53 protein-coding genes and 1 tRNA gene (2 of these 54 cut by a window edge) are annotated in these 57671 nt (G+C 52.1%); 15 read left to right on the top strand and 39 right to left on the bottom strand.

All coding sequences use genetic code 11. From position 1 onward, the window contains the following. The 5 genes from KO497_RS17535 to ccrA form a co-directional block, all read right to left on the bottom strand. Positions 1-173: the beginning of an ATP-dependent DNA helicase gene (locus KO497_RS17535; protein WP_215945252.1), read on the bottom strand. 1369 nt of this gene lie to the left of the window's left edge; 173 of the gene's 1542 nt are visible here — the first part of the coding sequence; it begins with the start codon at positions 171-173; the stop codon falls past the left edge of the window. Positions 174-232: 59 nt separating this feature from the next. Next, positions 233-871, bottom strand: a complete 639-nt coding sequence (locus KO497_RS17530) for an acyl-homoserine-lactone synthase (protein ID WP_215945251.1) — start codon at positions 869-871, stop codon at positions 233-235. A 164-nt stretch (positions 872-1035) separates the two neighbouring features. Beyond that, positions 1036-1749, bottom strand: a complete 714-nt coding sequence (locus tag KO497_RS17525) for a helix-turn-helix transcriptional regulator (RefSeq protein WP_215945250.1) — start codon at positions 1747-1749, stop codon at positions 1036-1038. After that, the gene (locus KO497_RS17520) at positions 1703-1912 is read right to left on the bottom strand and encodes a hypothetical protein (RefSeq protein ID WP_215945249.1); all 210 of its coding nucleotides are present in this window, start codon (positions 1910-1912) and stop codon (positions 1703-1705) included. The genes KO497_RS17525 and KO497_RS17520 overlap by 47 nt, the downstream gene beginning before the upstream one ends. 303 nt (positions 1913-2215) lie before the next feature. Further along, entirely contained in the window at positions 2216-3508 is a 1293-nt protein-coding gene (ccrA, locus tag KO497_RS17515) for a crotonyl-CoA carboxylase/reductase (protein ID WP_215945248.1), read from the bottom strand. A gap of 365 nt (positions 3509-3873) precedes the next feature. Here ccrA and KO497_RS17510 point away from each other — a divergent pair, with 365 nt between their 5' ends. The 3 genes from KO497_RS17510 (at position 3874) to KO497_RS17500 (ending at position 7704) form a co-directional block, all read left to right on the top strand. Then, positions 3874-5853, top strand: coding sequence for a protein meaA (locus KO497_RS17510; protein ID WP_215945247.1), 1980 nt, complete (start codon positions 3874-3876; stop codon positions 5851-5853). Positions 5854-5914: 61 nt separating this feature from the next. After that, the gene (gene deoD, locus KO497_RS17505; RefSeq protein WP_215945246.1) at positions 5915-6622 is read left to right on the top strand and encodes a purine-nucleoside phosphorylase; all 708 of its coding nucleotides are present in this window, start codon (positions 5915-5917) and stop codon (positions 6620-6622) included. A gap of 86 nt (positions 6623-6708) precedes the next feature. Continuing rightward, positions 6709-7704 carry an aldo/keto reductase gene (locus tag KO497_RS17500; RefSeq protein WP_354668132.1) on the top strand — a complete coding sequence of 332 codons (996 nt, stop codon included), beginning with the start codon at positions 6709-6711 and terminating at the stop codon, positions 7702-7704. A 69-nt stretch (positions 7705-7773) separates the two neighbouring features. Here the strand turns inward: KO497_RS17500 and creD are convergent, their stop codons facing one another. The 11 genes from creD to KO497_RS17445 form a co-directional block, all read right to left on the bottom strand. Beyond that, entirely contained in the window at positions 7774-9228 is a 1455-nt protein-coding gene (creD, locus tag KO497_RS17495; protein WP_215945245.1) for a cell envelope integrity protein CreD, read from the bottom strand. Positions 9229-9376: 148 nt separating this feature from the next. Then, positions 9377-10156, bottom strand: a complete 780-nt coding sequence (locus KO497_RS17490) for a succinate dehydrogenase iron-sulfur subunit (RefSeq protein WP_215945244.1) — start codon at positions 10154-10156, stop codon at positions 9377-9379. A gap of 9 nt (positions 10157-10165) precedes the next feature. Then, a complete protein-coding gene (locus tag KO497_RS17485; RefSeq protein WP_215945243.1) occupies positions 10166-10489 on the bottom strand; it encodes a hypothetical protein in 324 nt (107 codons plus the stop codon). After that, positions 10489-12297, bottom strand: coding sequence for a succinate dehydrogenase flavoprotein subunit (gene sdhA, locus KO497_RS17480; protein WP_215945242.1), 1809 nt, complete (start codon positions 12295-12297; stop codon positions 10489-10491). Before sdhA ends, KO497_RS17485 begins: the two co-directional genes overlap by 1 nt. Before the next feature lie 12 nt (positions 12298-12309). Then, on the bottom strand, positions 12310-12681 hold the full coding sequence (locus KO497_RS17475) for a succinate dehydrogenase, hydrophobic membrane anchor protein (RefSeq protein ID WP_215945241.1): 372 nt from the start codon (positions 12679-12681) through the stop codon (positions 12310-12312). A gap of 12 nt (positions 12682-12693) precedes the next feature. Further along, entirely contained in the window at positions 12694-13083 is a 390-nt protein-coding gene (sdhC, locus tag KO497_RS17470) for a succinate dehydrogenase, cytochrome b556 subunit (protein WP_215945240.1), read from the bottom strand. 280 nt (positions 13084-13363) lie between these two features. After that, entirely contained in the window at positions 13364-14395 is a 1032-nt protein-coding gene (locus KO497_RS17465; protein WP_215945239.1) for a MaoC family dehydratase, read from the bottom strand. Between the two features lie 31 nt (positions 14396-14426). Further along, entirely contained in the window at positions 14427-14630 is a 204-nt protein-coding gene (locus tag KO497_RS17460) for a DUF1737 domain-containing protein (protein WP_215945238.1), read from the bottom strand. Between the two features lie 10 nt (positions 14631-14640). Continuing rightward, positions 14641-15186 carry an NnrU family protein gene (locus KO497_RS17455; protein WP_215945237.1) on the bottom strand — a complete coding sequence of 182 codons (546 nt, stop codon included), beginning with the start codon at positions 15184-15186 and terminating at the stop codon, positions 14641-14643. Between the two features lie 3 nt (positions 15187-15189). After that, positions 15190-16053: an HpcH/HpaI aldolase/citrate lyase family protein gene (locus tag KO497_RS17450; protein WP_215945236.1), complete on the bottom strand. Its 864-nt coding sequence runs from the start codon at positions 16051-16053 to the stop codon at positions 15190-15192. A gap of 338 nt (positions 16054-16391) precedes the next feature. Then, positions 16392-17144, bottom strand: coding sequence for a sulfite exporter TauE/SafE family protein (locus KO497_RS17445; protein WP_215945235.1), 753 nt, complete (start codon positions 17142-17144; stop codon positions 16392-16394). 163 nt (positions 17145-17307) lie between these two features. On the opposite strand from KO497_RS17445, the gene mdh reads away from it, so the two are divergent. The 7 genes from mdh (at position 17308) to lpdA (ending at position 27728) form a co-directional block, all read left to right on the top strand. After that, entirely contained in the window at positions 17308-18270 is a 963-nt protein-coding gene (gene mdh, locus KO497_RS17440) for a malate dehydrogenase (protein WP_215945234.1), read from the top strand. Between the two features lie 194 nt (positions 18271-18464). Then, positions 18465-19394, top strand: coding sequence for a hypothetical protein (locus KO497_RS17435; protein WP_215945233.1), 930 nt, complete (start codon positions 18465-18467; stop codon positions 19392-19394). A 160-nt stretch (positions 19395-19554) separates the two neighbouring features. After that, complete coding sequence (gene sucC / locus KO497_RS17430; protein ID WP_215945232.1) at positions 19555-20751, top strand: ADP-forming succinate--CoA ligase subunit beta; 1197 nt, start codon at positions 19555-19557, stop codon at positions 20749-20751. Between the two features lie 4 nt (positions 20752-20755). Continuing rightward, the gene (gene sucD / locus KO497_RS17425; RefSeq protein ID WP_215945231.1) at positions 20756-21640 is read left to right on the top strand and encodes a succinate--CoA ligase subunit alpha; all 885 of its coding nucleotides are present in this window, start codon (positions 20756-20758) and stop codon (positions 21638-21640) included. A 143-nt stretch (positions 21641-21783) separates the two neighbouring features. Beyond that, complete coding sequence (locus tag KO497_RS17420; RefSeq protein ID WP_215945230.1) at positions 21784-24747, top strand: 2-oxoglutarate dehydrogenase E1 component; 2964 nt, start codon at positions 21784-21786, stop codon at positions 24745-24747. Between the two features lie 4 nt (positions 24748-24751). Continuing rightward, positions 24752-26233 (top strand): 2-oxoglutarate dehydrogenase complex dihydrolipoyllysine-residue succinyltransferase, encoded by a 1482-nt coding sequence (odhB, locus tag KO497_RS17415; RefSeq protein WP_215945229.1) that lies wholly within the window; start codon positions 24752-24754, stop codon positions 26231-26233. Positions 26234-26333: 100 nt separating this feature from the next. After that, positions 26334-27728 carry a dihydrolipoyl dehydrogenase gene (gene lpdA, locus KO497_RS17410; protein ID WP_215945228.1) on the top strand — a complete coding sequence of 465 codons (1395 nt, stop codon included), beginning with the start codon at positions 26334-26336 and terminating at the stop codon, positions 27726-27728. Between the two features lie 64 nt (positions 27729-27792). Here lpdA and KO497_RS17405 read toward each other — a convergent pair whose 3' ends face one another. The 3 genes from KO497_RS17405 to KO497_RS17395 all read right to left on the bottom strand — a co-directional run bounded on the left by KO497_RS17405 (position 27793) and on the right by KO497_RS17395 (position 29773). After that, positions 27793-28275 carry an acyl-CoA thioesterase gene (locus KO497_RS17405; RefSeq protein WP_252729771.1) on the bottom strand — a complete coding sequence of 161 codons (483 nt, stop codon included), beginning with the start codon at positions 28273-28275 and terminating at the stop codon, positions 27793-27795. 50 nt (positions 28276-28325) lie between these two features. Next, complete coding sequence (locus KO497_RS17400) at positions 28326-28979, bottom strand: GntR family transcriptional regulator (RefSeq protein ID WP_436799300.1); 654 nt, start codon at positions 28977-28979, stop codon at positions 28326-28328. A gap of 80 nt (positions 28980-29059) precedes the next feature. Further along, positions 29060-29773 (bottom strand): M48 family metallopeptidase, encoded by a 714-nt coding sequence (locus tag KO497_RS17395; RefSeq protein WP_215945295.1) that lies wholly within the window; start codon positions 29771-29773, stop codon positions 29060-29062. Positions 29774-29965: 192 nt separating this feature from the next. On the opposite strand from KO497_RS17395, the gene KO497_RS17390 reads away from it, so the two are divergent. Both KO497_RS17390 and KO497_RS17385 read left to right on the top strand, forming a co-directional pair. Further along, on the top strand, positions 29966-30277 hold the full coding sequence (locus KO497_RS17390; RefSeq protein ID WP_215945227.1) for a TIGR02300 family protein: 312 nt from the start codon (positions 29966-29968) through the stop codon (positions 30275-30277). 117 nt (positions 30278-30394) lie between these two features. Next, positions 30395-30470 (top strand) — tRNA-Ala (locus tag KO497_RS17385). A 160-nt stretch (positions 30471-30630) separates the two neighbouring features. Here the strand turns inward: KO497_RS17385 and KO497_RS17380 are convergent. The 8 genes from KO497_RS17380 to KO497_RS17345 all read right to left on the bottom strand — a co-directional run bounded on the left by KO497_RS17380 (position 30631) and on the right by KO497_RS17345 (position 38864). After that, positions 30631-31287, bottom strand: a complete 657-nt coding sequence (locus KO497_RS17380) for a nucleoside triphosphate hydrolase (protein ID WP_252729770.1) — start codon at positions 31285-31287, stop codon at positions 30631-30633. Continuing rightward, positions 31284-32783 (bottom strand): mannitol dehydrogenase family protein, encoded by a 1500-nt coding sequence (locus tag KO497_RS17375; protein ID WP_215945226.1) that lies wholly within the window; start codon positions 32781-32783, stop codon positions 31284-31286. Before KO497_RS17375 ends, KO497_RS17380 begins: the two co-directional genes overlap by 4 nt. Before the next feature lies 1 nt (position 32784). Beyond that, entirely contained in the window at positions 32785-33789 is a 1005-nt protein-coding gene (locus tag KO497_RS17370; protein WP_215945225.1) for an ABC transporter ATP-binding protein, read from the bottom strand. Positions 33790-33801: 12 nt separating this feature from the next. Beyond that, entirely contained in the window at positions 33802-34632 is an 831-nt protein-coding gene (locus tag KO497_RS17365; protein WP_215945224.1) for a carbohydrate ABC transporter permease, read from the bottom strand. Positions 34633-34645: 13 nt separating this feature from the next. Beyond that, on the bottom strand, positions 34646-35521 hold the full coding sequence (locus tag KO497_RS17360; protein ID WP_215945223.1) for a carbohydrate ABC transporter permease: 876 nt from the start codon (positions 35519-35521) through the stop codon (positions 34646-34648). Positions 35522-35654: 133 nt separating this feature from the next. Then, the gene (locus tag KO497_RS17355; protein ID WP_215945222.1) at positions 35655-36971 is read right to left on the bottom strand and encodes an ABC transporter substrate-binding protein; all 1317 of its coding nucleotides are present in this window, start codon (positions 36969-36971) and stop codon (positions 35655-35657) included. Positions 36972-37066: 95 nt separating this feature from the next. Continuing rightward, a complete protein-coding gene (locus KO497_RS17350; RefSeq protein ID WP_215945221.1) occupies positions 37067-38092 on the bottom strand; it encodes a LacI family DNA-binding transcriptional regulator in 1026 nt (341 codons plus the stop codon). Positions 38093-38291: 199 nt separating this feature from the next. Further along, positions 38292-38864 carry a TetR/AcrR family transcriptional regulator gene (locus KO497_RS17345; protein WP_215945220.1) on the bottom strand — a complete coding sequence of 191 codons (573 nt, stop codon included), beginning with the start codon at positions 38862-38864 and terminating at the stop codon, positions 38292-38294. Between the two features lie 99 nt (positions 38865-38963). Here KO497_RS17345 and KO497_RS17340 point away from each other — a divergent pair, with 99 nt between their 5' ends. Further along, on the top strand, positions 38964-39533 hold the full coding sequence (locus tag KO497_RS17340) for a carboxymuconolactone decarboxylase family protein (protein WP_215945293.1): 570 nt from the start codon (positions 38964-38966) through the stop codon (positions 39531-39533). An 89-nt stretch (positions 39534-39622) separates the two neighbouring features. Here KO497_RS17340 and KO497_RS17335 read toward each other — a convergent pair whose 3' ends face one another. The 10 genes from KO497_RS17335 to ltnD all read right to left on the bottom strand — a co-directional run bounded on the left by KO497_RS17335 (position 39623) and on the right by ltnD (position 53880). Continuing rightward, the gene (locus KO497_RS17335) at positions 39623-41248 is read right to left on the bottom strand and encodes an alpha-D-glucose phosphate-specific phosphoglucomutase (protein ID WP_215945219.1); all 1626 of its coding nucleotides are present in this window, start codon (positions 41246-41248) and stop codon (positions 39623-39625) included. Positions 41249-41269: 21 nt separating this feature from the next. Then, entirely contained in the window at positions 41270-43348 is a 2079-nt protein-coding gene (glgX, locus tag KO497_RS17330; RefSeq protein WP_215945292.1) for a glycogen debranching protein GlgX, read from the bottom strand. 47 nt (positions 43349-43395) lie between these two features. After that, entirely contained in the window at positions 43396-44826 is a 1431-nt protein-coding gene (gene glgA / locus KO497_RS17325) for a glycogen synthase GlgA (RefSeq protein ID WP_215945218.1), read from the bottom strand. Between the two features lie 5 nt (positions 44827-44831). Then, positions 44832-46103 carry a glucose-1-phosphate adenylyltransferase gene (gene glgC, locus KO497_RS17320; protein WP_215945217.1) on the bottom strand — a complete coding sequence of 424 codons (1272 nt, stop codon included), beginning with the start codon at positions 46101-46103 and terminating at the stop codon, positions 44832-44834. After that, entirely contained in the window at positions 46103-48319 is a 2217-nt protein-coding gene (gene glgB / locus KO497_RS17315) for a 1,4-alpha-glucan branching protein GlgB (protein WP_215945216.1), read from the bottom strand. Before glgB ends, glgC begins: the two co-directional genes overlap by 1 nt. A 128-nt stretch (positions 48320-48447) precedes the next feature. Further along, complete coding sequence (locus tag KO497_RS17310; RefSeq protein WP_215945215.1) at positions 48448-50061, bottom strand: alpha-amylase family glycosyl hydrolase; 1614 nt, start codon at positions 50059-50061, stop codon at positions 48448-48450. A 237-nt stretch (positions 50062-50298) separates the two neighbouring features. Continuing rightward, positions 50299-51063, bottom strand: a complete 765-nt coding sequence (locus KO497_RS17305) for a hydroxypyruvate isomerase family protein (RefSeq protein ID WP_215945214.1) — start codon at positions 51061-51063, stop codon at positions 50299-50301. Further along, the gene (gene otnC, locus KO497_RS17300; protein WP_215945213.1) at positions 51060-51710 is read right to left on the bottom strand and encodes a 3-oxo-tetronate 4-phosphate decarboxylase; all 651 of its coding nucleotides are present in this window, start codon (positions 51708-51710) and stop codon (positions 51060-51062) included. Before otnC ends, KO497_RS17305 begins: the two co-directional genes overlap by 4 nt. Then, a complete protein-coding gene (gene otnK, locus KO497_RS17295) occupies positions 51707-52975 on the bottom strand; it encodes a 3-oxo-tetronate kinase (protein ID WP_215945212.1) in 1269 nt (422 codons plus the stop codon). Before otnK ends, otnC begins: the two co-directional genes overlap by 4 nt. After that, positions 52972-53880 (bottom strand): L-threonate dehydrogenase, encoded by a 909-nt coding sequence (ltnD, locus tag KO497_RS17290; RefSeq protein ID WP_215945211.1) that lies wholly within the window; start codon positions 53878-53880, stop codon positions 52972-52974. The genes otnK and ltnD overlap by 4 nt, the downstream gene beginning before the upstream one ends. A gap of 155 nt (positions 53881-54035) precedes the next feature. On the opposite strand from ltnD, the gene KO497_RS17285 reads away from it, so the two are divergent. Beyond that, a complete protein-coding gene (locus KO497_RS17285) occupies positions 54036-55208 on the top strand; it encodes a pyridoxal phosphate-dependent aminotransferase (protein ID WP_215945210.1) in 1173 nt (390 codons plus the stop codon). A gap of 21 nt (positions 55209-55229) precedes the next feature. Continuing rightward, positions 55230-56177: a 2-hydroxyacid dehydrogenase gene (locus KO497_RS17280; RefSeq protein ID WP_215945209.1), complete on the top strand. Its 948-nt coding sequence runs from the start codon at positions 55230-55232 to the stop codon at positions 56175-56177. A gap of 74 nt (positions 56178-56251) precedes the next feature. Here KO497_RS17280 and denD read toward each other — a convergent pair whose 3' ends face one another. Both denD and KO497_RS17270 read right to left on the bottom strand, forming a co-directional pair. Beyond that, positions 56252-57217: a D-erythronate dehydrogenase gene (denD, locus tag KO497_RS17275; protein WP_215945208.1), complete on the bottom strand. Its 966-nt coding sequence runs from the start codon at positions 57215-57217 to the stop codon at positions 56252-56254. Positions 57218-57236: 19 nt separating this feature from the next. Beyond that, a protein-coding gene (locus tag KO497_RS17270; protein WP_215945207.1) for a fumarylacetoacetate hydrolase family protein crosses the window boundary here: on the bottom strand, positions 57237-57671 show its final stretch. 717 nt of this gene lie beyond the right edge of the window; only the last 435 of its 1152 coding nucleotides appear in the window; the start codon falls outside the window, past its right edge; the stop codon is at positions 57237-57239.

Below are 57671 nucleotides of genomic sequence, written 5' to 3'. Positions count from 1 at the left end.
AGCGTTTTACCAGATCCAGCCTTGCCAATGATGGCTCGAACGTTGGATTGCCCCTCAACCATTGGTGTGATCAAGCCATCATCCAAATCGACACCAACGCGCTTTAAAACTGCGCTGATGGCATCAAAGGCTTCGGCCTGATCGTTCGAGAATATGATGGCATTTTTTGACATGCGCAGACCCTATAGGGACCGCGCGCAAGGTGCCAGTGAGATCGAACATTTGTGTCAATTCATGCATAGGCATGCAGCGGGGCATCGCCTGCTGGCGCAAAAGCACGACGCAGCCATGCCTTTGATGTCGCACGATCCACACCCAATTTGGCTAATGTCCGCGCAAAGGCATCAGGCCGCATTTCCCAAAGGCCGACCCCGATTTCCTCGCGCCCCTCTCCCGCACGACCAATCACATCCGGTGACAGTCCCATAAGGCGATAAATGCGTTCCATACGTGGATCAAACACACCAACGAAATGATCCAACTTGAATTCATCCATAACTTCGCCCGCCCCTAAGGTGAGGGCCGCGGTTACGTTTCGCTCAGCCCTTGGAGCCAAACAAAACCGCGTGCATTCCCAAATCAACGGGCTTTCGATCCGCACGCCATCTGTCAGGTGTGAAAAGTGATCGTTGACCATTGTGTTGCCAATCGTCGGCAAGAAACGCATCGATCCGCCGTGGCTGCCATCTGCGTTTTGCCAAATCACATAAAGAGGATTGAGATCATCATATTCGTCCCGTTCGTGGCCCATCGCATTTACGGTCACGGCCCAGCCCAGACGGTTCTTAAATTGATCGGCACGATCCTTGAACATCGTGTCGCGCAGATAAGGGAATTGATGAAGTGAGTCGCCGTAAATGTAACGCAACATGGGTTTGCTCCTGTGACCGTTCGTTGGTCTGAAGCTATGCCGCGCAGGTGACCAGATGCTAAGTACAGCGTGCGGATGGCCTATCAAGCGATGTTTGCTGCGCACGGCGGCCTATGGATTGGTGCAACAGTAAATAGGCCGATGCGGCGTTGATCGGTGCTGGGTTAGACGATAATCACGCCCGTCGACAATGCACGTGCTACGGCATGGGTCGTATTTAGCGCTCCGAGTTTGTGTCGCGCGGCTTCTATATAGACACGCAATGTATGCTCAGAAATCCCCATTTCTTGTGCTGCTTGGGCACGGGAAAGCCCCTTGGCTAGATAGGATATTGCCATCAGTTCACGCGGCGACAGGCTTGGGGTCGGCAAAGCAGTATCGCCTGCCTCGAATTCCAACGCTTTTTTGTTGAACTCATGACCAACGATGATCAAATCACGGCCATATGCGTCGATGAATGCCTCCCAATCCGCATCACTTGCCGTATTGTTAACAGTGAATAACGCAAATTGTCCGTGTGGCCCGCGGATCGGAATGGTGTAACCTTGGTTCCCCACTCCGAAGTCGATCGCTTCCACTAAAAACGCTTTCGCCGCCTTTGTGGACCAATCCAGCTGTTTCCAATTCACGGGAGTAAATCGTTGGAAGCACCCAAAAATAACAGGATCCATTCGCAGGTAGTCTTTTTCAAGATAGCGATCGACCCACTCGGAGGAGTAGGTGCCTGCGCCAAAGCGTTCACCAACACTATTGACCCAGTGATAAACAACATGTTCAAGCCCAAGCTTATCTCGCAACTCTTCTGTCGCAGCCTGAAAATGCTCTAATGTGTTAACTTGCGGGATAGCCTCCAGAAAGTTTTCTAACGTCGATTTCATGCGTACATGCCTGATCTAGCTGCGCCTCGGCACCTTTGTTCGCGAGCTCAACGGCAACCACGAGGCAGGCATCTGAAAGCTGATCTGCAGTCGCTGGCATCCCGTTCAGTTCGGCAAAAGTCCGAAGGTCTGTCAGTACATCAAGTATCCAATCGTTCCGCATGTAAAGCCTCATCCGTTGGTGTTTCTGTTGTTCTTTCAACTTTAGCATGTGTCGTCATATGTGAAAATTCGCGGATTCACCCTCCCCCAAAATAGGGAGGCATTAAATATTAAGGCACTGAGACATATAACTATTGGGGAATATTGACAAAAAAAAATCAATTCTGTCTATAATTTTAATTTGTGGATAGGATGGCTGGCAAAACTCAGCAGCAACCTAGAGTTGCACAAAGACAACACTCAAGAAATGCGAAAGGCCCGTGCAGAACACGGGCCCTATCAAGATGAAATATGCGCCTTTACTTTAAGTCATAGACCTCGCGTTCAAAGCGTCTTCAAAGGTCTTTAAACCAGCTTTTGGCGATTGAACCAGCACTGCCATATTTCCGGGCTTATGCTCATTGCGACGCATTTTGATATGGGCCTGTGGAATTTCATTCCATGGCAGCACTTCTGACATGCAAGGATCAATCAGCCCCTCGCACATCAACCGATTGGCCGATGCAGCTTGCTTAAGATGTGCAAAGTGCGAGCCTTGGATACGCTTTTGATGCATCCAAATGTAGCGCACATCAAAGGTACAATTGAAGCCCGATGTGCCTGCACAAATCACGATCATGCCACCCTTTTTACAAACGAATGACGACACTGGAAACGTTGCTTCGCCAGGATGTTCAAACACCATATCGACGTTATTGCCTTTGCCCGTGATGTCCCAAATGGCTTTGCCGAACCGACGCGCCTCGCCGAACCATGCCGCGTACTCTGGCGTGTTCACAGTGGGCAGCTGGCCCCAGCAGTTGAAATCATTGCGATTGATCACGCCCTTTGCGCCGAGCGACATCACAAAATCACGTTTGTCTTCGTCAGAAATCACCCCAATGGCATGGGCGCCAGCCGCTTTGGCCAATTGGATCGCGTAAGACCCAAGTCCACCTGACGCGCCCCAAACCAACACATGTTGTCCCGGTTTGATGTCATGCGGCGCATGACCAAACAACATGCGGTAGGCTGTAGCGAGCGTCAACGTGTAGCACGCGCTTTCTTCCCATGTTAGATGCGTTGGTCGCTTAAGAAGCTGCTGCGCTTGCACACGCGTAAATTGCGCAAAAGACCCGTCAGGTGTCTCATAGCCCCAAATCCGTTGTGTCGGAGAATACATAGGGTCGCCACCATTGCATTCTTCATCATCCCCATCGTCTTGATTGCAATGAATCACAACTTCATCGCCAACGCTCCAGTTTTTAACTTTAGATCCCACCTTCCACACGATGCCTGACGCGTCTGATCCAGCAATATGATAGTCTGCACCATGGCTGTCGAACGGCGAGATCGGAACGCCGAGACCAGCCCAAACACCGTTGTAATTCACGCCAGCAGCCATCACCAAAACAAGCACCTCATGGGCCTCAATTTCAGGTGTCTCGACAACTTCGACTTGAAAACTTTTGTCAGGCTCACCGTGACGCTCGCGACGGATCGCCCATGCGTACATCGTTGAGGGGACATGGCCCAATGGGGGCATTTCACCAAGTTCGTAAAGATCTTTTTCTAGGGCTTCATACTGAGTCCCCCCGCGCGTTTCATCAAGTGCCATATCTGTTTCCTCTTCATATTTTCGGCCACCAGACAGTGCTGGGTGCGGCCTCTCCCCCAGTGGGCTTTTAGGGAGGGTTGCTCAATGCCGCATCGCAGAATCGCGACCTCTCTGATACAGAAGTATGACTCAATAAGTAACAATACAACTATTTTGTTGTAATTTTTGCAATTTAATAACTATTCAAATTCAAAAATTCAGTAAAAATTTGCAATCAACGATTATCATAACCTCTCACATAATAAACAAGTCACTGTAGTTAATATATAAAATGAAATTGCCGCAGCGCAATATTTTCAATTGGCTTATTCTTGCTGCTAATATACAAATGTTGAAATATAGTTTCATCCAAAGTGAGATTCCTTATGACCAATGCGCAAAAAGACAGACCTTGGCTGTTCCGAACCTATGCTGGACACTCGACCGCAAAGGCGTCCAACACGCTTTACCGCAGCAATTTGTCTAAAGGACAAACGGGGCTGTCCGTCGCATTCGATCTGCCCACACAGACGGGATATGACAGCGATCATGAACTGGCCAAAGGAGAAGTCGGTAAGGTTGGCGTTCCGATCTCACATCTTGGCGATATGCGAATGCTGTTCAAGGATATCCCGCTGGAACAGATGAACACGTCAATGACGATCAACGCGACAGCCCCATGGCTTTTGTCGCTTTATATCGCAGCCGCAGAAGAACAAGGCGCCGATGTATCTAAACTGCAAGGCACAGTTCAAAACGACATCGTCAAAGAATACCTGTCGCGTGGCACCTATGTATGCCCCCCGCGCCCCTCATTGCGGATGACCACGGATATAGCGGCCTATACGCAAGCCCATATGCCCAAGTGGAATCCGATGAACATCTGCTCATACCATTTACAAGAAGCTGGAGCCACGCCAGAGCAAGAATTGGCCTTTGCCCTCGCCACAGCCATCGCTGTGCTTGACGACCTTAAGGGCAAAGTTCCCGCCGAGGCCTTTCCGGCGATGGTTGGGCGTATTTCGTTTTTCGTGAACGCAGGCATTCGCTTTGTCACCGAGCTGTGCAAGATGCGCGCCTTTGTCGAATTGTGGGATGAAATCACCCAAACACGCTATGGCATAGAAGACCCGAAATTTCGCAGGTTTAGATATGGCGTTCAGGTCAATTCACTGGGTCTGACCGAGCAACAACCCGAAAACAATGTCTACCGTATTTTGATCGAAATGCTGGCTGTCACCCTGAGTAAAAACGCACGCGCACGCGCCGTGCAACTGCCCGCTTGGAACGAAGCGCTTGGCCTGCCGCGCCCCTTTGACCAGCAGTGGTCTTTGCGCATGCAGCAAATTCTGGCCTATGAAACCGACTTGTTGGAATATGAGGATCTGTTCGACGGCAACCCTGCGATTGAACGCAAGGTCTCAGCCCTAAAAGACGGCGCACGTGCGGAACTGAACACGTTGGACGCCATGGGCGGCGCAATTGACGCGATCGAATACATGAAATCACGCCTGGTTGAGGCCAACGCCGACCGCATTGGCCATATTGAAACCGGCTCCACCACAGTGGTCGGCGTCAACAAATGGCTTGAAGGAGAGCCTTCGCCTTTGACCACAGGCGACGGCTCTATCATGAAATCTGATCCTCATGCAGAGGCCGATCAAATCGAACGTCTCAACGCATGGCGCGCAAAACGAGATGAACCAAAGGTACAAAAAGCGCTCGCCGCTTTGCGCGAGGCCGCGCAGTCTGGCGCAAATATCATGCCGCCCTCAATTACAGCCGCCAAAGCTGGCGCAACAACAGGCGAATGGGGCGATATGGTTCGTGCGGCTTTTGGCCAGTACCGTGGTCCGACAGGTGTATCCATAAGTGCCTCCAATCGCACCGAGGGGTTAGATGACATCCGCGAAGGCGTGGCTCGAGTATCCAAATCCTTGGGACGCCAGCTAAAATTTCTTGTCGGCAAACCTGGCCTTGATGGCCATTCCAACGGTGCCGAACAAATCGCGGCCCGCGCCCGCGATTGCGGCATGGACATCACCTATGAAGGCATTCGACTGACGCCGCAGGAAATCGTTAACGCCGCCGCCCGTGATGACGCCCATGTTGTTGGTCTGTCGATCCTGTCAGGTTCACATATGCCATTGATGGCGGACCTCATGGTGCAGATGAAAGAAAACGGTTTATCGCACATACCGGTCATCGTTGGCGGTATCATTCCAGAAGCTGATGAAAAAGCGCTTCTGGAAATGGGGGTCGCGCGTGTCTACACCCCCAAAGACTTCGAACTGAACCGCATTATGTTTGATATCGTTGGTCTGGTTGATCCTGTAGCGTGTTCGGACAGCAGGTGCGCAAGGTAACCCCTAGCGCATAGACATTTCAAAGCTATACTCAACACATCTCCAGACAAAGGGTGCTTTGATGCCAACTCCACATATTTCCGCTGCCAAAGGCGACATCGCCGAAACCGTTTTGCTGCCCGGCGATCCTTATCGCGCCAAATGGGCTGCCGAGACGTTCTTGGACAATCCGAAACTGGTCAACGAAGTGCGCGGCATGTTCGGGTTCACGGGCACCTATAAAGGCAATCCCGTGACCATTCACGGGTCCGGCATGGGCATGGCGTCCTTGTCGATTTATGCCAACGAGCTCATCACAGAATATGGTGCGAAAACACTGATCCGCATCGGATCCTGTGGCGCCATGCAAGAGGCGGTGAACATCCGTGACGTGATCATCGCCATGACCGCGTCTACGCTGTCAACGCCATCACGCGGTATCTTCAAAGAAATCAATTTCGCCCCTTGCGCCGATTATGACCTGCTAGAGAAAGCCGTGGCAGCGGCGCGCGCCAAAGGCACGACGACACATGTTGGCAATATCTATTCGTCGGATGTGTTCTATGACGAACGCCCTGATTTGAATGACATCATGATCCGCCACGGGATCTTAGGCGTCGAAATGGAAGCCGCCGAACTGTACAATCTGGCCGCGCGCCACAGCGTGCGCGCTTTGGCTGTTTTGACGGTCTCGGATCATCTGATCACACATGAAGCCTTGCCCTCATCTGAGCGCGAAAGCTCGTTCGGCGACATGGTTGAAATCGCACTGCAAGCCGCCTTTGCATAACTGTCGCTTGGCTTCGCGATTACATCATCTAAAATATCGAGGTCGTCCATTGGGCGACCTTTTTCAGTCGCAATAAGGATTTTCCAATGACAATGCCAAAACGCAAACTGGGCAACACAGGCCCTGAGGTCAGCGCACTTGGGTTTGGAGCGATGAGCTTTGCAGGGTTCTTTGGACCGGCGGATGACGAGGTCAGCATGGAAACACTGGCAGCCGTCGATGAGGCGGGCATCGACTTTTGGGACACAGCCAATATTTACGGCATGGGCCGTTCTGAGACCATTATAGGCCGTTATTTCAAAGAGGTCGGCGCCAAGCGGAACATCACTTTGGCGACAAAAGCCTCCATCGTGCCGGGCCCGCCGCGCAGCATCAACAATGAAACAGGCTACTTGCGCAGTGAACTTGAGGCATCTTTGACGCGCCTGAACCGTGATCACGTCGAGCTGTTCTACATCCACCGCCGCGAACAAGAACGCCCAATCGAAGAAGTTGCCGAAAGTATGGGCAAGCTCATTGAAGAAGGCCTGATTGGCGGCTGGGGATTGTCCGAAGTGGCCCCCACAACCATTCGTCGCGCCCATGCTGTGATGCCTGTACGCGCGGTTCAAAGCGAATATTCGCTTTGGTCGCGTGAACCCGAACTGGGTGTGCTACAAACCTGTGCTGAACTTGGCGTGGCCTTCGTGCCCTTTTCACCGGTTGGACGCGGTGTCATCAGCTCGGTTGATTTGACGCCCAGCACCTTTGAGGCCCATGATTTCAGGCGTGTGAACCCACGCTTCATAGAACCCAATTTTTCCGCCAATATGAAACATGTGCGCGCTTTACGTGCTTTTGCAGAGACGAAAAACATCAGTGTCACGGCTCTCGCGCTCGCATGGACGATGAAGGCTGGCGACATGGTGATCCCCATTCCAGGGACGCGCACAAAAGAGCATCTGCAAGATTGGTTATCAGCCGCGACATTGAGCCTAACCAATGAAGACCTTGCCCAGATCGAACAGATCATGCCTGTCGGTTGGGCACACGGTGCGCGTTATGCTGACAATCAAACTGTGGGCGTTGAACGTTTTTGCTGAATGCTTTGGTCAAACGCAAAGAGCCGCCAATCGCTTGGCGGCTCTAACTCTATTTTTTGGAAGGCGGGACTAGTTTTGCGCCTCAGCCGCCTTCGCAGCCGCCGTTCGGGCAGCTTTTGCTTCGATACTTTCAGGGGCTGGCACTTTGACTTTTTTGGCAAACATACCTTTGCCCTCAGGCCCGTACCAATCTTCGTTTCGTGTAAAGTACATCGTCGCAGCCAAGGCTACAAAGGCGAGTGTCGCACCGGCCAACAATGCGAAATCTTCGGATTGCAAAATCAGATACAGCACGCCGTAAAGCACCAAAAGCATCAACGCCAAAACAGCAGTGCGCTTGCCAAGGTTCAATCCGAAATGCCCAAAGAAGGTCAGCAAGACAATCGTCGCACCAGCGGAAATAGCATAGGCAATAGCAAAACCAAACTGCTCGGAATAGGCCACCATCAATAACACAAAAATGGATTGCGCCAAACCAATGAGCAAATATTGCACCGGATGCGCGGGGCGTTTGGTGCCTTTTTCAATCAGCAATACCGTCAAAAACGTCAACGCAATAAACAGGATCGCGTATTTGGCGGCGCGGTAGGATTTTTGATAAAAATCATTGGGTTCTATAAATTCAACCCCAAAGGCCATGTCGCGTCGCAGCGTGCTTGTATAGTTATCACGAGACAATTGCGGCAAGGTACGTGCGAGATGTGGAATGGTCCAACGTGCCGAGAATCCTGCATCAGAAATGTCAGAGCCATCTGGCAAAAATGCCCCGCTGAAACTCGGACTGGCCCAATCGGAAGTCACCGCGACCGATGTTTGACGCCCGACGGGTGCGATCATCAACGATTGCGCGCCATTGAGACCAAGGTGCAAATCATAGGATGTCCCCTCGCGAGGGTCACCAATGTCCGCTGTGATCCCCGCACGGCGCTCTGACGAGGCAATGGGTTCAAGGGGGTATGCGCTGCCATCAATGGTCAGCACAGCCACCCCCCGCAATGCGGCATTGTTGGAAATATCGACCACCATCGCGGCGTCATCCCATAGAATGACTTCTTCGTTCACAGCCATATCCACGATCAAATCGGTTGGGAAATCAAAGGCAACGGTCATGTCAGCTTGGTACACTGGCACATTGAAAATTCCGCGGTGCCGCACTTGGGTTTGAGTCGCAATTTTCACATCAAAGGCATTTGGATAGACATAAATAGGATCGCGTTTCACCGTTACACGGCGCGTGACTTGCTTGAAAATGGCTTGGCCATTTTCATCCATCTTCACTTCATTTGTGATCGGATCGACGACTTGTTCAGAAGACGTTTGATCAACCGTTTCTTCAACAGGCACAACCAACACGGGCCCCGAGATCACTTGTTCACCGCCCCATTCGCGCCCGACGTCGCGCAGGGTATCTTCGGAATAATATTTACGGCTTTGCACAATTTCCGAAACGAAAAACAAAGGGATAAACATCAAAAGGGTCAATAGACCCACAATCAAAAATCGAATTCCTATAGAGTCGCGCATACCAGTCCTCACCAATTATTTCCGGCACAATGTCCGTGCAGCCCCTTGGGGTCAAGGTACGGAATATATTGCTAGACATACAAAGGGCACGCATAAAAAAAGCCCCGCAATATGCAGGGCTTCTCAAAATCTATGTATTTTAACCGCTCTAGTGGGTCCGCTCGATCATCATACCTTTGATAGACGCGATGGCTTTCGCTGGGTTCAAACCCTTTGGACAAGTCTTGGAACAGTTCATGATGGTGTGGCAACGGTAGAGTTTGAACGGATCTTCCAAGTCGTCCAAGCGCTCGCCTGTTGCCTCGTCACGGCTGTCGATGATCCAACGGTAAGCATGCAAAAGCGCTGCTGGCCCGAGGTATTTATCACCATTCCACCAGTAAGATGGGCAAGATGTGGAACAACAGGCACACATCACACATTCATAAAGGCCATCAAGCTTTTTGCGGTCGTCGATGGATTGACGCCATTCTTTGGCTGGCTTGTTGGTTTTGGTCTCGAGCCAAGGCATGATCGAGGCATGCTGCGCGTAGAAATGCGTCAGATCTGGGATCAAGTCTTTGACCACTGGCATATGTGGCAAAGGATAGATTTTCACATCCGCTTTGATCTCATCCATGCCGTAAATACAGGCCAGAGTGTTGATGCCGTCGATATTCATCGCACATGAGCCACAGATGCCTTCACGGCAAGACCGGCGGAATGTGAGTGTTGCATCGATTTCGTTTTTGATCTTGATCAGCGCGTCCAAAACCATCGGACCACATTTGTCCATATCGACAAAATATGTGTCCACGCTTGGGTTCTTGCCCGCGTCTGGATTGTAACGGTAGATCTGGAACTTGCGTACATTGGTCGCGCCCTCGGGCTTTGGCCAAGTTTTACCAGTGGTGATCTTTGAGTTCTTCGGCAGAGTTAGTTGTACCATAAATCTCTCCTATCCGAGCAAGCTGCTCAGTTCCGATTGCGCGATGCACGAGATTGTATCTGGCTGCGTCGCAATCGATGTAACAGTGCTGACTGTGCTGTCATCAATGCCAGTCACGGCCGCTTTGGCAATATCAACGATTTGGTCTGTTGTGGCATTGTCCACCACACAGTCCACCGCGTCATCGACATCAACGCCAGGCAATTTGTCTGCAATCACAGACTTGATGACGCTTTTGGCTGCCGATTGAGCGGAAGCTTCCACCAAGGCGTCAGTGGACAAACATCCACTGAGCGCAAAGGTGAGTGTGATAAGACCAACAGCCCGCAGCATTAGAATGTCCGCGCTTTTGGTGCGATGGTCTCGAGGCTGATCCCACCGTCTGCTTCGGTGGACAAAGGTGCTTTGACCACTTCACGGTGCGACAGTTCAACCTTATTGCCATCAACATGCGCGACTGTATGCACGCGCCAGTCTTTATCGTCACGCTTGGGGTAATCCTCATGGGCATGCGCACCCCGAGATTCTTTGCGCGCTTCCGCACCGACGATGGTCGCCATCGCGTTTGGCATCAAGTTGGCAAGTTCCAGCGTTTCCATCAAGTCAGAGTTCCACACAAGGCTACGATCGGTGACTTGTAAATCACCCATTTTGCCCGCAATAGCAGTCATCTTTTCGACGCCCTCTTTCAGCGTCTTGTCTGTGCGGAACACAGCCGCGTCGGCTTGCATGGTTTTTTGCATCTCAAGGCGCAATTCAGCAGTCTTGATAGCACCATTCGCATTGCGCAGACCGTCGAAACGGTCAAAGGCTTTGTCGATAGAGGCTTGGTTGAGCACTGGATTTGGTGCATCCGCGTCAACGGTTTTGCCCGCTCTGATCGCAGCAGCGCGGCCAAAGACCACGAGATCGATCAAAGAGTTAGACCCCAAACGGTTCGCACCGTGAACAGAGGCACAACCCGCTTCGCCCACAGCCATAAGACCTGGCACAACAGCGTTTTGATCTTTTGCGGTTGGGTTAAGCACTTCGCCCCAATAGTTGGTTGGAATGCCGCCCATGTTGTAATGCACCGTTGGCAAAACAGGGATCGGTTCCTTAGTAACATCCACGCCCGCAAAAATTTTCGCGGATTCAGAAATACCAGGCAGACGTTCAGCAAGCGCTTCAGGTGGCAAGTGTGACAGGTTGAGGTGGATGTGATCGCCCTCTTCGCCAACACCACGACCTTCGCGGATTTCCATGGTCATAGACCGTGACACGTAATCGCGTGGGGCAAGGTCTTTATAGGTTGGCGCATAACGCTCCATAAAGCGTTCGCCTTCGGAGTTGGTCAGATAGCCGCCTTCGCCGCGCGCGCCTTCAGTGATCAAACAGCCAGAGCCGTAGATACCCGTTGGATGGAACTGCACGAATTCCATATCCTGCAAAGCCAAGCCAGCACGAGCGACCATACCGCCGCCATCACCTGTACAGGTATGCGCAGATGTGGCTGAGAAGTAAGCGCGGCCGTAGCCGCCTGTCGCCAAAACAACCATCTTAGCGTTAAAGATGTGCATGGTGCCGTCGTCGAGCTTCCAGCATACAACACCCTGACATTGACCGTCTTCAGACATGATGAGGTCGATAGCAAAGTATTCGATGTAGAACTCAGCGTTGTTCTTCAAAGATTGTCCGTAAAGCGTGTGCAAAATCGCGTGACCGGTACGGTCAGCGGCCGCACAGGTGCGCTGAACGGGCGGGCCTTCGCCAAATTCAGTGGTGTGACCACCGAATGGACGCTGATAGATTTTGCCCTCTTCTGTGCGCGAGAATGGCACGCCGTAATGCTCAAGCTCGTAAACCGCTTTGGGCGCTTCACGGGCGAGGTATTCCATAGCGTCTGTATCACCGAGCCAGTCAGACCCTTTGACGGTGTCATACATATGCCACTGCCAGCTGTCTGGACCCATGTTGCCCAAAGAGGCGGCGATACCACCTTGTGCGGCAACAGTGTGCGAACGGGTTGGGAAAACTTTGGTCACACAAGCGGTGCGCAGACCTTGCTCGGCCATGCCGAGGGTCGCACGCAAGCCAGCGCCACCAGCGCCGATCACAACGACGTCGTAGTCGTGTGTTTCATATTCATAAGCTGCTGCCATGGGGTGTGCTCCTTACAGCGCGAGTTTGACGAGGGCGAAAAGGCCAGTGGCCAGAAGCGTGTAGGAAAACGCGCTCACAGCAATCATTGTGAGTTGGCGTTTGGTTCCGCCGACGTAATCTTCCACGGCGACATTTGCTTCGCGCATGAGATGTGGGATGCCAACAATCAATGTCAGCCCTGCAACAATCGCAGGAAACGGGCGGCTGTAATACGCGGTGACATCACCATATGTACCACCCAGCGCGCAGCCGAATGTAAAAACAAAAAGCGGAACAAGAATAGCCAAGCAGATAGAGGCAACCATACGTTGCCAGTGGTGATCGGCCCCATGGCCACCAGCGCCAAGACCTACAGCGCGTTTACGATCAGTGATAAATGACATTATGGGCTCTCCTTATACCACAATCGCTGTGATGACGGTCAGGATGGAAGCACCGATAAACATGCCCCAACCCATTTTTTCGGAAATCGCAACTTCGATGCAGTATCCAAAGTCCCAAATCGCGTGTCTCACCATGCCAAGCACATGAAACCAAAGCGCCCAAGTTGCTGCGAACATAATCAGATCGCCAAACCAGCAGGTCAGCAAACCGTTGACCACATCATAGTATGATGAAGATGTTGCAGCAGCCAAAAGCCACCACACAACCAATAGCGCCGCTCCGAGCAACGCAATGCCCGTGATGCGGACCATAATGGACGAAATTGAAGTCATCTGCGGGCGATAATATGGCCCGATCATAAAGGGCGACAGAGGGCGATTGCCTCGGTTCACATCAGCCATGGCGTTTTCCTTTTACGAATGATGCTGCGACGTTTCCGGATCGTTGTACCAAATTCTAGGACAGAGTCATCCTTTGTCAGCGCTAACTCAGTATAAAATTCGCCCTATTTCGGGCAAAAAAGTCAGATTTCTCACCTATGTGATCACAAATATTTTGTCGTGATCACAAAATGCGGTCACAAATTTTCCGACTATTATTGTTGGTTTTAGATGGCCTCGCACTCAAAAAAGCAAATGGAATCCTGCAAAGTGAAGCGACATTCCACCCCACTTTGATTCATCACAACGGCATAAGTGCCCAATAATCAAGATCCAAAAGAACGCCTTCGTGGTATTTCCCCACTTCATCTTTCAGGGCAAACTCAGGCGCACCATCTTTGACAGCAACCAAACGCAATCGTACAGCACCAACACCTGGGGCGCGCGTTTCGGCCTTATCCAACACTTCGGACCACGCCCGTACCGTATCGCCCGCAAAACAGGGGTTGGCATGAGACCCGCCATTGATCGCCACAATCATCTGCGCATTTGCCAAACCGTTGAATGACAGGGCCCGCGCAATGGAAATCACATGCCCCCCATATATAAGACGCTTGCCATCGGCGCGGTTGGTCGCATCGAAATGTACCTTCGCGGTGTTCTGCCAAAGCCGCGTCGCCATCATGTGCTCGGCGTCTTCAATCGTCACGCCATCCACATGATCGATCTTTTCGCCGATCTCATAATCTGCAAAACGATGCTCTTCGCCCGCGAGACCAAAACCATAACGCAGAAAGTCAAGCCCCTGAGGTAATGCAAGCAAACTTGGGTCAACAACGCTGCTCAGTTGCGGGATAACCGTCTCGGGCGCAGGGGCATCAAGGTTGCGCTTACGCAGCATGACCCAGCGTACGAATTCCAACACGGTCTCACCATGCTGATTAAGGCCTTTGGTACGCACCCAAACGACACCTGATTTGCCGTTCGAGTTTTGTTTAACACCAATCACTTCGGACACAGACCGCAGGGTATCGCCAGCAAAAACAGGTTTCAAAAACCGCCCTTCGGCATAGCCCAAGTTGGCCACAGCGTTAAGCGAGATATCTGGGACCGTTTTACCAAATACCGTATGAAAGGCGATCAAATCGTCCATCGGCGCGGCCATCAAGCCACAACTTTCTGCGAACTCGTCAGATGAATACAATGCGTGACGTGCGGGATAAAGCGCGTGATAAAGCGCCCGCTCCCCCCCAGACAAAGTGCGCGGCACGGCGTGTTCGATCACTTGGCCTACCGCGTAATCCTCAAAGAAACGTCCCGAATTGGTCTTCATCTGTACAAGCTCCGCATGCGAGGCCCCTCGGTTAAAGGGCCCCCAGTTTGACGTCGCGGGAATAGTCTCCCTCGGCATCTTTGGTCACGGCTTGGGCACACCGCATTGTTCCGTTCGCCGCATCATAGGCATAGGCGGGATCTCCGTAGAGATCCCATCCCTTACTCAATGCCTCAGTCACCTTGTGACAAAACTCAGAGGTGTCGTCGGCCGTCAAAAGTCGATAAGCTTTCATAATCAGCTCCTTAGCCCCAAGGTGTCACGCCAAGCGCCGCATGAATCCCCATCACAACAACAGTGACAACAACGGTCATTGCAGCAGCGGTGATTTCTTTTTTGGCAGCAACAGGCACATAAGGCGCAGGCACCACACCGCTGCGCTTCAGCACGATCACGGTCACTACCGCCCAAGCCATCATGCCACCGAACAACACAATGTCTTCCAGCGCGCCATTCACCAACAGATGCGCTAGCGCCCAGACTTTCACAGCTGTTAATTGCGGGTTTTTAATTTTAGACGTGATCCATGTTTTCGCGCCGCTTGAAGCAAAAAGGTAGATAGCCAAAAGCATCAACAGATTATTAACGCCAACCAGCGCCGCAGTCCGCCCCCAAAACACAGGCCCATCAGCACTGCGATATCCGACGACCATCAAGACAATGGCAAGGATCGAAAGAACTGCCACAATGCCTCTGCCCTTACTGCCTAGTTTTGCCCGTGCATCAGGCGCAAATCTGTTGAATAAATGCGCGCCGCTCCATAGCAGCACACCGAGAATTATAAGGATCATGGCTTACTCCATTGCTGTGATCGCACGCGCCTTATCTAACGTGGCCCGCGCCGTCACAATATGAAGATTTTCCACGATCTTACCATCCACAACCGCAATCCCTTCGCCTTTTGCCTCAGATGCTTCGAATGCTGCGATCTGGCGTTCGGCCAAATCGATCTCTTCGGCACTTGGCGCAAAGGCAGCATTGGCCACGGCCAGTTGCGCAGGGTGGATCAAGGTTTTGCCATCAAATCCCATATCGCGGCCCTGATTGCATTCAAATGTCAGCCCATCGTCGTCTTTAAAGGCGTTGTACACACCATCCAACACCACAAGGCCGTAAGCCTTGGCAGCCAAAAGTGCCAAATGCAGCCCGCCCATCATCGGTAATCGGTCGGCCCTAAAGCGTGCGTTCAGCTCTTTTGCCAGATCATTTGTGCCCATAACAAACCCAGCCAACCGTGGATGTGCGGCAATTTCTGCGGCATTCAACATGCCTAGCGGTGTTTCCATCATCGCCCAAATCGGCACATCTGGAATCGCCTGTGCCAGTGCCTCGACCATGGCGGCGCTTTCCACCTTTGGCAGCAAAATTCCGTCAATATCTGCGCCAACAAAGGCTGCGACGTCATCACGGCCCCAAATGGTATCAAACCCGTTCACCCGCACGATTTTGGCACGCACGCCATAACCGCCCCCTGCGAGGGCCGCCTTTAATATCTGACGAGCAGCCTTTTTTTCACTCGGCGCTACGGCGTCTTCGAGATCGAATAGAATTGCATCACAAGCAAGCCCCTTGGCTTTCTCCAATGCGCGTTCTTTGTCTGCAGGGATATAAAGTGCCGAACGATATGGGCGTGCTGATGTATGGGCTGCTTCGGCCATTGATTCCTCCGTTGCGCAATATTGTTGCGCAAGAAGGCATTAAATGGAACCATTACGCAAGCCCTAAATTTCCGCAGCGCAGAATAACCGTTTCTCTCTCCCCCAAAAAAAGCAAAAGCGTTGCGCATCAAAATCTACGCATCAAGAGGCCTCGATAATAACAGCCTTTTGATGGCTCATAACCCAGCATAATGGCACAAATAGCATATCTCGGGCAGCACGCGTCTTTTCCACAGCGCCCTCAGATCAGGCGTTTGATCTTCGTAACGACACGACAGCTTCAGCAAACGATGATGTTGGAACCTTGGCCGCGCAAGCTCATCTCGCGCGGCGCACGCTTAGAGCAGGGCGTCAAACATAAGCTTTGCACCAGTCACCACCAAAAAAACATAAGTTATTCCAAAGAATAACTTTTCAGAGATATTTTTGTGCAAATATGCCCCTATGAACACACCTGCAATAGCTGCGGGGATCAAAAGAAAATCCGCTTTGAACGTCTCTGGTGAAAAAATGCCTAAGGCGAAATAAGGAATGAATTTAAGTGCATTTATTGCCCAAAAGACGAGCACACTTGTGGCTTGAAATGTGGTTTTCTCAAGTTTTTGCGACAATAAATACACCGTAGCAGGTGGACCACCGGCATGACTGATAAAACTGGTAAAACCTGCAACACCCCCCCAAAATATCCCGCCACGCGCGCCCATTTTGACTTTAGGTGTCGGAACCAAGCCTCGGGATTTTGCCAACTGGTAGATCACGAACCCAATCGCAACAATCCCAATCAAAAATCGAAAGACGTCAGGATTTGCAAATCCAAATAACGCCCCGCCAAGCAAAATGCCGGGCACAGCACCAAGGATCAAAGTCCGTGCAATCGGCCAATCCCACTTACGCCAATACACTTTGATTGCAGTAACATCCATGACGATCAGCAAGGGCAGCATCAGTCCTATGGCTTGGCCAGGTGTTAGAATCAGTGCCAAAAACGGCGTCGCGGCAAAGGAGGCCACGGACCCAAACCCACCTTTTGACATACCTGCAAACACGACTGCGGGTATTGCAAACGCGAAAAAATATAAATCCAGATGCATAATGTTTTGGGCCTGTTTGTTTTGATTTTGTGGCACGTTAGGGCCATGAAAGCGGCGTGACCAGTAAAAACACCCATAGCTCTGCACTGCAGCGCACTTGCGCGACGGCACACAAATGATTACCCATGCGGCCAATCTTACCAACTGTCCGGAGACACATTCCATGGCTAGACCAAAGATTGCCCTTATCGGCGCAGGCCAAATTGGTGGCACACTTGCGCACCTTGCAGCCCTCAAAGAACTCGGCGACGTCGTGTTGCTCGACCTCAATGATGGCGCCGCCAAAGGCAAAGCGCTCGACATCGCAGAAGCAGGCCCATCCGAGGGTTTCGACGCTGCCATGAGCGGCACCTCAGACTACGCTGACATTGCAGGCGCAGACGTTTGTATCGTCACGGCTGGTGTTGCACGCAAGCCGGGCATGTCCCGCGATGACCTTTTGGGTATCAACCTCAAAGTGATGAAAGCTGTTGGCGAAGGCATCAAAGCCCACGCGCCAAACGCATTCGTTATTTGTATCACAAACCCGCTCGACGCAATGGTTTGGGCTTTGCAAGAATTCTCAGGCCTGCCAACTGAAAAAGTTGTCGGCATGGCAGGTGTTCTTGACTCCGCACGCTTCCGTCACTTCTTGGCAGAAGAATTCAACGTCTCCATGAAAGACGTCACAGCGTTCGTTCTTGGTGGTCACGGCGACACAATGGTTCCATCTGTGCGTTACTCCACAGTTGGCGGCATCCCGCTCCCTGACCTCGTAGAAATGGGCTGGACCACACAAGAGAAACTGGACGCAATCGTTCAGCGCACTCGTGATGGCGGTGCTGAAATCGTTGGCCTGTTGAAGACTGGATCCGCGTTCTACGCACCAGCAACATCTGCGATTGAAATGGCGGAAAGCTACCTGAAAGACCAAAAACGCGTTTTGCCATGTGCAGCTTACTGCGACGGTCAATTTGGTCTCGACGGTTTCTACGTTGGCGTACCAACAGTGATCGGCGCTGGCGGTATCGAGCGCGTCATCGACATCAAAATGTCTAAAGAAGAGCAAGTCATGTTCGACAAATCTGTCGACGCGGTCAAAGGCCTCGTAGCAGCTTGTAAAGAAATCGATCCCTCTTTGGCATAAGATGTCGACATTTTAAAACGATACAAGCCCGCGCGTTATGTGCGGGCTTTTTTTGTGCCAACGGCGCGCATGCGTAAACCAATCTTATCAAGCGGCCATAAAGACCTTTATTTCCCCTCATCAAGATCGTAAATTTTAACCAAATTGGTCGTCTGATTTTAGGCAAAAAGCCAATGCGTTGAGGAATTATACTTATGCCAATCGTCACCAATTTAGGCGTTTTCGATGACATCAAAGCGCAGGCTTTGGCCAAAGAAAAGCAAGGTGGCTTTTTTGTCGAGCTGAAAGACCAAATTTTGGTGTATATCCCCGGAAAGGACCGTCTGGTCGTCAGCTTTGACAACCATGCGTCGATCAGCGAGGACCAAACAGAACCAAGATTGCCTTGGGCCTATGGGTTAATCGCAAAGCGGGGGTGGGGCTGTCTTGGCGTCATGAACAAACGCAACGGATTTTACCAACAACCCGATCTACATGCCGCACTCGAAATGTTGCGCGACGACGGCTTGTTCAAAAGCTATCCAGCGGTCTCGCTCTACGGTGCCTCATCAGGCGGTTTTGGCGCTTGCGTCTTTGCGGGATTGGCGCCGAATGCAACAGTGGTCGCAACAGCACCACAGTCGTCATTGGCACAACGCTTGGCCCCTTTTGAAACGCGGTATCGATATGCGCGCCGCATCGAGCTGTGGAATGATCGCGAAGCCCCCTATCAAGATGCCGCCATTGGCTTGGCGACAGCCGCTAAGGCCTATCTGTTTTACGATCCGTATGAATCAATCGATGCCCAGCATTTCGCACGTTTGCGCGGCCCCAACACTATCGGATTACGCTGCCCGCACTTTACGCATAAAATCCCGCCTGTCATGCGTCGCTTGGGCTTGCTCAAAGCCATATTTGAACCCGCGCTAGAGGGCAGATTGACCCCTCAAGAGTTTTATAAAGCCATTCGCGCCCGCAAGTCTGTTCCAATGTATCAACTGAAACTGTTGCAAGACGCGATGGACCGCGGGCATTTTGACTTGGCCGAACGCACCGCATTAAGTTTGCTTGCCGAACAGAAAAATTGGAAAATTCGCAAGTCATTGCAGCGAATCCGCCAAGCACGCAAAGAAATTCAAGGATAGATTCGGATCAATTGGATATTTGTGATCACACCATTCAAGCGTGTGATCACAAAACACTCAAAAAACCGCTTATCACTCTTCTATCGGGAAAAAACTGTTCCTTAACCCATATGGTGTGTGTCATGTCTTGAGAGAATAAAACTTAGGATGGGACACGTTCATGAATATTCATGAGTATCAGGCGAAAGCATTGCTTCGCACATACGGCGCACCAGTTTCTGATGGTCGGGCTGTTTTGAATGCGGCCGATGCAAAAGCAGCAGCGGGTGAACTAGACGGACCACTTTGGGTCGTCAAAGCACAAATCCACGCAGGTGGACGCGGCAAAGGTAAATTCGTTGAAGCGGAAGCTGGCGAAAAAGGCGGCGTGCGTTTGGCGTTCTCCGTTGAAGAAGCTGCCGAGCAAGCTCAAAAAATGCTGGGTCAGACTTTGGTCACGCACCAAACAGGCCCTGTTGGCAAACAAGTCAACCGCATCTACATCGAAGATGGCTCAGACATCGAAAAAGAGCTCTACTTGGCTTTGCTCGTTGATCGTCAAACATCTCGCGTGTCTTTCGTGTGCTCGACTGAGGGTGGCATGGACATCGAAGAAGTTGCAGCCAACACACCTGAGAAAATCTTGTCATTCTCTGTAGACCCAGCGTCTGGTTACCAAGCATTCCACGGCCGCCGTGTCGCGTTCGCTTTGGGCCTCGAGGGCGCGCAGGTCAAACAATGTGTCAAATTGATGGGCAACCTCTACCGTGCTTTCACAGAGAAAGACATGGAGATGCTCGAAATCAACCCGCTGATCGTTCTTGAGAAATCACTTGATCTTAAAGTGCTCGACGCGAAAGTGTCCTTCGACGGCAACGCAATGTACCGCCACCCAGACGTGGCTGAATTGCGTGATGAGACTGAAGAAGATCCAAAAGAACTCGCAGCATCCAAGCACGACCTCAACTACATCGCTCTCGACGGCGAAATCGGTTGCATGGTGAACGGTGCTGGTCTTGCGATGGCCACTATGGACATCATCAAGTTGTACGGCGCAGAGCCTGCCAACTTCCTTGATGTTGGTGGCGGCGCGACGAAAGAGAAAGTGACAGAAGCTTTCAAAATCATCACCTCTGATCCAAACGTCAAAGGCATCTTGGTCAACATCTTCGGCGGTATCATGCGTTGTGATGTCATCGCAGAAGGCGTGATCGCGGCTGTGAAAGAAGTTGGCTTGCAGGTTCCACTTGTTGTGCGCCTTGAGGGCACGAACGTTGAGCTTGGCAAAGACATCATCAAAAACTCCGGTTTGAACGTGATTGCTGCTGACGACCTGAAAGACGGCGCGCAGAAAATCGTTAAAGCGGTGAAAGGATAATACCATGGCCATTCTCGTAGACGAAAATACCCGCGTGATCTGTCAGGGCCTCACAGGCTCACAAGGCACATTCCACTCAGAGCAAGCGATTGCATACGGCACCAAAATGGTTGGCGGCGTGACACCTGGCAAAGGCGGCATGACCCACCTTGACCTGCCTGTGTTCAACTCCGTTCACGAAGCACGCCACGTGACAGAAGCAAACGCTTCCGTGATCTACGTGCCTCCTCCCTTTGCCGCTGATTCAATCCTTGAGGCGATCGACGCTGAGATGGAATTGATCATCTGTATCACTGAGGGCATCCCTGTTTTGGACATGATGAAAGTGAAACGCGCTTTGGAAGGGTCCAAATCTCGTCTCATCGGACCAAACTGCCCAGGCGTTATCACACCTGATGCGTGTAAAATCGGCATCATGCCAGGCCACATCCACAACCGTGGGTCTGTGGGCGTTGTGTCCCGTTCCGGCACACTCACATATGAAGCTGTGAAACAGACATCTGATCTGGGCCTTGGCCAATCCACAGCTGTGGGCATCGGCGGCGACCCCATCAAAGGGTCTGAGCACATCGACATCCTCGACATGTTCTTGGACGATGACGAAACACAAAGCATCATCATGATCGGTGAAATCGGCGGCTCCGCAGAAGAAGAAGCCGCAGAATTCCTTGCCGAGCAGCGCAAAAAAGGTCGTTGGAAACCAACAGCTGGCTTCATCGCTGGCCGCACAGCCCCTCCCGGCCGTCGTATGGGCCACGCTGGCGCGATTGTTGCGGGTGGTAAAGGTGATGCGGAAAGCAAAATCGAAGCCATGAAATCCGCTGGAATCGTTGTAGCGGATAGCCCTGCGACACTCGGCGAAGCTGTTATGGCCGCGATCAAAGCCTAATTTCTGGCCTTGCGCTAAAAAAACGCCTGCGCCTTTGACTTTAAGGGCGCAGGCACAGCTTTATAAAACGATACGCATGTTAATATGTGCATCACACGACACAGAAACCAAACCGCACAGACACCCAAACCAAGGTCATCCTCATGTCAGACCAAAGCGACAACGACATCTTCCACGCGTCTTCCTTTATGCAAGGCCACAATGCGGAATACCTCGAACAGATGTATGCCCGCTACGCCACCGACCCGTCTTCTGTTGACGCGGCTTGGGGAGAGTTTTTCCAAAGCTTGGGCGACGCGCCTGCGGATGCACAGGCCGAAGCAGCTGGTCCCTCATGGGGCCGCGCCGATTGGCCGCCTGTGCCAAACGATGATCTGACCGCAGCCATGGACGGCCAATGGGCGCCAGAACCAGCGGCAGCAGAGAAAAAAATCAAAGCCAAAGCCGTTGAAAAAGGCGTCGAGGTCTCTGACGAGCAAGTCAAACGTGCTGTGCTGGATTCAATCCGCGCGCTGATGATCATCCGCGCCTACCGTATTCGCGGCCATTTGGTTGCCGATCTTGACCCGCTCAAGATGAAGGCCGATACGCCACACCCCGAGCTTGATCCAAAATCTTACGGCTTCACTGACGCTGACATGGATCGCCCGATTTTCATCGATAACGTGTTGGGGCTGCAAATGGCGTCCATGCGTCAGATCATCGACATCGTGAAGCGCACTTACTGTGGCACCTTCGCGATGCAATACATGCATATTTCCGACCCCGAACAAGCGGGTTGGTTGAAAGAGCGGATCGAAGGTTACGGCAAAGAAATCCAGTTCACCCGTGAAGGCCGCAAAGCTATTCTGAACAAGCTGGTCGAAGCTGAAGGGTTCGAAAAATTCCTCCACGTCAAATACATGGGCACCAAACGGTTTGGCCTTGATGGTGGCGAAAGCTTGATCCCCGCGATGGAGCAAATCATCAAACGCGGCGGCAACTTGGGCGTTAAAGAGATCATCATCGGCATGCCGCACCGTGGCCGCCTGTCTGTTTTGTCCAACGTGATGTCCAAACCTTACCGCGCGATTTTCCACGAATTCCAAGGCGGCTCGTTCAAGCCTGAGGACGTGGACGGTTCTGGCGATGTGAAATACCACCTCGGCGCGTCCTCGGATCGCGAATTTGATGGCAACTCTGTGCACCTGTCTTTGACAGCAAACCCATCACACCTAGAAGCGGTGAACCCTGTAGTGCTTGGTAAAGTGCGCGCGAAAACCGATCAGAACAACGATCCTGAGCGCACATCTGTGATCCCTGTATTGCTGCACGGCGATGCGGCATTTGCAGGCCAAGGCGTTGTCGCGGAATGTTTCGGCCTATCAGGCCTGCGCGGGCACAAAACCGGCGGTACCATCCACATCGTTGTGAACAACCAAATCGGTTTCACAACTGCACCGCATTTCTCACGCTCCAGCCCCTACCCAACAGACAATGCATTGGTCGTTGAGGCGCCAATTTTCCACGTGAACGGCGACGACCCCGAAGCTGTTGTCCATGCGGCAAAAGTGGCGACCGAGTTCCGCCAAAAGTTCCACAAAGACGTGGTCATCGACATTTTCTGCTACCGCCGCTTTGGTCACAACGAAGGCGACGAGCCGATGTTCACCAACCCGGCGATGTACACAACGATCAAAAAGCATAAAACAACCTTGCAGCTTTACACTGAGCGTTTGGTGAAAGACGGTCTCATCCCTGAGGGCGAGATCGAAGATATGAAAGCCGCCTTCCAAGCGCATCTAAATGATGAATTTGAAGCTGGCAAAAACTTCAAACCAAACCGCGCTGACTGGTTGGATGGGCGTTGGTCGCACATCAACAAAGAAGGCGATGAATACCAGCGTGGGCAAACCTCTATTTCTGCACAGACTATGCAAGAAGTTGGCAAGGCCTTGACGACCAAACCTGATCACCTGTCGATCCATAAGACCGTGACGCGTCAGTTGGATGCCAAAGCCAAAATGTTCGAAGAGGGCAAAGGTTTTGACTGGGCAACTGGCGAAGCTTTGGCGTTCGGATCGCTTTTGACCGAAGGCTATCCTGTGCGTCTTGCAGGCCAAGATTCCACACGCGGCACGTTCTCACACCGCCACTCAGCTTTGATCGACCAAAAAACCGAAGATCGTTACTACCCGCTCAACAACATCCGTGAGGGTCAGTCACAATATGAAGTCATCGACTCCATGTTGTCTGAATACGCGGTTCTTGGGTTCGAATACGGCTACTCGCTTGCAGAACCAAACTCATTGGTTATGTGGGAAGCCCAGTTCGGCGACTTCGCCAACGGCGCGCAGATCATGTTCGACCAATTCATCTCGTCTGGTGAAAGCAAATGGTTGCGCATGTCTGGCCTCGTTATGATGTTGCCACACGGCTATGAAGGTCAAGGACCGGAGCACTCCTCTGCCCGTCTCGAGCGCTTCTTGCAAATGTGTGGTCAAGACAACTGGATCGTGGCCAACTGTACGACACCAGCGAACTACTTCCACATTCTGCGTCGCCAAATCCACCGGTCTTTCCGCAAGCCACTGGTCTTGATGACACCGAAATCATTGTTGCGCCACAAACTCGCAACCTCTGTCGCCGCTGATTTCACCGATGGGTCGTCCTTCCACCGTGTCCTATGGGATGATGCGGATGCAGGCCACCGGACAGGTAAATCCGACATCACACTTAAAGACGACGACAAAATCAAACGCGTCGTGATTTGTTCCGGAAAGGTCTACTACGACCTTCTTGAAGCACGCGATGCCGCTGGCAAAGACGACACTTACATCCTGCGCCTTGAGCAATTCTACCCCTTCCCAGCTCTATCCTTGGTCAAGGAACTCGAACGTTTCAAAGGTGCTGAAGTCATTTGGTGTCAAGAAGAACCAAAAAATCAAGGTGGATGGACATTCGTTGAACCAAACATCGAATGGGTTCTCACCCGCATCAAAGCCAAACATACCCGTCCGGTTTACGCCGGTCGCAACGCCTCCGCGTCACCAGCCACTGGTCTCGCATCCCAACACAAAGCACAACAACTGGCGCTCGTGAACGACGCGCTGAATATCAAAGGGTAATCCAATGTCTGTTGAAGTCCGCGTCCCAACCCTAGGCGAAAGCGTCACCGAGGCCACCGTAGCAACTTGGTTCAAAAAACCAGGCGACGCCGTTGCCGTCGATGAAATGCTTTGCGAACTAGAAACCGATAAAGTCACCGTCGAAGTGCCCTCCCCTGCGGCGGGCACACTCGGCGAAATCGTAGCCGCAGAAGGCGAAACAGTTGGCGTTGATGCCCTGCTGGCCACCTTGAACGCTGGCGAAGCTGCCGCGCCTGCCCCTGCTGCGGCCTCTGCTGCGACAGCCCCCGCCGCTGGCGGATCGTCTGTTGATGTTATGGTACCGACACTTGGCGAATCCGTGACCGAGGCCACCGTGGCCACATGGTTCAAAGCTGTCGGCGACACCGTCGCGCAAGACGAAATGCTGTGTGAACTTGAGACCGACAAAGTCTCTGTCGAAGTGCCTTCTCCTGCGGCTGGTGTTTTGACAGAAATCGTGGCTGCCGAAGGCGACACCGTTGATGCCACTGCAAAACTTGCTGTGATTTCTTCTGGTGCCGGCGCTTCTGCCCCTGCCCCTGCGGCTGCGGCTCCTGCTGCTGCAACATCAGGCAAAGACATTGAAAATGCACCATCTGCCAACAAACTGATGGCTGAAAACGGTGTAAACCCAGCGTCTGTTTCCGGCACCGGCAAAGATGGCCGTATCATGAAAGACGATGTGCTCAAAGCCATGTCAGCACCCAAAGCAGCCCCTGCGCCTGCGGCAGCAGCACCACGTGCGCCCTCTGCCCCTGCGGATGCAGCGCGTGAAGAGCGTGTGAAAATGACCAAACTGCGCCAAACAATTGCGCGCCGTTTGAAAGAGTCACAAAACACCGCTGCGATGCTCACCACCTACAACGAAGTCGACATGACCGAAGTGATGGCGCTGCGCAACGAGTACAAAGACCTGTTCTTGAAAAAGCATGGCGTGAAATTGGGCTTTATGTCCTTCTTCACCAAAGCCTGTATCCACGCTTTGAACGAAGTGCCTGAGGTCAACGCCGAAATCGACGGCACAGACATTGTGTACAAAAACTACGTCAACATGGGCATCGCCGCAGGCACGCCAACAGGTCTTGTTGTGCCTGTGATCCGTGACGCCGATCAGATGTCTTTCGCGGGTATTGAAAAAGCGATCGCAGAAAAAGGCGCCCGCGCCCGTGACGGCAAATTGTCCATGGCAGAAATGCAAGGCGGCACGTTCACCATCTCCAACGGTGGTGTCTACGGCTCCTTGATGTCGTCTCCGATCCTCAACCCTCCACAGTCTGGCATCTTGGGAATGCACAAAATCCAAGACCGTCCTATGGCGATCAAAGGCCAAGTTGTGATCCGTCCGATGATGTACCTTGCCCTGTCTTACGATCACCGTATCGTCGACGGCAAAGGCGCCGTGACCTTCCTCGTGCGTGTCAAAGAAGCGCTGGAAGATCCACGTCGTTTGTTGATGGATCTGTAAAATCAGACGGGCGGGCTTCGGTCCGCCCGACTTTTCTAAACTCATTTTTCTAACTTTATGGGTTGAGACTTGCGCTCCCCATTATCTAGGAGAAACCATAATGGCTTCCTACGACGTAATCATCATCGGTGCTGGCCCTGGCGGCTATGTTTCTGCAATCCGCTGTGCGCAGCTCGGTCTGAAAACGGCCGTGGTTGAAGGCCGCGAGACACTTGGCGGTACTTGCCTTAACGTGGGCTGTATCCCGTCCAAAGCGCTGCTCAACGCGACGCATCATCTGCACGAAGCAGAGCACAACTTTGCCAAGATGGGCCTCAAAGGCAAATCGCCATCGGTCGACTGGAACCAGATGAAAGCCTATAAAGATGACGTTGTTGGCCAAAACACTGGCGGCATCGAATTCTTGTTCAAAAAGAACAAAATCGACTGGATCAAAGGTTGGGCCTCTGTCCCTGCGGCGGGCAAAGTGAAAGTCGGCGACGAGGTACATGAGGCGAAAAACATTGTTGTCGCGACAGGCTCGGTTCCGTCCTCATTGCCTGGCATCACCGTCGACAATGACGCAGGCGTTGTGGTCGACAGCACAGGTGCGCTTGAATTGCCAAAAGTGCCTAAGAAAATGACAGTGATCGGCGCGGGCGTTATCGGGCTTGAGCTTGGCTCAGTTTACGCACGTCTTGGCACCGAGGTGACCGTTGTGGAATACATGGACGCAATCACCCCCGGCATGGACGCAGACGTCCAGCGCACGTTTAAGAAATTGCTTGAAAAACAAGGCCTGCAATTCATCATGGGCGCGGCTGTTCAAGGTGTTGAAGCCAATAAAACCAAAGCCAAAGTGTCTTACAAACTCAAGAAAGACGAGTCAGAGCACGTGCTTGACGCAGATGTCGTTCTTGTTGCCACAGGTCGCAAAGCCTTTACAGATGGTCTTGGCTTAGCGGAAGCTGGCGTTGAATTCACAGAGCGCGGTCAGGTGAAAACCGACGCACATTGGGCCACAAACGTTTCTGGCATCTATGCCATCGGTGACGCTATCGTCGGACCTATGCTGGCACACAAAGCTGAAGACGAAGGCATGGCCGTCGCAGAAGTTCTCGCGGGCAAACATGGCCACGTGAACTACGACGTCATCCCCGGCGTGATCTACACATCGCCAGAGGTCGCAACTGTTGGCAAAACCGAAGCGGCGCTTAAAGCCGAAGGTCGCAAGATCAAAGTCGGCAAATTTTCATTCATGGGCAACGCCCGTGCGAAGGCTGTGTTCCAAGGCGACGGTTTCGTGAAACTTATTGCGGATGCGGACACTGACCGCTTGCTGGGCGCTGCCATCATCGGACCATCAGCTGGCGACATGATTCATGAGATTTGCGTTGCGATGGAATACGGCGGCTCGGCGCAGGATGTTGCGATGACATGCCACGCGCACCCAACCTATTCCGAAGCCGTGCGCGAAGCCGCACTGGCCTTGGGCGATGGCGCGATCCACGCGTAAAATCGACTTATGACAATATGAAAAGGCGCCCAAGCGGCGCCTTTTTTGCGTTTAGAGCTGTGTTTTATTTGCTCATCTCTGAGATTTCTTGCAATCGCGCAGCGTGCTCTTTGCGCAATTCCTTGCGCAACTCAGCAGCGTGCCAGCGACGACGGTCCAGCTCTGTCATCGGTTGGAACTGAGGTGCTGCAACCGGTTTTCCATCTTCATTCACCGCAATCATTGTAAAGTAACAACTGTTGGTGTGGCGCACTTTGCGGGTGCGAATGTTTTCCGCCTCGACCCGCATACCGATTTCCATCGATGAGCGCCCCACATGATTTACGGACGCACGAAAATGCACCAATTCGCCCACATGAATAGGTTCCTTGAACACCACCTGATCCACAGACAAGGTCACCGCATATTTGGCCGAAAAACGTGAGGCACATGAAAAGGCAACCAAGTCGAGAATTTTCAACAAAGCCCCCCCATGAACCTTGCCAGAAAAATTCGCCATTTCCGGCGTCATGAGTTCAGTCATTTCTAAAAAGCGTGCATTTTCCATTGGGATCTCATTATATTTTTTATGACAGTCGTTGAACAAAGACGCTCACGTCAGACAGCGAGCAATCGCAATCCTTGCGTCACGTCAGATCGCAAGGCCAGGCGCAGCCCAGGTTCATCACCAGCGCGCAAAGCGGCCACGATAAGACGATGATTATGGGGCACCTCGGTACGATTAAGCCGTGAATACATAGCACGCATGGTCGGCCCCAGTTGCAACCAGACGGTTTCAGTCATGGCCAACATCGCAGGCGCTTGAGCACGCAAATAAAGCGTGCGATGGAATTCAAGATTGGTGCGGATATAGCCGACATCATCGTGCTTTGCAGCGCATTCAGCGATTGAGGCATTGATCGCCTGCAGCCGGTCAATCAACGCCAAGTGAGCCCGCGGCAAAGCCCGCGAAGCCAATTCAGGTTCGATAAGTGCGCGAATGGAGGCGAGTTCTTCAAGGCGTTCATTGGACAGCTCGGGTGTACTCACGCGACCCGACGATGACAAAGACAGCCCGCCATCCGCCACAAGGCGACGCACGGCTTCACGCGCGGGCGTCATAGACACCCCAAAGGTTTTGCCAATCCCGCGCAGGGTCATGGATTCTCCGGGGCGCACTTCCCCGTGCATAATTTGGGTGCGCAACGTCCGGTAGACGCGATCATGTGCCGACGATGCGGTTTCATTGGGTTTTGGAGCTTGAATCATCATTGGATCAATGTGATCACAAAGAAAGACAACGTCAATTGCCCTATTATTTTCACCGGTTCAAAAGCGTCAAGCGTGACCAATTAAGCGCCGTTTGAACCGTCTAAGCCTTTAAACTGCCACGCATGCAAAACTTGCCCCTCGGTACGCAGCCAGTCACGGTGCATCGCATAGTCTGGGCAAACCCGTGCGACATGCGTCCAAAATCGGTCAGAGTGATTCATTTCCAAGCGATGCGCAACCTCGTGAGCGGCGACATAATCAAGCACAGCTATCGGCGCCATCACGAGTCGCCAAGAATACATAAGATTGCCGTCACTGGTACAAGACCCCCAACGCGATCGAGTGTCTCTAATGGTCAGACGCGCATAATCTGTGTCCAAGGCTTTGGCGTATTTATCAGAGGCTGCACGCAGATAGGTTTTAGCCTGCAATTTTAAGAACGCTTCAATCCGTGGACCGACCATATTGGGCGCATTTGGCACCAACAACCTGTCCCCCTCAAGGCGGGCTGCGCGTCCAGTTCCCACGACCACCGACACGTCTTGACCAAGGAACGGCACAGTCGATCCAATCGAGGCGACACGTCCCACAGGCAGCTGTTCTAGATTGTCGCGAATCCAACTTTCTTTCTCGCGTAAAAAAGCCATCGCCGCCCGTTCGCTGGCGCGCGGAGGCAAAGACAGCGTCACACGCCCGTCCAAACGCGACACCCTTAAAGACAGCCTGCGTGCGCGCGCCGAGCGTCGCAACACGACGGATACAGGGGGGTCGCCATCTAAGATTGCTTGATCCATTGTCGCGCGCCTGTCTGAGGGGCTAAGGGGTGTGCCAAGCCCTGATGTGGGCCTTCGCCCAAGAATACCTGCGCGCAAGCCAACAGACCACACCCAAAACACCTTGAAACCCGAAAAGCCTTTGACACGCCCCAATTGATATGGCATGGCGCGTCATCTCCGAAATGGAACGACACGACGAAAGGGATTGTCATGCCCAAAGAAGAATGGGGCGTAAAGCGCCTCTGCCCCACAAGCGGTAAACGATTTTTCGACCTCAACAAGGACCCAATTGTTTCGCCATACACTGGCGAAGTGGTGACCTTTGACGCGAACAATAAATCGCGCGTTGAAGCAGCCGAGAAAAAAGCGCCTGTCGAAGATGAAGTCGATGAAGTGGACGAGCTGTTGGTCGTCGATGACGATGAAGACATCGATATCGATGATGACTTGCTAGAAGACGACGATGACGACAACGTTTCACTCGATGAAATCGCTGACGTTGCCTCGGACGACGACGAGTAAAATCGCGTCTAAGTCGACTTTTTGCTTGAACTCCAAGCTGAGTCGCAATACCTAACGCGGCAGGGCGATATAGCCCGCCGCAGACCCGCCAATTTAGCGCGGAATGCACTGGTTTCAGGGGCCTTAGCTCAGTTGGTAGAGCGCTTGCATGGCATGCAAGAGGTCAGGGGTTCGACTCCCCTAGGCTCCACCAAACCCCTTTTGGAAAGGGACGCATAGTCGTTCCATTTTCAGCTACATTTTTCCATTTTAGTGAAATTGAAGCGCTTGAGCACTATGGTGCGATCTCAGCCAGTTTAGCGGATTATGTTGACACGTATGTCTCGACATTCCTGCGTCTTTGATGATCTTTCTCAATCAAGATCGCTTTGATGCAAGATCAAATCAGCCGCCACGCTTTCATCCAAAATGCGTTCAGCATTGGGCAGATCGTTGCCGCTGGCGCGTTGCAATGCAGCCTCAGGCGAATGTCCATGATCAATCCAGCGTTGCAGCAACCTGGCACGCAAGACCTCACGTGCCGGAGAGACAAAAACAGTCGCAGAAAAGAGATCTTTCAACGACGACCAAGGGGCGGATTCGAGCAAAAGGTAATTGCCCTCGACCACGACAATGGGCGTTTGGGGATGGATGGAAAGTGCCCCCGCAACCGACATATCTATTCCGCGATCAAACCGCGGAAAGAACAGCTCGTGGGATTGATCTCGCAAACGGCCAAGAGCGGCACAGAACCCATGCGCATCAAATGTTTCTGGTGCACCTTTACGGTCAAAAAGCCCTTTGGCCTTCAAGATAGCATTATCTAGATGGTAGCCATCCATAGGCACGAGTGCGGCCAACGGGACATCCCCCTTGGCCGCATCATTCAACGCAGTGACAACAGCTTCGGCCAAAGTTGATTTTCCTGACGCGGGCGGACCTGCGATACCGATCACGGTTCTGCCGCTATCAGTCGATCCTGCGCGCGCCATGGCACAAACAGCTTCAACATCAGCCTGAAAGGTCGTCATGCTCTTAGGCCATCACAATCTCCGGCGTCAGAGACCTCACAATAGGCTGCCAAAGCCGCGCTCAGTCCATCGTTCCAAATCATGCCCAACCAATGATCGAAAGCCGCTGCAAATGCAGGGTTTTGCGCCAAATCACCATAGATTGACTGTTGATCAAGCCAAGCCTGCGGGCGCAAGCGCGCGACTTCAGCCGTCGCATGAAGTGCGTCCCACATTGGATCGTTCGGCTCAATCTGGCTGCCGTCCTCACGTGTGCCCTGACACATGCGTGCCCAAGCGGCCTCGACCAAGGCAAAGCCGTCTAGCGGTGTGCCCTTGTCGATGGCTTTGCGCACCAATGGCAAAACAAAACCGGGGTGGCGCGCACTGCCGTCATAAGCCACGCGACGAGTCGTATCGCGGATTTTTGAATTTGAAAAACGAGACTTGATCAAAGTGACATAGTTCTCTGGCGTCATGTCAGGAACGGCCTCGACATGCGGAACAACCTCGTCTAGGGCAACTTTTTCGAACAACCCAGCGATCAGCGGATGCTCCATACAGTCAGAAATCGTCTCAACCGATAGAACCTCTGCCACATTGGCGATAACTTGATGACCCGCATTCAGGATGCGAATTTTCATCGTCTCAAAGGCATGCACGTTATCTGTAAAGGTCACGCCAACCTTTTCCCACGCGGGGCGACCAGCACAAAAATCGTCTTCTATCACCCATTGACGGAAATTTTCATGGCTCACAGGAGCTGTGTCATCAACGCCCGCTGCGCGCGCGGCCTCAATCAAAGCAGGTCCAGTGGACGGCACAATAGAATCGACCATCGAATTCGGGAAGCTACAACTTTCTCCAATCCAATCGGCCAAATCAGGGTCCTGAAGGCGCGCAAGGCCAATAATGGTTTGACGCAAAACATCGCCATTGCCTTGTAGATTGTCACAGCTTTGCGCCGTAAACGGACCTGTGCCTGCAGTGCGGCGCATTTTCAAAGCTGCAACCATCGCTCCAAATGCCGTGCGCGGGGCGTCAGGGTGCTCCGCATCATAAGCGATATCGGGATGTGCGGTATCAAAGGCTTGGGTGACGGGATCGATATAATAGCCACTTTCGGTGACCGTGAGCGCGACAATACGAATGTCAGGCTGCGCCATCCGGTTGATCAACGCCCCGTTGCCATCTTCGATCTGCACGTAATCAATCATCGAACCAACCACTTCCATCGATTGCCCTTGTGGAGACAATTCGATCAAAGTCGTCATATAGTCCTGCGCTGCAAGTCGTGCGCGCATATCGGCGTCATAAGACCGAACCCCCGCGCCAACGATAGCCCAATCGAGCGCCTCACCTTGCTGCATCAGCCGATGCAAATACCACGACTGATGCGCACGGTGAAAGTTACCGACCCCGATGTGGACAATGCCCGGCGTGAGGGCGTTGCGATCATAGTTTGGACGCAAGACGTCTTTAGGAAGATCGTCGAGGTTGGCATTATTGAGCTTCATTTCACGCAATCCTTAGACCCGCGGCATCAAACCGATGCATTTCATTTTTACGCGGATTCAATCCAATTTTATCACCGTGTTTGAGGCTAACATCCCCAATGGCACGGACCGTCAACATTTCACCTAAGCCTGTGTTATGAATATGGAAAAATGTATCAGAACCGAGGTGTTCAGCCACGCCAACAGTTCCGTTCCATTCACCTTCGCCATCAACAACATCGATGTGTTCAGGGCGCACGCCGATTGTATGCGCGTCGTATTTGGCCGCCTCTTCACCTGTGATCAGGTTCATTTTAGGTGACCCAATAAAGCCAGCAACAAAGACATTGCGCGGCGTGCGATACAACTCAAGCGGACTGCCGATCTGTTCGATCACACCGGCTTGCAGAACCACAATTTTGTCGGCCATTGTCATGGCTTCAACCTGATCGTGTGTCACGTAAACCATCGTAGTTTTCAGGCGTTTGTGCAGTTCGGAAATTTCCAAACGCATGCCCACACGCAAAGCCGCATCAAGATTTGACAACGGTTCGTCGAACAAGAAAGCTGAAGGTTCACGTACAATCGCACGGCCAATGGCAACACGCTGGCGTTGACCACCAGACAACTGACCTGGGCGACGATCGATGTAGTCTTTCAGGTTCAGAACTTCGGCAGCCGCATTGACGCGTTTGTCGATTTCAGCCTGATCCATCTTCGCCATTTTCAACGGGAATGCGATATTTTTGCGCACCGACATATGCGGGTAAAGCGCATAAGATTGGAACACCATCGCCAGCCCGCGTTTGGCAGGCACCAATGACGTCGCATCCGTGCCGTCAATTTCGATATGGCCAGACGAGATGTCTTCCAATCCTGCAATCAAACGCAGCAAGGTTGACTTGCCGCAACCAGATGGTCCGACGAAGACTGTGAATTCACCTTCGTGAATGGTGAGATCAAGTGGCGGAATGACTTGGGTATTGCCAAAGCTTTTGGTCACTTGTTTGAGTTCGATTTGTCCCATGAGCAAGGTTCCTTATTTCACCGCGCCAAAAGTCAGGCCGCGGACAAGTTGTTTCTGGCTGAACCAGCCAAGGATGAGAATTGGAGCGATCGCCATTGTAGAGGCCGCACTGAGCTTCGCGAAGAACAGACCTTCAGGGCTAGAATAGCTGGCAATAAAGGCTGTCAAAGGCGCCGCTTTGGCGGCAGTCAGATTGAGCGTCCAAAAGGCTTCGTTCCAAGCCAGAATGAAGTTGAGCAACAAGGTCGACGCGATGCCAGGAATGGCCATAGGCGTGAGCACATAAAAAAGCTCTTGGCGCAATTTCGCGCCGTCCATACGTGCGGCCTCAAGAATTTCCCCCGGAATCTCGCGGAAATATGTGTAAAGCATCCATACAATGATCGGCAGGTTGATCAGCATAAGCACCACAATCAGACCGAGCTTTGTGTCCAGCAGATTGAACTGAACAAAAATCAACGAGATCGGGTAGAGAACGCCAACCGCAGGAAGCATCTTCGTTGATAACATCCACAGAAGGATATCTTTCGTGCGAACAGAAGGTACAAAGGCCATGGACCATGCTGCAGGTATGGCTATCAAGGTGCCAAGCAGAGTTGATCCGCCAGCAATGGCCACCGAGTTCCACAAGAAACGAAGATAATCAGATCGCTCTTGAACCGAAATATAGTTTTCCAGCGTCCAGTCAAAGTTGAAAAACAAAGGCGGGTCGTTGATCGCCTGAGCTTCGGTTTTGAAACTGGTGAGAATGGTCCAGAAGATTGGAAAGAAGATCACTAAGCCGATAGCCCATGCCACGGCGGTCGTAATGATCTTGCGACGTGTTGATGTCATACGTGCCATATGTCTGCCCCTACTAATCTAGATTTTTGCCAACGATGCGCATCAAGAAGATAGCAACGATATTGGCTAGGATGATGGCATAGACGCCGCCTGCGGATCCAAGTCCGATATTTTGGCTGTCGATGACACGTTGGAAGATGAGGAATGTCAGTGTACGCGTCCCAAAAGCACCGCCGGTTGTGACAAAGATCTCAGCAAAGATCGACAAAAGAAAGATCGTCTGGATGAGGGTCACAATCGTAATGGCACGCCCCAAGTGCGGAAGCACGATATAGAAAAACCTGCTTAAAGGCGAAGCACCATCAATTTCAGCGGCTTCGAGTTGCTCGCTGTCAAGAGATTGGATCGCCGTCAGCAAGATCAGTGTCGCAAAAGGCAACCACTGCCATGACGCAATCATAATGATTGAGGTCAGAGACGCGTCTTGCAACCAGGCAATCGGTTCGGCCCCAAAGAAACGCCACAGATGCGAAAATATACCGTTGACCGGGTCCATCATCATGTTTTTCCAAACCAGTGCGGACACTGTTGGCATAACAAAGAACGGCGCGATCACGAGGATACGGACGATGCCCTGCCCCCAAATCGGTTGATCAAGAAGCATTGCGAGCAAAATGCCGAACACCAATGTGATGATCAAAACGCCGCCCACCATAACGAGAGTGGTTTGAACTGAGGGCCAGAAAGCGCTGGATGATAAGAAGCGTGCGTAGTTGTCAAACCCGACCCAATCAAGGCCACGTTCGATGCTATCGCCACGCATCGGAAGATATTTTGTAAACGAGAACCAGAGCGTCAATATAAGCGGCACCAGCATCCATCCCAAAAGAAGGACAACGGCAGGGGCCATCATAATACGAGCAGCGGAACGGGATGCTTTGGTAGCCATTGGAAACTTCACCTTTCGCGAGCGCGCTGAATTATGGCGAGCACACTAATTTGAGTCGTAAAAGCAAACTGGGGGGGAGACCAAATAAATCGAAGGGCGAACTCAGCGCCCGCCCTTCGATCAGGAGGAGCTCCTAGCGGTAGCCAGCGGCTTCCATAGTGTCATTGGTAATCGCTTGAGCTTTCTCAAGCGCTTCCTCAACAGTCTGTTGACCAGCATAAGCCGCAGAGAATTCTTGGCTTACTTCAGTCGCCATGCCTGCGTACTCAGGAATAGCAACAAACTGGATACCAACATATGGAACCGGCTGGACGCTTGGGTTGTTTGGATCAGCAGCGTTGATTGAGTCCAGAGTCATCTGCGCGAAAGGCACTTTCAGGTACTCTGGGTTTTCGTACAATGATGTACGCGCACCTGGAGGAACGTTTGCCCAACCCTCATTTGCCGCAACCAATTCGATGTAGGCTTTAGATGTTGCCCATTCGATGAAAGTCTTCGCTTCAGCTTCTTGCTGTGTACCTGCTGGGATCGCAAGAGCCCATGCCCAAAGCCAGTTTGAACGCTTCTCGATGCCTTCAGCATTTGGAGCCAAAGCGAAACCGACAGAGTCTTTCACTGTTGAATCGTCGCCAGTCACAAAGGATGCCGCAACAGTCGCGTCAATCCACATGCCACATTTGCCTTGGTTAAACAAAGACAGGTTTTCGTTGAAACCGTTTGTCGCGTAACCTTCAGGACCGTAGTCGTTCATCAAGTTAACGTAGAAGTTCAGAGCGTCAGACCATTCAGGTTGATCGAACTGAGCGTTCCAGTCTTCATCAAACCAGCGCGCGCCGAATGAGTTACCTGTGACCGTGATGAAGGCACCGCCCTCGCCCCAACCAGCTTTACCACGCAAACAGATACCGTTTACGTCGTTTGCAGGGTCATCCATGGCTGCAGCCGCTTCGCGGATGAACTGCCAAGTTGGGTCTTTTGGCATGTCTAGACCAGCAGCTTCCATCAGGTCTGTGCGATACATAACCATTGAGCTTTCGCCGTAGAATGGTGCTGCATAAAGTGTGCCGTCATGTGACAGGCCATTGCGCATTGCTGGCAAGATATCGTCAACGTCGTATTCAGCTGACAGGTCGTTCAGTGGCACAAGCCAATCGTTTGCACCCCAAATCGGTGTCTCATACATGCCGATTGTCATAACGTCGAACTGGCCACCCTTGGTGGTGATGTCAGTTGTGACGCGTTGGCGCAAAACATTTTCTTCCAATGTCACCCAGTCAACGGCAATGCCAGTTTCTGCGGTGAACTGATCTGTATAGCCCTGCATACGGATCATGTCGCCGTTGTTTACTGTCGCGATGGTGATTGTTGCTGTGGGGTCTGCCGCCATCGCACCAGTCGCCGTGACCAGTGTAAGCGCGGTTGCCGCACAAAGTGTATTCTTCAAAGACATCTGAAATCCTCCCTGATTAGATGTAGTCCAATCAAGGTAGGGGATAAACTATGCTCGCGTCAATCAATATTTTACGCGCGTAAAATATATGGCAGCTAAGCTGACGCACGCAAGATCAACTTTCCTTCTATCCGCGTGCTTTTCCAAGGATTTTCTTCGCCATCAATAGCAGCAAACAAGGCCTTTGCCGCCTGTAATGAGACAGCTTCATAGTTGTGCGAAACCGTTGTCAATGGGGGGCAAGTATAGCGAGTCAGCCGATGACCATCCTGCCCCGCAACCCGAATCGCATCCCCTTCTGAGCGGCCAACAGAAAGTCCATTTTCGTAACAGGCTGTCAAAAAGCCAATGGCCAAGCGGTCATTGCTGCACAAGATGGTGTTCGTTGAAAACAGCTTACGGGCCAAGGCATCGTTCGCACCTCGGAACCCGATTTCTTCAAAAGCCCAGCCTTCTCCTTCGATAGAGATCACCTGCGGCTCGAACCCGAACGAAGCCATAGCATCTAAATAACTTTGGCGGCGACGGTGCGCATTCGGGTTCGCAGGTGTCTTCATCTCAAAAAAGCACGGCGGCTCACCCGAACGACATAAGTAATCTGTAATGTCTCTCGCAAACTGCACATTGTCAGAGCCAACAAATTCGATCCCTATTTCTCCGACTTTACTATCAAATATGAGCGTCGGTACATCTTCGCAGAATTTTTCAAGGACATCTCGATTTGACGCGCGGCCTAATGGCGCAATCAACACACCCGCGGGTTTGAGCGAACGGAGGTTGTCGAGGATTTCGACTTCAAACTTTGGATCGCCGTGCGAACTGAACATCGTCGGCCGATATCCTGCGTCAATACAATGCTGTTCAAGGTTCCGTGCAATTTCGGCAAAATACGTATCCGACAACAGAGGCACAACGATACCAATGTTTTTGGTCATCGCTCTGTTTTGGTTCATCGCATAGATGTTGGGTCGATAATTATATTTATCTATCGCGGCTTCAATGCGTTCGCGCGAAGATCGGCGTACGCTATCGGGGTCATTAAAATATTTGGAAACGGTCGGTCTGGAAATCCCACTGATCGCGGCAAATTGCTCCATGTTCTTTATACCGCTATCAGACATGAAACCTCTCCCTATTTTCCACCATAGCAATTTAAACTTGCCGCGCGCAAAAATTCAATCCTTTGCCGGAAACCTTTTGTAAAATCTAAAAAGCGTGATTTTTAAACCGTCATGGTTGAGACACAAAGACATCACGCGCAGCGACGCAGAGCGTTGCCCACGCCATCCTTCGCATTTTCTACGGCATGCATCTGGAAGGTCAAAGACGCGCCAAGCTGTCGGCGATCTCTGTTGCGATAGCGCGCGCATCGCAACCTTCACGCTCGGCAGATACACGCAAACCCAAAAGGTCCGACTGATATCGCCGTGCAAGCACTTTGGGGTCATGCGCATCATCAATGTCACCACATGATTGCGCCTGTGCAAAGAGGTCGGCAAAACTGCCCTCCATACGCAGCAGATGCTGATTGGCTTCTTTTGCCAATGGGTGCTTGTGCGCTTGAAGCTCTAACAAAGTTTTGGACAACATACAGGCTTTCGCGGGCGCATCGTCATTGTCTATGGCCATCATAGGAAAGCGTTGCAGCGCTTTGAGCGCGCCATGTTTTTCAACCAACGCATTGATGCGCGCCAGCCCATCCGCTGCATATTGAGCCATAGCAAGCTCGAACAAAGCGTCTTTGGATCCAAAGGCAGCATAAAAACTGCCGGGCTTCATGTGCAAAACAGCTTCCAGATCTTTCAAAGAGGTGCCCGCCCAGCCGCGTTGCCAAAACAGATCACGGGAGCGGTTGATCAGGTCAGTCCTGTCATAATTCGGTTTGCGGGGCATTGGATCACCAATTGTTGAACGATTGCTCAATTATATACTTGAGTGATCACTCAATAAAGCATAAAGATGCAATATACAAACTTTATGAAAGATATTCAGATGTTGAACTTCCCATCACACGACCTCGAAACGGCTCCAGAAGCGTCCAAGCCTTTCTTGGAAAACTCACAAAAAGCGTTCGGCCGCCTGCCAGGCTTGCACAAAGTTTTGGCTGAAAGCCCACAAGCTTACGAAGGCTACCAAATCCTTCACAAACTCTTCACTGAAACTGACTTTGATGCGGATGAGCTGACAGTTGTTTGGCAGTCGATCAACGTTGAGCACGCGTGCCACTACTGCGTTCCAGCACACACAGGCATCGCAAAAATGATGAAAGTGTCTGATGAGATCACAGAAGCACTGCGCACAGAAACGCCGCTGCCAACTGCGAAACTCGAAGCTCTGCGCACGTTCACTGTTCAAATGGTTCGCGCACGCGGCAACGTATCTGAGGCACAGATGCAAACTTTCTTCGACGCAGGCTATGGCCACCGCGCGGTGCTTGACGTGATCTTGGGTCTAGCTCAAAAAACCATGTCGAACTACATCAACCACGTCGCAGAAACACCTGTTGACGAAGTGTTCAAACCACTCGCATGGACACGTAGTGACAAGCCTCTCGAAGTTTAATTCTTTCGAGATCTAAAATTTAAGGGCGCGCCAACACCTGAGTGTGAGCGCGCTCTTCTTCATTCGAATATTAACGTATTTACAACAGCTTATGTGATGACATCTGGCGCCGTACGGCCAGAGAACTCTTCAATCTGAATGATCGTATGTGCCGCTTTGAGAACATCAGCTAAGGCGTCTTGCGGGTCTTGATCGAAATCGTTCAAGTCCAGTTTTTCAACATAGAGCCGCAGCGTTGCGCCGCTTGTGCCAGTGCCAGACAAGCGCACGACAAAACGCGCGCCACCTTCAAACACAACCCGAACACCTTGATGCGCAGAGGTACTGCCATCCACCGGATCAAGGTAGGAATAGTCATCCGCCGCCTCGACTGTGAGCGCACCAAAGCTTTGACCTTTCAGACCCGCCAAAGCACCGCGCAACGCGGTAATCATCGCATCGGCCTTGTCGCTTTCAATCGCTTCAAAATCGTGGCGTGAATAGTAGTTGCGACCGAACTTGGCCCAATGATCTTGCATGATTTGAGGCACAGATTTGCCTGTAGCAGCCATGATGTTAAGCCACATCAGGACAGCCCAAACACCATCTTTTTCCCGCACGTGATCAGAGCCTGTACCAAAGCTTTCTTCGCCACACAAAGACACGCGGCCATCGTCCATCAGATTGCCAAAGAATTTCCATCCTGTTGGCGTCTCGTAACATGCGATGCCAAGCGCATCAGCCACACGGTCCACAGCCGCCGACGTAGGCATTGAGCGCGCAACGCCTTTGAGACCCCCAGCATACCCCGGTGCCACGGTGGCGTTGGCGGCAATCACCGCAAGACTATCAGAGGGGCTGACGTAACAATTGGGACCAACGATCATATTACGATCGCCGTCACCATCAGAAGCACAACCGAAAGCTGGTGCGTTTTCCCCCATCATTTCATCCATCAACTCATGGGCCCAAGTCGGGTTGGGATCAGGGTGCATACCGCCGAAATCAGGCAGTGGTGTGCCATGCACGACAGAGCCTTTGGCGGCCCCCAACAGGTCTTCGATAATCGCAGAAGCATATGGTCCCGTGATGGCATTCATCGCGTCAAAGCGAATGGCCGTGCCGCCCGCGATCATTTTGCCAATGGCGGGAAAATCAAACAGACTTTGCATCAAATCAACATAGGCCGAGACCGGATCAACGATCTCGATTTGCATATCGCCAAGAGTTGCAGCGCCAATCACGGACAGATCAACGGAGCCACCCTCAAAGATATGGTATTCTTTAATCGATTTGGTCACACCGAAAATCGCGTCTGTGACGCTTTCAGGCGCTGGTCCACCGTTGGCCATGTTGAACTTGATGCCGAAGTCTTCATCGAGGCCGCCGGGATTGTGACTGGCTGACAGGATGATGCCGCCGTCCGTTTTCATCGACCGGATCAAATGCGACGCAGCAGGCGTTGACAGCAAACCGTTTTGCCCTGCGATGGCTTTTGCCGCTCCGTTGGCCGCAGCCATGCGCAGAATAATTTCCGTGGCTTTGTCGTTGTAAAAACGCCCGTCGCCACCAACGATCAAGGTTTTGCCTTGAACCCCGCCAATGCCATCAAAAATGGCTTGGACAAAGTTCTCTAGGTAATGCTCTGTCATGAAAACACGGCATTTTTTACGCAAGCCCGACGTTCCCGGTTTTTGACCTTCTATCGGTGCGGTATTGATCGTTTTTTTCGTCATCGTAGAAATCCTTTAGCAAAATTAAGTGGCAGGCATCAGCGCGAAGACACAGACCGAAGCGGCCCGAATGAGTGCGTTATCGCCCGTGACGCATTGCGCACCCGCATCGGGTGCAGATGTATCAAGAATCAATTCCCATGTCATATCATCAGCACATGGAGGCAATGTGACTTCGACATCGCCATCATTGTTGATCACCAAAAACAGCACATCGTCAGAGGCACGGTATTCAGGCGTGCCGTAAGATGTACGCACTTCGGTGCAAATGGTTTTGGTCTCAGGGCTTTCCCACTCGGCACGGGTTGGCGGCATGCCATTGGGCATGCGCCAAAACACATCTGGCTTGCCATCTTTGAGACGTGGTCGCGCGTGCAAGAACCGCAATTGGCGTAAAACATTGTGATCGCGGCGCAGTTTTGTCAGCTTTTGAACAAAAGCGAGCAAGCCTTCATCTGCATCCCCCCAATTGACCCAACCGATGGGGTTGTCTTGGCCAAAGGTGTTGTTGTTGCCGTTTTGCGTGTTGCCAATCTCATCGCCAGCCAAAATCATCGGCGTACCTTGTGACAGGAATGAACAGGCTAGGAAATTACGCTGGCGTTGGGCGCGCGCGGCATTGATGGCGGGATCATCCGTGGGGCCTTCAACGCCCATGTTGTCCGAATAATTGTCGTCTTTGCCGTCGCGATTGTCTTCGCCATTGGCCTCATTATGCTTGACGTTGTAGCTGACGGTGTCGCGCAGGGTCATACCATCGTGACAGGTGACAAAATTGATCGAACTGGTTGCCGCCCGCCCAGAATGATCAAAGGTCATCGCACTGCCCAAAAGACGGCGACCGATCAAAGGCATCATGCCCTGATCGCCCCGCCAAAACTTGCGCATGTCATCTCGAAATTTGTCGTTATACTCTAAAAACGGATGCGGCCAATTGCCTAGCTGATAACCGCCGGGGCCGATGTCCCAAGGCTCAGCGATCAATTTCACATTGCTCAGCACGGGGTCTTGTCCAAGCGAATCCAAGAACCCGCCCTTGCGATTGAACCCTTCAGCTTCGCGTCCCAGCACAGTGGCCAAATCAAAGCGGAACCCATCGACATGCATGACTTCGACCCAGTAGCGCAGACTGTCCATGATCATACGCAACACCATCGGATGGCGCACGTTCAACGTATTGCCGGTGCCTGTGTCGTTGATGTAATGGCGTTCATTTTCGGACAAACGATAGTATGATTTGTTGTCGAGACCTTTGAATGACAGCGTTGGCCCAAACTCGTTGCCCTCGCCCGAATGATTGTACACCACATCCAAGATTACCTCGATGCCAGCGGAATGAAACCTGCGCACCATGGTTTGAAATTCCCAGATGCCTTCTTGGGTCATATAGCGTGGTTCTGGCGCGAAAAATCCCATCGACTGATAGCCCCAGAAATTGGTCAGGCCAGCCTCTAGCAAAAACTTATCGTCTAAGAACGCGTGCACAGGCATAAGCTGCACCGTGGTGATGCCAAGTTTGGTTAAATGCTCCAAAACAGGTTCGGATGACATGCCCAAAAATTTACCACGCTGCGTGTTTTGCAGATCAGGGAATTCAGCCGTCATGCCTTTGACATGGGCCTCATAAATCACTGTGTCTGACGATGGCGTTTCAGGATGACGATCATCGCCCCACTGAAAACTCGGATCCACAACAACACTACGCTGCACATAAGGTGCTGAATCCCGAGTATCAAAACTGACGTCGTTCTCCTTAGCTCCGATCGTATACCCCATGATTGCATCGTCCCAAATCAAATCACCTGACAGGCGCTTGGCATAGGGATCGAGTAACAATTTATTGGGGTTAAACCGGTGACCTTCTTCAGGCTTATACGGCCCATGAACGCGGTAACCATAACGCGTACCGGGGCTCAAACCCGCGACATAGATATGCCAGACGTCGCCATCACGCTCCAATAGCGGAATACGCGCGATCTCATGCTTGCCGTCATCCGAAAACAAACACAGATCGATCCTTTCAGCATGTTCAGAGAATACGGCGAAATTGACGCCCTGCCCGTCATAGGTGGCCCCGATAGGGCTGGGTCGCCCTGCTGACATAGAATGGTTTTTAAGCTTAGTCGGCAGATCGTGTTTGAGATCAAAGATCACTTGGCAACTCGTTCATAAAGGGCGGCATAGGTCGCAGAAGAAGCGCCCCAGCCCAAGTCTTGGTTCATCCCGCGCTTTTGCAGCCGTGTCCAGTCTGATGTGTTCGAAAAGGCTTCAGTGACGCTTTTCAAACAATAGGCGAACGACAATTGATCAACAGGATGAAATTGAAAGCCTGTTGCAACGCCCAATTGGGATGCCGCCACGTTTTGATTCACCACAGAATCCGCCAAGCCCCCTGTCGCCGCGACCACCGGCACTGTGCCATAGCGCAATCCGTAAAGTTGCGTCAGGCCGCAAGGTTCAAATCGGGATGGCACCAAGACAATATCACCACCTGCAAACATCCGATGCGACAGCGCCTCGTCATAACCTATCCGCAAACCCACTTTGCCGGGATGGTTGCGCATCAACAACCGCAGCGCGTCTTCGATTTGTGGGTCACCACTGCCCAAAATGGCCAAAGCGCCGCCGTTTGCGATAAACGTATCCGCAGCGCCTGCGATCAAATCCATGCCCTTTTGCGAGGTCAATCGGCTGACCACAATCGCCAAAGGACCATTGGTCTTAGACAGGCCAAACTCAGCCATAAGCGCCGCACGGTTTTTCTTTTTGCCTGCCAACGATTTGGCAGAATAAGGCGTGATCTCTGGGTCCGTTTCGGGGTTCCAAACGTCCACATCAATGCCGTTTAAAATACCAGACAGCTCGCCTGAGCGCGCCGCCAGAACGCCTTCTAATCCCATACCAAATTCAGGCCGCATCAATTCTGCCGCATATGTCGGGCTAACAGTCGTTATTGCGTCGGCGTGCACCAAGCCCGCTTTGAGCGTGCTGATCTGCCCCCAGTATTCCAACTCATCGGAATTGAACCCCGCCAAAGGCAGATCCAACGCCCCAAGCATCGCCGCAGGCGCGAGACCTTGAAACGCGATATTATGCACCGTCATGACAGTGCCCACATCACATGGCGCACCGTATTTTAGATAGCTCGGTGCAAGGCCCGCTTGCCAATCATGAGCATGTACAACTTGTGGCCGCCACCCATCGCTTAAACCCTCGCGGGCAATCTGTGCGGCGACAAAAGAAAGCGCGGCAAAGCGCTGAGCGTTATCAACGAAATCCGTCGGGTTCCCGTATGGGCCACCCTCGCGGTCATACAAATGCGGCGCATCGAGCAGCAAAATAACATTGCCCCCGGCTCTGCCTTGCAGCACCCGTGCTGGCCCGCCGAACAGATCATCCATTTGCCACAACACCTTGCGCGCAGCTGCCTTTTTGATCAGGCCCTTATAGGCAGGTAAAAGCGTTCGCATGTCCCATCCATGGGCCGCCACAGCTGCAGGCAAAGCCCCCGCCACATCCGCAAGCCCCCCCGTTTTCACGAGGGGAACACATTCAGAGGTCACTGACAGAACATTGCGCATTTTCATCACTCCAACACGGATGCCCGTTTATCAAGCATCGACTGCGTGATCAAAACAGTGCCTTCGTCTGTGCGACGGAACCATTTTGCATCCTCAATCGGATCTTGGCCCACGACCAGACCGTCAGGAATAATCACGCCGCGATCTACGACACATTTGCTCAACTTGGCTTGCCGTCCGACCTGAACATAAGGCAGGGCCACCACCTGATCCAAGGACGAAAACGAATGACTGCGCACGCCTGTGAACAACAGAGACTCACGAATTTCAGATCCTGAAACGATGCAGCCCCCCGAAATCAAAGAGGATACAGCCATACCACGGCGATCATCTTCGTCATGAATGAATTTTGCGGGCGGCACACTTTCGGAATAGGTCCAAATCGGCCATGTGTTGTCATACAAATCCAGTGGCGGAGTAAATTGCGTCAGGTCGATATTGGCCTGCCAAAACGCATCAATCGTTCCGACATCACGCCAATATGGTTCGACCTCAAGCCCGCTTGTGACGCAGCTGTCTTCAAATCGATGCGCGATGGCTTTGCCACCTTTGACAATTTTGGGAATAATATCGTTGCCAAAATCATGACTCGAATTTGTATCGTTCATGTCCTCAAGCAACATTTCACGCAAGAAATCCCAACGGAACACATAAATACCCATAGACGCCAAAGCGTGATCCGGATCCCCCGGAATACAAGGCGGGTCGCTAGGTTTTTCCAAGAATTGTGTGATGCGGTCTTTTGCGTCGCAATGCATCACACCGAAAGCAGAGGCCTCCATACGCGGCACAGTCAAACAGCCGATGGTCACATCAGCCCCTTGATCAAGATGCTGTTGCAGCATGATTTCATAGTCCATCTTGTAGATATGATCTCCAGCCAAGATAACAATAAAATCAACACCATAACTATCTATAATATCGATATTTTGCGTGACCGCATCAGCCGTCCCCAAGTACCATTTTTCTTCGGAAATACGCTGTGACGCGGGCAAAATATCCAAATATTCATTGCGTTCCGCGCGCAAAAAGCCCCAACCACGTTGACAGTGACGGATCAAACTGTGGGCTTTGTACTGTGTTGCAATCGCCATTTTGCGTATGCCGGAATTGAGCGCATTGGACAGTGCAAAATCGACGATACGGGTTTTGCCGCCAAAATAAACAGCAGGTTTTGCGCGATTGTCTGTCAGCTCTTTCAAACGGCTGCCACGTCCGCCCGCAAGCACAAATGCCATCGCGCGGTTCGACAAGCGCTGGTTCGGTGTCGGTTTCATTATGTCTCCTCCCCTTCAATTAAAATCACTGCCGATAAAGGTGGCAATGTCAGCTCTGCAGAGTGGGCTTGGCCCATCCATTCAATGTCTTGGGCTTGGACTCCTCCCAGATTCCCACGCCCCCCGCCGCCGTAAATTTCAGCGTCAGTATTAATCGCCTCGCGCCAGTACCCACCGCTGGGCAAGCCAACGCGGTGCCCCGTGCGTTCAACAGGCGTCATGTTCAAAATCGTCACAACACGCGGATCGCCCGCTTTGCCGTGGCGCACGTAAACGTAAATGGAATTTTCAACATCTGCGCCCTCAATCCAGCCAAAACCAGCGGGGCGCGTGTCATTCACATGCAGCGCAGGCACAGAGCGGTAGAGCTTGTTCAGATCGCGCACCAAATGTTGGATGCCCGCATGTGCAGGCGCGTCCAGTAGATGCCAATCCAAACTTTGATTGTGGTTCCACTCTTTGCGCTGCGCAAACTCTTGCCCCATGAACAACAGCTTTTTGCCCGGATGTGTCCACATGAACCCATAATACGCACGCAAGTTGGCAAATTGTTCCCACGCATTGCCGGTCATTTTATCAATCATCGACCCTTTGCCATGCACCACTTCGTCATGGCTGATCGGCAAAACAAAATTTTCTGTATAGGCATAACTGATAGAATGGGTCAGCAAATGGTGGTGGTATTTGCGGTTGATCGGGTCTTCTTCCATGTAACGCAGGGTGTCATTCATCCACCCCATGTTCCATTTGAACCCAAACCCAAGTCCGCCGTGATCCACCGGTGTCGACACTCTCGGAAAGGCCGTGCTTTCCTCGGCCACAGTCATGATGCCGGGGACTTCGCCATAGACCAGCGTGTTCACGCCCTGCAAGAATGCGATGGCTTCATAATTCTCGCGCCCGCCATCTTTGTTGGGCACCCATTCACCATCATTGCGCGAATAATCACGGTAAAGCATCGATGCCACGGCATCGACACGCAATCCATCAAGGTGATACTCTTCCAACCAATACAGTGCATTAGAGCGCATGTAATTGGCAACTTCGATGCGGCCAAAATTATAGATCAGTGTGTTCCAATCTTGGTGGAACCCCTCACGCGGATCGCCGTGTTCATACAGCGCAGTGCCATCAAATTGCGCAAGGCCGTGTTCATCTGTTGGGAAATGCGCAGGCACCCAATCAAGTAAAACCCCAAGACCCTTACCATGCGCAGCCGTGACAAGCGCGCGAAATTCTTCTGGTGTGCCGTGGCGAATTGTCGGGGCAAACATGCCAATCGGTTGATAGCCCCAAGAGCCATCAAAGGGGTGTTCTGTGATCGGCATCAATTCGATATGAGTGAACCCCATGTCGGCTGCGTAATCAACCAATTGATCTGCCAACTCGATATAAGACAGCGGACGATTGCCATCCGCGCGCTTCCAACTGGCCAGATTGACCTCATAAATTGAAATCGGCGCGTCAATGTTTTGCGCCTTGGCGCGGGTGCTCATCCACGCGTCATCGGCCCAATCGTGGGTTTTGATCTCACGCACGATAGATCCGGTTTTCGGCGGATGCTCTGAACCAAATCCAATTGGATCGGCTTTGAGTGGCAAATCCCGCCCATCCGCGCCACGGATCGCATATTTATAGACTTCACCTGCCTTTAACGCCGGCACGAAAAGCTCCCAAACCCCCGATTGTCCAAGCCTGCGCATTCCATGTCTGCGGCTGTCCCAAATGTTGAAATCCCCGACAACGGCAACGCGCTGTGCGTTTGGCGCCCAAACTGCAAATCGCACGCCATCCACACCTTCATGAGACATCGGCGTGGCGCCCAAGACATCCCAAATGCGGTTCATCGAGCCTTCACCCAAGTAGTGAAGATCATCTGCCGTCAAACTGCTGCCAAAAGCATAAGGGTCATGAAACACCCACTGCGCTTCACCAAATTGGGCTTCGATTTGGTAGGGCACATCTTTGGGCAACAAAACGCAAAACAGACCCGGTGCGAAAGGCACAGGTGCCATTTCTATGCGCGTTTTTTTGCCCGTCAAACAAATGCATCGATCCGCGTCAGGTACAAAAACATTCAACGCAAACCCGTCTGCATGCGCCCGCAAGCCAAGAAACCCGAAAGGATCAGTCAACCGAGCCAAAATAAGATCTTGCGCCACATCGTGAGGCAAGGCAGCTCTAAGATCATCGGTTCGGATATCTGGGTTTGGCATGTATCAACGATCTTTCTTTACAGGTTTCCGACACAAATCCTCTGAAGCAAACAGAGCAACGCAATCATTCAGATATTTGTAATATTGTTGCGCAAATCCTCAAAGGTCCATCACATAATGTTTTTTCTTTAGCCAAAGACCTTAGCTGCGTTAGTTGTTTCAAAGAATGCAAAGCCGAAAGCGGGCAACTTCAAAGTTGTTCCCACGACATCTGCATGCGCTTCGCCAACTTGTTTTGCATCCCCAGCCAAAGGTATAGACTGTGCGGTGTCAGACAGATTAAAAATACCAACAAGTCTCACATCATCCAAAGTTCGGCTCACGGCCAAAAGCGGATCAGCGACACTTGGAAATGAGGTCTCACCAAAACGAAGCTCGTCTCGATCTTTGCGGAATGCCAGCGCCGTGCGATATGCCAACAGTACGCTGTCGTTCTTAGCCTCTTGCCCTGACACAGCCTTCGCAATTTGTGGGGCTTTGACAGGCAACCACGGATCACCGGTTGTGAAGCCTGCATGAGTCTCAGACGCATCCCAAACCATCGGTGTGCGACAGCCATCGCGCCCTTTATTATCAGGCCAAAAATCGATGTAGCCCAGATCGCGCAGCTCATGGAATTCGATGTCTGTTTCAATTTGCCCCAGCTCTTCACCTTGATAGATGCCCAATGCACCAGGGAAGCTGATCAACATATTGATCGCTTGGCGCGCCACCGTGTTTTGTAGCTCGGGCGTGTTGGCCCAACGCGTGACATGGCGTTGCACATCGTGGTTTGAAAAGGACCAGCAAGGCCAGCCATCAGGCGCCTTGTTCAAGAACTCATTGATGCAGTTTTTGAAATGATTTGGATGATGGTCGTGGCTGAGCATGGCAAAGGAATAAGCCATGTGCAATTTATCACCGCCAGAGGTGTATTCGCCCATGACCTCGACTTGGCGCAACCCGTCTTCGCCCACTTCGCCAATCAACATGCGATCATCGAATTCATCCATCAACGCGCGAATCCGCTGCAAAACCTCGATGTTTTCAGGCTGGGTTTTGGAAAACAGATGCGTTTGCGCCTCATAAGGATTGCCCGGAAAGCTGTCCCAATTTGACGCAGGATTGTCGCGCAGTTTCTTGTCGTGCACATAGAAATTCACGGTATCCAGACGGAAACCGTCAACGCCGCGCTCCAACCAGAACCGCATCGCGTCGATCAAAGCCGAGACAACCTCAGGGTTATGAAAGTTCAAATCAGGCTGCGAGACCAAGAAGTTGTGCAGATAATACTGGCGACGACGCGCGTCAAACATCCATGCGGACCCGCCAAAGACAGACGGCCAGTTTGTGGGCGGCGTACCATCTTTTTTCGGATCAGCCCAGACATACCAATCGGCCTTTGGATTGGTTTTGTCCTTGCGGCTCTCAATGAACCAAGGGTGTTGATCAGACGTATGCGACAAGACCTGATCGATGATCACTTTCAAACCAAGCGCGTGCGCTTTTGCGACCAGTTCATCGAAATCTTCGACTGTGCCGAACAGCGGATTGACGCTGGTGTAATCGGACACGTCATAGCCCATGTCTTTGTCTGGCGATGTGAAAAATGGCGACAACCAAATCGCATCAACACCCAAGGACGCCACATAATCCAATCTGCGCGTGATCCCTTTCAAGTCGCCGACACCGTCACCGTTGTCGTCTTGAAAAGACCGTGGATAAATCTGATAAATTACGGCATCCCGCCACCATTCGCGCATGTTTGTCTGTCCCTAAATAGTCCGTCCACAAGCTATTTTTGCTCGCAAGCTCAATTGTTAGCGCTAACTACACCGAGCACACGAAAACTCAAAAACAATAGTTGCACCATAAAAGTGGATGCAAAAACCGTTGCTTGAATCACACTCAAGCCGTGTTTCAAATCAAGTTCAACCCAATTCGATCGCTCATGGACACTTGGCTCAAACGCGGCCTGTGACTTTGGCTCCGACGGCGGCTTAGGTCAAAAGTGTTTTCATCCACCCTAGAGAGGCATCTGTATCGCCGTTCGGCTTGTACTCAGCACCAAGTGGCGCGATGTAACCAAGTTCACGAATAACTTGAAAAACATGTGCGTAATTCAACTCACCATGATCGGGCGTGCCACGATCGGGCACAGACGCAAATTGGATATGGCCAATCAGTGGCAGCAAAGCTTCCAAGCGGTGCCCAATGTCGCCCTCCATCAACTGCACATGGTAGCAATCGAACATCAGTTTAAGGTTCGGCAAGCCTACGTCCCAGATCACTTTTTTCGCCTGTTCAGTGGTCGACAAAAAGTAATTTGGGGCATCATATTTATTCAAAGGTTCAATCAAAATTGTGATGCCATGCTGCGCAGCATTTTTGCACGCATATGTGAGATTCTCGACAAAAAACTCATGGGCAGCCTGCCCAGATGCAAAGCCTGCCATGACATGAATATTCGGGACATTTAACGCAGATGCATAAGCCAATGCTTCGTCGATGGCCACGCGGGCGTCAGCCTCACGCCCGACCAAAGCCGACAGTCCATTTTCGCCTTTTGATGTGTCACCTCGACTGGTGTTCAAGCCAAGCATTGGCAAACCTGTCTCTGCCAGTGCATCCGATATGTCCTTTATTTCAGTATTATAAGGCCAGTGACATTCCACCGCATCAAATCTCGCAGCCTTCGCCGCACGGATCGCATCGGGGAGCGAGCGATCCGACCAAAGAAAGCCTAGATTGGCAGATAATCTCATGCATCCCACTCCACATCAAATTTTTGGACAACATTTTTAACCTGCTGATCCGTCAATATATTGGTCTTCATGCTGCGCAGCATAAACGCAAGCTTAGCGCTTTCTTCCAGTTCCTCAATCGCATTGCAGGCCGCCTCAATATCCTTACCCGCGACCACAGGTCCGTGATTGGCCAACATCACCGCTGAGCGTTTTCCCGCAAGTCCACGCACGGCCTGCCCCATCGCAGGATCACCCGGCAAAAAGAACGGCAACAATTTGACTTTTCCCAGTTTCATAATCGCATATGGCGTCACAGGTGGGATGAAATTATCAGGATCAACATCAGGCAACATAGACAAGGCCACCGAATGACACGAATGCAAATGCACCACAGCGCCCGCCGATGAACGCGTGTCATAGAACGCCGAGTGAAGGGGCATTTCTTTGGTTGGTTGATCACCACCAATCAGCACGCCTTTTGCGTCAAACCGACTAAGCGTGGCCGGATCAAGACGCCCAAAGCTCGTGCCTGTTGGCGACACCAAAAGCCCGCCGTCTTGCGTGCGTGCAGAAATGTTGCCTGTGCTACCACCGGTCAAGCCGCGATCAAACATCGACTTGGCAAGAACGCAAATCTGTTCACGTAAACGCGATTCTGTGGTCATGATTGCTCCAATGCGTTCAAAGCATCTGCGAAGAATGTTTCTGTGCCAAAATTGCCCGATTTCAATGCAATAGCAATATCATGTCCATCGGATACAGCATAACACCACGGCACACCGGGAGCGATTTCTGCACCAATGGCCAAGTCTGAAATGCCCAGCGCCAAGGCAATCGCCCCAGAGGTTTCACCACCCGCCGCAATAATGCGTCTTGCGCCTTGATTACGGGCGGCAATAACAAGTTCGGCCAAAGCCTCTTCGACAATTGCCCCCGCGCGTGCAACTCCCAAGGCGTCTTGCGCAGCACGTACCTGATCTGGCTCAGCCGAAGCATAAATCAAAGGAGCCGTTGTCAAATCTTGATCTGCCAACCAGCGCAAGGCTGCACCTACCCCGTGCTCGGCCAATTCAATCGGATCAAGGCGGAAACTAGGCGCTAACAAACTATAAGCAGCCACCTGTGCCCGTGTCATTTTGGAACAACTGCCAGACAGGATGACAGCTTCATCAGGCAAATTAGGCTTGACGGCAGCAGGCGCATTACTGGGTAAAAGCCCATGTTTGACATAGATGCTCGGCAAAGGCATTGCGATAGCACTGCCCCCCGTCATCAGCTTCATATCCCAACACGCTTCGGCGATGGTGCTTAAGTCGGCATCTGCAACAGCATCGACAACAACATGCGCGACCTTTTCGTCCCGCAATGCTGCAAGTTCGCTGCGCAGCATTTCCGTACCTTTCGCCACGGCACGCTGTGCGGCAAGGCCAACAGGCTTGGTGACTTGTGGCGTCAACAATCGCATCAAGTTGCTATCTGTCATCGGCGTCAGCGGGTGGTCTTTCATTGGGCTTTCCGCCAAAGGCTGCTGTCCGACAAACAGATTGCCCATATAAATAGAGCGCCCATTTTCTGGAAATGCGGGGCAATAAATCGTTTGCTTCGCACCTATATCAGCCATCAAAGCCTCAGCCACGGGACCTATATTGCCTTCGGGTGTGCAATCGAATGTCGAACAGTATTTCCAAAAAAAGCGCTCTGCACCAGCTGCCTTTAGCCATGCCAGCGCTGCGCGACATTCGGCGACGGCTTCATCAACGGGCGCGGTTCTACATTTCAGTGCAATCACTTCAAACGCTGAAGTATCTGTGGGTGGCGTGCTGGGCACGCCCAACCGCAATCGAACAGCGACACCAGAACGAGACAGCAAGCCCGCCAAATCCGTCGCACCAGTGAAATCGTCTGCAATACAGCCTAAAACAGGTTTCATGATTTTGGATCCGGCAATGTAATGTTGGATTGAGCGGCGTAAACTTTGGTGATGGCCGAGTCATCCTCAAGCCCCAGCCCCATACCCTGTGCCGTCAAATACACTTGCAAAGCGGCTGACGCGATCGGCGTGGCAAACTGTGACCCGCGCGAAATATCTTGCACGATCCCTAGGTCTTTTGGCCAAATGTTGATCAAGCTCGCGGGAGTATAATCAGCCGCGGCCATTTTAGGCCCACGATTTTCCAGCGCCCAGCTGGTGCCCGCAGATTTACTGATCACATCAATCATCAATTCAGGTTCAATGCCTTGCGAGATGCCAAAGGTCATCGCCTCTGCGCAGGCGGCAATTTGCACGCCAACCAGCAGTTGATTCACCGCCTTCATCGCCGAGCCTGCGCCCGCGCTATCGCCCAGTTTAAAGACATTAGAGGCAATCGCATCAAGCGTTGGCGCGAGGGCTTCATATGTCTCTGCACTGCCCGATGACATCACGGACAACTCACCTGTCGCGGCGCGACCTGCGCCACCGGACACTGGTGCATCCAAATACAGCAGCCCGAGATCCTGACAACGTTTTTCCATATCGCGTGCAAAATCAGGCGCTACAGTGGCGCTCGACAAAATCGCAGCCCCCTTGCGCAGTTTTGCGGCAATTCCATTTGGCCCGAACAAAACGGTTTCAGTCTGCGCTGCGTTTAAAACAATGATCACCACGGCATCAAGATCGCCAGCCACGTCCTCTATCGTCCCTGATGCACCACCAAGTGACTGAAAACGCTCGACTTGCGCGGGATTGATATCAAAACCGTGAACGGTGTGCCCAGCGCGCAGAGCAGATTGTGCCACGCCAAACCCCATCGATCCAAGACCGATCACGCCAATTGTTTGTTTAATTCCGCTCATGTTCCGTCCCATCTATGTGAAATTTTAAAATCAAAGTCGCGTTACGCAAACTGATTGCTTGAATTTGGTATACCAAAATGCATATTCATATGGCAACGCACAATATGCACAATTCGCGTCCGATGCTTCGGCTGACGCAAAGGGAGGATCGCGGTATGAAGGCTCAACTACAATTTGCCGACAGCTTGTCACGGCTTGGAACAGAATCCGCTTTCGAAGTCTTAGCACGCGCTCAAAACTTGGCGGCGCAAGGGCGCGACATCATCAATCTTGGAATCGGCCAACCCGATTTTCAAACACCTGAAAATATCGTCGAAGCGGGTATCAAGGCCTTACGTGACGGGCATCACGGCTACACGCCTGCAAACGGCCTGCCGCAACTGCGCGAAGCTGTGGTCGCAGATTTGCACCGTCGTCATAATGTCGAGGTCGATCCGAAAAATATTGTCGTTGTCCCCGGAGGAAAGCCGACAATGTTTTTTGCCATCACGATGTTCGGCCAACCTGGCGTGGAAATCATTTACCCCAACCCCGGCTTTCCAATTTATGAAAGCGTGATCAACTATTCAGGGGCGACCCCTGTGCCTATGGCGCTGAAAGAAGAAAACGGGTTTGCCTTTTCCGCCGAAGCCGTGCTTGCCCAAATCACCGACAAAACACGATTGATCATCATCAACAGCCCCGCCAACCCAACAGGCGGCGTGGCTCCAAAGGTGGAAATCGATAAGCTGGTCGCGGGGCTGCTAGAGCATCCCCATGTGGCGTTGATGTCCGATGAGATCTATTCCAACATGCTTTATGGCGGGCGCGAACATGTCAGTCTTTTGCAATATCCCGAAATCAGAGATCGACTGATCATGCTGGATGGATGGTCGAAAACTTACGCCATGACAGGCTGGCGCATTGGCTATGCCGTTTGGCCGGACTCTATGGTCGATCACGTCACGCGCCTGTGCATCAACGATCATTCTTGTGTCAATGCCGCGACACAATTTGCGGCGATGGAAGCATTGAATGGACCGCAAACTGCTGTGCACAGCATGGTCGCTCAATTCGATGCGCGGCGTGAAGTCATCGTGCGTGACCTCAACGCCCTGCCTGGTGTACGCTGCCCTGATGCCGCTGGCGCATTCTATGCCTTTGCCAACATTGAGGGCACGGGTATGACTGCTGTCGAAGCACAAAATAAATTCCTGAACGATGCAGGTGTCGCGACCGTTGCGGGGACATCATTCGGCGCTTGGGGCGAAGGATATTTGCGTTTTTCTTATGCGAACTCAACCGAGAACATCATCGAAGCCATCCGCCGCATTCGTGGCCTACTATAAATTTTTGAAAGGGCATTCCAAATGACCGACACACCACTTCTTATCCTTGGCGCAGCTTTTTCAGACGAGGAACGTGCCCGCCTACAAGCAGCCCATGCGACCTGTTTTGCAGGGTCTCCTGACGATGTTGCGACCCTGTCTGAGGCATCACGGGCCACAGTCAAAGCGATCGCATTTAAAGGCCACAATCCCTTGAATGGGGCTGTCATGGATTTGCTGCCAAACCTTGGCATCATCGCAAACTACGGCGTTGGCTATGATGCGATCAATGTTGAAGATGCCTCTGCGCGCGGCGTCAAAGTGACGAACACGCCGGATGTCTTGAACGATGATGTGGCGGACATCGCCGTCGGCATGATGATCGCTCAATCCCGCAACATGGTGGCAGGCGACGCATTGGTGCGTTCTGGAAAATGGGCTGCGGGCGAAACCTTGCCGCTGAATCGCAAAATGTCGGGGTCCTCTGTTGGGATCGTCGGGCTTGGCCGGATTGGCCGTGATATTGCGGACCGTTTGGCGGCGTTCAAAATGGATATTCACTATCATGCGCGTTCTGAAAAACAGACGCCGGGTTGGACATATCATGCGGATGTGGTGTCTTTGGCTTCTGCTGTCGATTATCTTGTCATCGCCCTTGTTGGTGGCAAAGCGACAGAGAAATATGTCTCACGCGAAGCCATCGCGGCCCTTGGCCCACGCGGTGTGATTGTCAACATTTCACGTGGCAGCACTATTGACGAAGAGGCTCTGATCGAAGCCTTGGCCAATGGCTCAATCGCCGGTGCCGGCCTTGATGTGTTCAACGATGAACCAACAATCGACGAGCGGTTCTATGCGCTAGAAACAGCCGTTTTGCAGCCACACCAAGGATCAGGAACAGTTGAAACACGCCGTGCGATGGCAGAATTGCAGCTGGCGAATGTGTCGGCACATCTTGCTGGTACAGATCTGTTAACACCTGTCAATTAGGCCAATCAAACACATCAAAAAAGGGCGCCTCACTTGGGCGCCCTTTTTCATGTCTATGCCTTTAACAAAGTCGATCACGCGTTGGGTTGATCGTCTTCGATGTAGTAACGAATGTTGTCTTCAAAGCTTTCGTCAGCGGTCAAGCCAAGCGCGAGCGCTTTCTTGGTTTCGAACTTAAACTGCCAACCTTTGGCGATGGCCCAGACCGCATCGTCGGCCTCAAAGGTGATCAGTTTTTCAGGCTCAGGCCCTGCTACGGCTGTCATCGCATCGATCATTTCACCGATGGTCAAATTCTGCCCCGGCATGGTCATGCAGCGGTTTGGACCAAAGTCTTCGGCAGGGATTTCAGCCCCTTTGATCAGGTTTTCGATGCATTTACGTGGCGACAGATAGAAGTGCGGGAAGTCACGGCTAACAGGGCAGTTGGACGCAATGCCGTTCAAAGGTTCGCGGAAAATCGACGACATGAATCCAGAAGCCGCGCGATTGGGTTTACCGGGGCGTACTGAAATCGTTGGCAAGCGGAAGCCGCGCCCATCGATCAAACCACGACGGGAATAGTCATTGACCAGCAATTCGCCGATAGCCTTTTGCGCACCATAAGATGTCTGCGGGTTGAGCAAAGTCTGATCCGTAATCACATCCGGCAGATCGCCACCGAAACAAGCGACCGAGGATGTGAACACAACCACAGGCGCGTGCGGCAAAGCACGGCAACGTTCAAGTACGTTCAAGGTGCCCATCATATTGATGCGCATCCCCAGATCTAAATCTTCTTCAGCTTGGCCCGACACAATGGCGGCCAACAGATAGATGACATCAACATCTTCGGAAATCAGTTGGTTCACTTGCGCCGCATCCGAGATGTCGCATGTGGCTGTTTCAACCGCAAAAGGCGCCTCAACAGTCGCGGGATCGACAACATCCGCCAACACAAGCGTGTCGATCGCTTGCCCACGCATAGTACCGCGCGCGGCGAGTGAATATGCCAGTTTTTGACCGACGAAACCGCCGCCTCCAACAATAAGAATTTTCATAACCTGTCTCCCAGTTTTACTAAATTAGTTCGCGTGCGGCGAGGTTGCGCATCAAGGCTGATGTGCCGAACGTCCACGCCGGACATTCCGTTGATAGGCGCACCGTATTGGTGAGCGCCCCGAGCGTAGGTTCCGAAATGGTCACCACATCGCCCATTTTATGCGTAAAGCCCTGCCCCTTGGTGTCGCGATCTTTGACCGGCGCAAACAGCGTGCCAAGAAATAGGAAAAAGCCGTCGGGGTATTGATGATGACGGCCTATGGTTTGGTCGACAATGCTTTGCGGCGTGCGCGAGATTTTGTTCATTGAAGACCGCCCATCCATCACAAAGCCGTCGTCGCCAGTGACTTTCAAATCCACCTCGGCGTTTTGTACAGTTTCCATGTCAAAGTCATCATCGAACAAACGCACAAAAGGCCCAATGGAACAGGAAGCATTGTTGTCTTTGGCCTT

Origin of the sequence: Pacificibacter marinus, assembly GCF_018860665.1 — a bacterium.
Taxonomy (GTDB): Bacteria; Pseudomonadota; Alphaproteobacteria; order Rhodobacterales; family Rhodobacteraceae; genus Celeribacter; species Celeribacter marinus_A.
Note: the sequence above shows the minus strand (reverse complement) of the source record. Positions and strands in the feature narration are given on the sequence as shown.

Excerpts from the sequence above, each read along its gene's own strand:
- sdhC (WP_215945240.1), bottom strand. The coding sequence starts at position 13,083 with ATGGCTGATGTGAACCGAGGCAATCGCCCTCTGTCGCCCTTTATGATC.
- ltnD (WP_215945211.1), bottom strand. The coding sequence starts at position 53,880 with ATGAGCGGAATTAAACAAACAATTGGCGTGATCGGTCTTGGATCGATG.
- KO497_RS17530 (WP_215945251.1), bottom strand. The coding sequence starts at position 871 with ATGTTGCGTTACATTTACGGCGACTCACTTCATCAATTCCCTTATCTG.
- KO497_RS17350 (WP_215945221.1), bottom strand. The coding sequence starts at position 38,092 with ATGTCTGATAGCGGTATAAAGAACATGGAGCAATTTGCCGCGATCAGT.
- KO497_RS17445 (WP_215945235.1), bottom strand. The coding sequence starts at position 17,144 with ATGCATCTGGATTTATATTTTTTCGCGTTTGCAATACCCGCAGTCGTG.
- glgC (WP_215945217.1), bottom strand. The coding sequence starts at position 46,103 with ATGAAACCGACACCGAACCAGCGCTTGTCGAACCGCGCGATGGCATTT.
- otnK (WP_215945212.1), bottom strand. The coding sequence starts at position 52,975 with ATGAAACCTGTTTTAGGCTGTATTGCAGACGATTTCACTGGTGCGACG.
- KO497_RS17390 (WP_215945227.1), top strand. The coding sequence starts at position 29,966 with ATGCCCAAAGAAGAATGGGGCGTAAAGCGCCTCTGCCCCACAAGCGGT.
- mdh (WP_215945234.1), top strand. The coding sequence starts at position 17,308 with ATGGCTAGACCAAAGATTGCCCTTATCGGCGCAGGCCAAATTGGTGGC.
- deoD (WP_215945246.1), top strand. The coding sequence starts at position 5,915 with ATGCCAACTCCACATATTTCCGCTGCCAAAGGCGACATCGCCGAAACC.
- KO497_RS17400 (WP_436799300.1), bottom strand. The coding sequence starts at position 28,979 with ATGATGATTCAAGCTCCAAAACCCAATGAAACCGCATCGTCGGCACAT.
- KO497_RS17360 (WP_215945223.1), bottom strand. The coding sequence starts at position 35,521 with ATGGCTACCAAAGCATCCCGTTCCGCTGCTCGTATTATGATGGCCCCT.
- KO497_RS17475 (WP_215945241.1), bottom strand. The coding sequence starts at position 12,681 with ATGTCATTTATCACTGATCGTAAACGCGCTGTAGGTCTTGGCGCTGGT.
- sdhA (WP_215945242.1), bottom strand. The coding sequence starts at position 12,297 with ATGGCAGCAGCTTATGAATATGAAACACACGACTACGACGTCGTTGTG.
- KO497_RS17370 (WP_215945225.1), bottom strand. The coding sequence starts at position 33,789 with ATGGGACAAATCGAACTCAAACAAGTGACCAAAAGCTTTGGCAATACC.
- creD (WP_215945245.1), bottom strand. The coding sequence starts at position 9,228 with ATGCGCGACTCTATAGGAATTCGATTTTTGATTGTGGGTCTATTGACC.
- KO497_RS17490 (WP_215945244.1), bottom strand. The coding sequence starts at position 10,156 with ATGGTACAACTAACTCTGCCGAAGAACTCAAAGATCACCACTGGTAAA.
- KO497_RS17420 (WP_215945230.1), top strand. The coding sequence starts at position 21,784 with ATGTCAGACCAAAGCGACAACGACATCTTCCACGCGTCTTCCTTTATG.
- KO497_RS17485 (WP_215945243.1), bottom strand. The coding sequence starts at position 10,489 with ATGCTGCGGGCTGTTGGTCTTATCACACTCACCTTTGCGCTCAGTGGA.
- KO497_RS17395 (WP_215945295.1), bottom strand. The coding sequence starts at position 29,773 with ATGGATCAAGCAATCTTAGATGGCGACCCCCCTGTATCCGTCGTGTTG.
- KO497_RS17460 (WP_215945238.1), bottom strand. The coding sequence starts at position 14,630 with ATGAAAGCTTATCGACTTTTGACGGCCGACGACACCTCTGAGTTTTGT.
- KO497_RS17280 (WP_215945209.1), top strand. The coding sequence starts at position 55,230 with ATGACCGACACACCACTTCTTATCCTTGGCGCAGCTTTTTCAGACGAG.
- denD (WP_215945208.1), bottom strand. The coding sequence starts at position 57,217 with ATGAAAATTCTTATTGTTGGAGGCGGCGGTTTCGTCGGTCAAAAACTG.
- KO497_RS17405 (WP_252729771.1), bottom strand. The coding sequence starts at position 28,275 with ATGGAAAATGCACGCTTTTTAGAAATGACTGAACTCATGACGCCGGAA.
- KO497_RS17450 (WP_215945236.1), bottom strand. The coding sequence starts at position 16,053 with ATGGCCGAAGCAGCCCATACATCAGCACGCCCATATCGTTCGGCACTT.
- KO497_RS17500 (WP_354668132.1), top strand. The coding sequence starts at position 6,709 with ATGACAATGCCAAAACGCAAACTGGGCAACACAGGCCCTGAGGTCAGC.
- glgA (WP_215945218.1), bottom strand. The coding sequence starts at position 44,826 with ATGCGCAATGTTCTGTCAGTGACCTCTGAATGTGTTCCCCTCGTGAAA.
- lpdA (WP_215945228.1), top strand. The coding sequence starts at position 26,334 with ATGGCTTCCTACGACGTAATCATCATCGGTGCTGGCCCTGGCGGCTAT.
- KO497_RS17375 (WP_215945226.1), bottom strand. The coding sequence starts at position 32,783 with ATGAAGCTCAATAATGCCAACCTCGACGATCTTCCTAAAGACGTCTTG.
- glgX (WP_215945292.1), bottom strand. The coding sequence starts at position 43,348 with ATGTCAGCAGGGCGACCCAGCCCTATCGGGGCCACCTATGACGGGCAG.
- KO497_RS17365 (WP_215945224.1), bottom strand. The coding sequence starts at position 34,632 with ATGGCACGTATGACATCAACACGTCGCAAGATCATTACGACCGCCGTG.
- KO497_RS17520 (WP_215945249.1), bottom strand. The coding sequence starts at position 1,912 with ATGCGGAACGATTGGATACTTGATGTACTGACAGACCTTCGGACTTTT.
- KO497_RS17305 (WP_215945214.1), bottom strand. The coding sequence starts at position 51,063 with ATGAGATTATCTGCCAATCTAGGCTTTCTTTGGTCGGATCGCTCGCTC.
- KO497_RS17335 (WP_215945219.1), bottom strand. The coding sequence starts at position 41,248 with ATGACGAAAAAAACGATCAATACCGCACCGATAGAAGGTCAAAAACCG.
- KO497_RS17345 (WP_215945220.1), bottom strand. The coding sequence starts at position 38,864 with ATGCCCCGCAAACCGAATTATGACAGGACTGACCTGATCAACCGCTCC.
- KO497_RS17355 (WP_215945222.1), bottom strand. The coding sequence starts at position 36,971 with ATGTCTTTGAAGAATACACTTTGTGCGGCAACCGCGCTTACACTGGTC.
- odhB (WP_215945229.1), top strand. The coding sequence starts at position 24,752 with ATGTCTGTTGAAGTCCGCGTCCCAACCCTAGGCGAAAGCGTCACCGAG.
- KO497_RS17380 (WP_252729770.1), bottom strand. The coding sequence starts at position 31,287 with ATGACGACCTTTCAGGCTGATGTTGAAGCTGTTTGTGCCATGGCGCGC.
- KO497_RS17340 (WP_215945293.1), top strand. The coding sequence starts at position 38,964 with ATGTTGAACTTCCCATCACACGACCTCGAAACGGCTCCAGAAGCGTCC.
- KO497_RS17455 (WP_215945237.1), bottom strand. The coding sequence starts at position 15,186 with ATGATCCTTATAATTCTCGGTGTGCTGCTATGGAGCGGCGCGCATTTA.
- otnC (WP_215945213.1), bottom strand. The coding sequence starts at position 51,710 with ATGACCACAGAATCGCGTTTACGTGAACAGATTTGCGTTCTTGCCAAG.
- KO497_RS17465 (WP_215945239.1), bottom strand. The coding sequence starts at position 14,395 with ATGAAGACCAATTCGGGACGTTTCTTTGAGGATTACGCGGTAGGCCAA.
- glgB (WP_215945216.1), bottom strand. The coding sequence starts at position 48,319 with ATGCCAAACCCAGATATCCGAACCGATGATCTTAGAGCTGCCTTGCCT.
- KO497_RS17435 (WP_215945233.1), top strand. The coding sequence starts at position 18,465 with ATGCCAATCGTCACCAATTTAGGCGTTTTCGATGACATCAAAGCGCAG.
- ccrA (WP_215945248.1), bottom strand. The coding sequence starts at position 3,508 with ATGGCACTTGATGAAACGCGCGGGGGGACTCAGTATGAAGCCCTAGAA.
- KO497_RS17510 (WP_215945247.1), top strand. The coding sequence starts at position 3,874 with ATGACCAATGCGCAAAAAGACAGACCTTGGCTGTTCCGAACCTATGCT.
- KO497_RS17285 (WP_215945210.1), top strand. The coding sequence starts at position 54,036 with ATGAAGGCTCAACTACAATTTGCCGACAGCTTGTCACGGCTTGGAACA.
- sucC (WP_215945232.1), top strand. The coding sequence starts at position 19,555 with ATGAATATTCATGAGTATCAGGCGAAAGCATTGCTTCGCACATACGGC.
- sucD (WP_215945231.1), top strand. The coding sequence starts at position 20,756 with ATGGCCATTCTCGTAGACGAAAATACCCGCGTGATCTGTCAGGGCCTC.
- KO497_RS17525 (WP_215945250.1), bottom strand. The coding sequence starts at position 1,749 with ATGAAATCGACGTTAGAAAACTTTCTGGAGGCTATCCCGCAAGTTAAC.
- KO497_RS17310 (WP_215945215.1), bottom strand. The coding sequence starts at position 50,061 with ATGCGCGAATGGTGGCGGGATGCCGTAATTTATCAGATTTATCCACGG.